The 54,858-nt window shown below is 59.7% G+C and carries 59 protein-coding genes and 2 tRNA genes (1 of these 61 only partly in view); 22 read left to right on the plus strand and 39 right to left on the minus strand.

Going from position 1 to position 54,858, the window contains the following annotated elements; all coding sequences use genetic code 11:
• Window positions 1-390 precede the first annotated feature (390 nt).
• Window positions 391-467 (minus strand) — tRNA-Arg (locus ACTG3X_RS10135).
• An 86-nt stretch (window positions 468-553) separates the two neighbouring features.
• Between ACTG3X_RS10135 and ACTG3X_RS10140 the strand changes: the two genes are divergently transcribed.
• Window positions 554-2,053: a fused MFS/spermidine synthase gene (locus ACTG3X_RS10140; protein ID WP_439111150.1), complete on the plus strand. Its 1,500-nt coding sequence runs from the start codon at window positions 554-556 to the stop codon at window positions 2,051-2,053.
• Here the strand turns inward: ACTG3X_RS10140 and ACTG3X_RS10145 are convergent, their stop codons facing one another.
• The 11 genes from ACTG3X_RS10145 to ACTG3X_RS10195 all read right to left on the minus strand — a co-directional run bounded on the left by ACTG3X_RS10145 (window position 2,054) and on the right by ACTG3X_RS10195 (window position 11,296).
• Window positions 2,054-3,274: a cysteine desulfurase gene (locus ACTG3X_RS10145; RefSeq protein ID WP_439111151.1), complete on the minus strand. Its 1,221-nt coding sequence runs from the start codon at window positions 3,272-3,274 to the stop codon at window positions 2,054-2,056.
• A 19-nt stretch (window positions 3,275-3,293) separates the two neighbouring features.
• Window positions 3,294-3,899, minus strand: coding sequence for a YIP1 family protein (locus tag ACTG3X_RS10150; protein WP_439111152.1), 606 nt, complete (start codon window positions 3,897-3,899; stop codon window positions 3,294-3,296).
• Window positions 3,889-4,386 (minus strand): YIP1 family protein, encoded by a 498-nt coding sequence (locus ACTG3X_RS10155; protein WP_439111153.1) that lies wholly within the window; start codon window positions 4,384-4,386, stop codon window positions 3,889-3,891. Before ACTG3X_RS10155 ends, ACTG3X_RS10150 begins: the two co-directional genes overlap by 11 nt.
• Window positions 4,387-4,390: 4 nt before the next feature.
• Complete coding sequence (locus ACTG3X_RS10160; protein ID WP_439111154.1) at window positions 4,391-5,677, minus strand: SufB/SufD family protein; 1,287 nt, start codon at window positions 5,675-5,677, stop codon at window positions 4,391-4,393.
• The gene (gene sufC / locus ACTG3X_RS10165) at window positions 5,677-6,432 is read right to left on the minus strand and encodes a Fe-S cluster assembly ATPase SufC (protein WP_439111155.1); all 756 of its coding nucleotides are present in this window, start codon (window positions 6,430-6,432) and stop codon (window positions 5,677-5,679) included. Before sufC ends, ACTG3X_RS10160 begins: the two co-directional genes overlap by 1 nt.
• Before the next feature lie 22 nt (window positions 6,433-6,454).
• A complete protein-coding gene (locus tag ACTG3X_RS10170; protein WP_439111156.1) occupies window positions 6,455-7,246 on the minus strand; it encodes a polysaccharide pyruvyl transferase family protein in 792 nt (263 codons plus the stop codon).
• A 2-nt stretch (window positions 7,247-7,248) separates the two neighbouring features.
• A complete protein-coding gene (locus ACTG3X_RS10175; RefSeq protein ID WP_439111157.1) occupies window positions 7,249-7,455 on the minus strand; it encodes a hypothetical protein in 207 nt (68 codons plus the stop codon).
• An 87-nt stretch (window positions 7,456-7,542) separates the two neighbouring features.
• The gene (locus tag ACTG3X_RS10180) at window positions 7,543-8,100 is read right to left on the minus strand and encodes a hypothetical protein (RefSeq protein ID WP_439111158.1); all 558 of its coding nucleotides are present in this window, start codon (window positions 8,098-8,100) and stop codon (window positions 7,543-7,545) included.
• A gap of 129 nt (window positions 8,101-8,229) precedes the next feature.
• Window positions 8,230-9,744 carry a Fe-S cluster assembly protein SufB gene (gene sufB / locus ACTG3X_RS10185; protein ID WP_439111159.1) on the minus strand — a complete coding sequence of 505 codons (1,515 nt, stop codon included), beginning with the start codon at window positions 9,742-9,744 and terminating at the stop codon, window positions 8,230-8,232.
• A gap of 38 nt (window positions 9,745-9,782) precedes the next feature.
• Window positions 9,783-10,838 carry a cysteine desulfurase family protein gene (locus tag ACTG3X_RS10190; RefSeq protein ID WP_439111160.1) on the minus strand — a complete coding sequence of 352 codons (1,056 nt, stop codon included), beginning with the start codon at window positions 10,836-10,838 and terminating at the stop codon, window positions 9,783-9,785.
• Window positions 10,835-11,296 (minus strand): Rrf2 family transcriptional regulator, encoded by a 462-nt coding sequence (locus ACTG3X_RS10195; RefSeq protein WP_439111161.1) that lies wholly within the window; start codon window positions 11,294-11,296, stop codon window positions 10,835-10,837. Before ACTG3X_RS10195 ends, ACTG3X_RS10190 begins: the two co-directional genes overlap by 4 nt.
• Before the next feature lie 171 nt (window positions 11,297-11,467).
• Between ACTG3X_RS10195 and ACTG3X_RS10200 the strand changes: the two genes are divergently transcribed.
• The 3 genes from ACTG3X_RS10200 to ACTG3X_RS10210 are packed head-to-tail and all read left to right on the plus strand — an operon-like array spanning window position 11,468 to window position 12,953.
• A complete protein-coding gene (locus ACTG3X_RS10200; RefSeq protein ID WP_439111162.1) occupies window positions 11,468-12,121 on the plus strand; it encodes an alpha/beta hydrolase in 654 nt (217 codons plus the stop codon).
• Window positions 12,121-12,366, plus strand: coding sequence for a hypothetical protein (locus ACTG3X_RS10205; protein WP_439111163.1), 246 nt, complete (start codon window positions 12,121-12,123; stop codon window positions 12,364-12,366). The genes ACTG3X_RS10200 and ACTG3X_RS10205 overlap by 1 nt, the downstream gene beginning before the upstream one ends.
• The gene (locus tag ACTG3X_RS10210; RefSeq protein ID WP_439111164.1) at window positions 12,363-12,953 is read left to right on the plus strand and encodes an HD domain-containing protein; all 591 of its coding nucleotides are present in this window, start codon (window positions 12,363-12,365) and stop codon (window positions 12,951-12,953) included. Before ACTG3X_RS10205 ends, ACTG3X_RS10210 begins: the two co-directional genes overlap by 4 nt.
• Window positions 12,954-13,068: 115 nt before the next feature.
• Here the strand turns inward: ACTG3X_RS10210 and ACTG3X_RS10215 are convergent, their stop codons facing one another.
• Genes ACTG3X_RS10215 through ACTG3X_RS10225 form a run of 3 tightly spaced genes read right to left on the minus strand, consistent with a single transcriptional unit; the run spans window position 13,069 to window position 17,650 of the window.
• Window positions 13,069-13,656, minus strand: coding sequence for a GNAT family N-acetyltransferase (locus ACTG3X_RS10215; protein ID WP_439111165.1), 588 nt, complete (start codon window positions 13,654-13,656; stop codon window positions 13,069-13,071).
• Window positions 13,649-17,122 (minus strand): transcription-repair coupling factor, encoded by a 3,474-nt coding sequence (mfd, locus tag ACTG3X_RS10220; RefSeq protein ID WP_439111166.1) that lies wholly within the window; start codon window positions 17,120-17,122, stop codon window positions 13,649-13,651. The genes ACTG3X_RS10215 and mfd overlap by 8 nt, the downstream gene beginning before the upstream one ends.
• A 3-nt stretch (window positions 17,123-17,125) precedes the next feature.
• On the minus strand, window positions 17,126-17,650 hold the full coding sequence (locus tag ACTG3X_RS10225) for a component of SufBCD complex (protein ID WP_439111167.1): 525 nt from the start codon (window positions 17,648-17,650) through the stop codon (window positions 17,126-17,128).
• Window positions 17,651-17,768: 118 nt separating this feature from the next.
• On the opposite strand from ACTG3X_RS10225, the gene hemB reads away from it, so the two are divergent.
• From hemB to ACTG3X_RS10245, 4 genes are all read left to right on the plus strand, one after another.
• Window positions 17,769-18,764 (plus strand): porphobilinogen synthase, encoded by a 996-nt coding sequence (hemB, locus tag ACTG3X_RS10230; RefSeq protein WP_439111168.1) that lies wholly within the window; start codon window positions 17,769-17,771, stop codon window positions 18,762-18,764.
• A gap of 172 nt (window positions 18,765-18,936) precedes the next feature.
• Window positions 18,937-19,497, plus strand: coding sequence for a YSC84-related protein (locus ACTG3X_RS10235; RefSeq protein WP_439111169.1), 561 nt, complete (start codon window positions 18,937-18,939; stop codon window positions 19,495-19,497).
• Window positions 19,498-20,145: 648 nt separating this feature from the next.
• Window positions 20,146-22,899 (plus strand): DNA gyrase subunit A, encoded by a 2,754-nt coding sequence (gyrA, locus tag ACTG3X_RS10240; RefSeq protein WP_439111170.1) that lies wholly within the window; start codon window positions 20,146-20,148, stop codon window positions 22,897-22,899.
• A 165-nt stretch (window positions 22,900-23,064) separates the two neighbouring features.
• Complete coding sequence (locus tag ACTG3X_RS10245; RefSeq protein ID WP_439111171.1) at window positions 23,065-23,448, plus strand: DoxX family protein; 384 nt, start codon at window positions 23,065-23,067, stop codon at window positions 23,446-23,448.
• A gap of 168 nt (window positions 23,449-23,616) precedes the next feature.
• Here the strand turns inward: ACTG3X_RS10245 and ACTG3X_RS10250 are convergent, their stop codons facing one another.
• The 3 genes from ACTG3X_RS10250 to ACTG3X_RS10260 all read right to left on the minus strand — a co-directional run bounded on the left by ACTG3X_RS10250 (window position 23,617) and on the right by ACTG3X_RS10260 (window position 27,034).
• Window positions 23,617-25,077: a carboxypeptidase M32 gene (locus tag ACTG3X_RS10250; protein WP_439111172.1), complete on the minus strand. Its 1,461-nt coding sequence runs from the start codon at window positions 25,075-25,077 to the stop codon at window positions 23,617-23,619.
• A 3-nt stretch (window positions 25,078-25,080) separates the two neighbouring features.
• Window positions 25,081-26,226, minus strand: a complete 1,146-nt coding sequence (gene ctaA, locus ACTG3X_RS10255; RefSeq protein ID WP_439111173.1) for a heme A synthase — start codon at window positions 26,224-26,226, stop codon at window positions 25,081-25,083.
• A gap of 64 nt (window positions 26,227-26,290) precedes the next feature.
• Window positions 26,291-27,034 (minus strand): RNA methyltransferase, encoded by a 744-nt coding sequence (locus ACTG3X_RS10260; protein WP_439111174.1) that lies wholly within the window; start codon window positions 27,032-27,034, stop codon window positions 26,291-26,293.
• 135 nt (window positions 27,035-27,169) lie between these two features.
• On the opposite strand from ACTG3X_RS10260, the gene ACTG3X_RS10265 reads away from it, so the two are divergent.
• Window positions 27,170-27,790 (plus strand): thiamine phosphate synthase, encoded by a 621-nt coding sequence (locus ACTG3X_RS10265; protein ID WP_439111175.1) that lies wholly within the window; start codon window positions 27,170-27,172, stop codon window positions 27,788-27,790.
• Here ACTG3X_RS10265 and ACTG3X_RS10270 read toward each other — a convergent pair.
• From ACTG3X_RS10270 to ACTG3X_RS10280, 3 genes are all read right to left on the minus strand, one after another.
• Entirely contained in the window at window positions 27,787-28,644 is an 858-nt protein-coding gene (locus tag ACTG3X_RS10270; RefSeq protein ID WP_439111176.1) for a lysophospholipid acyltransferase family protein, read from the minus strand. The genes ACTG3X_RS10265 and ACTG3X_RS10270 overlap by 4 nt on opposite strands.
• Window positions 28,641-29,408, minus strand: a complete 768-nt coding sequence (locus tag ACTG3X_RS10275) for a GNAT family N-acetyltransferase (RefSeq protein ID WP_439111177.1) — start codon at window positions 29,406-29,408, stop codon at window positions 28,641-28,643. Before ACTG3X_RS10275 ends, ACTG3X_RS10270 begins: the two co-directional genes overlap by 4 nt.
• A 107-nt stretch (window positions 29,409-29,515) precedes the next feature.
• A complete protein-coding gene (locus ACTG3X_RS10280) occupies window positions 29,516-29,698 on the minus strand; it encodes a DUF3553 domain-containing protein (protein ID WP_439111178.1) in 183 nt (60 codons plus the stop codon).
• Between the two features lie 27 nt (window positions 29,699-29,725).
• Here ACTG3X_RS10280 and ACTG3X_RS10285 point away from each other — a divergent pair, with 27 nt between their 5' ends.
• The gene (locus tag ACTG3X_RS10285; RefSeq protein ID WP_439111179.1) at window positions 29,726-30,322 is read left to right on the plus strand and encodes a histidine phosphotransferase family protein; all 597 of its coding nucleotides are present in this window, start codon (window positions 29,726-29,728) and stop codon (window positions 30,320-30,322) included.
• Here the strand turns inward: ACTG3X_RS10285 and ACTG3X_RS10290 are convergent.
• The 8 genes from ACTG3X_RS10290 to ACTG3X_RS10325 form a co-directional block, all read right to left on the minus strand.
• Window positions 30,319-31,575, minus strand: coding sequence for a glutamate-5-semialdehyde dehydrogenase (locus tag ACTG3X_RS10290; RefSeq protein ID WP_439111180.1), 1,257 nt, complete (start codon window positions 31,573-31,575; stop codon window positions 30,319-30,321). The genes ACTG3X_RS10285 and ACTG3X_RS10290 overlap by 4 nt on opposite strands.
• A 14-nt stretch (window positions 31,576-31,589) precedes the next feature.
• Window positions 31,590-32,714, minus strand: coding sequence for a glutamate 5-kinase (gene proB / locus ACTG3X_RS10295; protein ID WP_439111181.1), 1,125 nt, complete (start codon window positions 32,712-32,714; stop codon window positions 31,590-31,592).
• Complete coding sequence (gene obgE, locus ACTG3X_RS10300) at window positions 32,702-33,739, minus strand: GTPase ObgE (protein WP_439111182.1); 1,038 nt, start codon at window positions 33,737-33,739, stop codon at window positions 32,702-32,704. Before obgE ends, proB begins: the two co-directional genes overlap by 13 nt.
• Before the next feature lie 32 nt (window positions 33,740-33,771).
• Entirely contained in the window at window positions 33,772-34,311 is a 540-nt protein-coding gene (locus ACTG3X_RS10305; RefSeq protein ID WP_439111183.1) for a GNAT family N-acetyltransferase, read from the minus strand.
• A gap of 247 nt (window positions 34,312-34,558) precedes the next feature.
• A complete protein-coding gene (gene rpmA / locus ACTG3X_RS10310) occupies window positions 34,559-34,828 on the minus strand; it encodes a 50S ribosomal protein L27 (protein ID WP_439111184.1) in 270 nt (89 codons plus the stop codon).
• Between the two features lie 21 nt (window positions 34,829-34,849).
• The gene (locus ACTG3X_RS10315; RefSeq protein WP_439111185.1) at window positions 34,850-35,461 is read right to left on the minus strand and encodes a 50S ribosomal protein L21; all 612 of its coding nucleotides are present in this window, start codon (window positions 35,459-35,461) and stop codon (window positions 34,850-34,852) included.
• A gap of 233 nt (window positions 35,462-35,694) precedes the next feature.
• Window positions 35,695-36,486 carry a DUF2059 domain-containing protein gene (locus tag ACTG3X_RS10320; RefSeq protein ID WP_439111186.1) on the minus strand — a complete coding sequence of 264 codons (792 nt, stop codon included), beginning with the start codon at window positions 36,484-36,486 and terminating at the stop codon, window positions 35,695-35,697.
• Window positions 36,483-37,322 (minus strand): DUF2059 domain-containing protein, encoded by an 840-nt coding sequence (locus ACTG3X_RS10325; protein WP_439111187.1) that lies wholly within the window; start codon window positions 37,320-37,322, stop codon window positions 36,483-36,485. The genes ACTG3X_RS10320 and ACTG3X_RS10325 overlap by 4 nt, the downstream gene beginning before the upstream one ends.
• Window positions 37,323-37,495: 173 nt before the next feature.
• On the opposite strand from ACTG3X_RS10325, the gene ACTG3X_RS10330 reads away from it, so the two are divergent.
• The gene (locus ACTG3X_RS10330) at window positions 37,496-38,566 is read left to right on the plus strand and encodes an AbrB family transcriptional regulator (RefSeq protein ID WP_439111188.1); all 1,071 of its coding nucleotides are present in this window, start codon (window positions 37,496-37,498) and stop codon (window positions 38,564-38,566) included.
• A 54-nt stretch (window positions 38,567-38,620) separates the two neighbouring features.
• The gene (locus tag ACTG3X_RS10335) at window positions 38,621-39,376 is read left to right on the plus strand and encodes an SDR family NAD(P)-dependent oxidoreductase (protein WP_439111189.1); all 756 of its coding nucleotides are present in this window, start codon (window positions 38,621-38,623) and stop codon (window positions 39,374-39,376) included.
• A gap of 87 nt (window positions 39,377-39,463) precedes the next feature.
• On the opposite strand, the gene ACTG3X_RS10340 is transcribed toward ACTG3X_RS10335, so the two are convergent.
• Entirely contained in the window at window positions 39,464-40,033 is a 570-nt protein-coding gene (locus tag ACTG3X_RS10340) for a YbjQ family protein (RefSeq protein ID WP_439111190.1), read from the minus strand.
• A 133-nt stretch (window positions 40,034-40,166) separates the two neighbouring features.
• Window positions 40,167-40,736, minus strand: coding sequence for a carboxymuconolactone decarboxylase family protein (locus tag ACTG3X_RS10345; RefSeq protein WP_439111191.1), 570 nt, complete (start codon window positions 40,734-40,736; stop codon window positions 40,167-40,169).
• A gap of 100 nt (window positions 40,737-40,836) precedes the next feature.
• On the opposite strand from ACTG3X_RS10345, the gene ACTG3X_RS10350 reads away from it, so the two are divergent.
• Entirely contained in the window at window positions 40,837-41,409 is a 573-nt protein-coding gene (locus ACTG3X_RS10350) for a TetR/AcrR family transcriptional regulator (RefSeq protein WP_439111192.1), read from the plus strand.
• Window positions 41,410-41,531: 122 nt separating this feature from the next.
• Here the strand turns inward: ACTG3X_RS10350 and ACTG3X_RS10355 are convergent, their stop codons facing one another.
• The 3 genes from ACTG3X_RS10355 to ACTG3X_RS10365 form a co-directional block, all read right to left on the minus strand.
• Window positions 41,532-43,349: an ABC-F family ATP-binding cassette domain-containing protein gene (locus tag ACTG3X_RS10355; RefSeq protein ID WP_439111193.1), complete on the minus strand. Its 1,818-nt coding sequence runs from the start codon at window positions 43,347-43,349 to the stop codon at window positions 41,532-41,534.
• 42 nt (window positions 43,350-43,391) lie between these two features.
• Window positions 43,392-44,117 (minus strand): GNAT family N-acetyltransferase, encoded by a 726-nt coding sequence (locus ACTG3X_RS10360; protein WP_439111194.1) that lies wholly within the window; start codon window positions 44,115-44,117, stop codon window positions 43,392-43,394.
• Window positions 44,118-44,187: 70 nt separating this feature from the next.
• A complete protein-coding gene (locus ACTG3X_RS10365; protein WP_439111195.1) occupies window positions 44,188-44,652 on the minus strand; it encodes an outer membrane protein assembly factor BamE in 465 nt (154 codons plus the stop codon).
• A gap of 78 nt (window positions 44,653-44,730) precedes the next feature.
• On the opposite strand from ACTG3X_RS10365, the gene ACTG3X_RS10370 reads away from it, so the two are divergent.
• The 9 genes from ACTG3X_RS10370 (at window position 44,731) to ACTG3X_RS10410 (ending at window position 51,841) form a co-directional block, all read left to right on the plus strand.
• Entirely contained in the window at window positions 44,731-45,294 is a 564-nt protein-coding gene (locus ACTG3X_RS10370) for a YceD family protein (RefSeq protein ID WP_439111196.1), read from the plus strand.
• A gap of 171 nt (window positions 45,295-45,465) precedes the next feature.
• Window positions 45,466-45,672 carry a 50S ribosomal protein L32 gene (gene rpmF / locus ACTG3X_RS10375; RefSeq protein WP_439111197.1) on the plus strand — a complete coding sequence of 69 codons (207 nt, stop codon included), beginning with the start codon at window positions 45,466-45,468 and terminating at the stop codon, window positions 45,670-45,672.
• Window positions 45,673-45,687: 15 nt separating this feature from the next.
• On the plus strand, window positions 45,688-46,815 hold the full coding sequence (plsX, locus tag ACTG3X_RS10380) for a phosphate acyltransferase PlsX (protein WP_439111198.1): 1,128 nt from the start codon (window positions 45,688-45,690) through the stop codon (window positions 46,813-46,815).
• Window positions 46,812-47,801 (plus strand): beta-ketoacyl-ACP synthase III, encoded by a 990-nt coding sequence (locus ACTG3X_RS10385; protein ID WP_439111199.1) that lies wholly within the window; start codon window positions 46,812-46,814, stop codon window positions 47,799-47,801. The genes plsX and ACTG3X_RS10385 overlap by 4 nt, the downstream gene beginning before the upstream one ends.
• Window positions 47,802-47,918: 117 nt before the next feature.
• Window positions 47,919-48,221, plus strand: coding sequence for an integration host factor subunit alpha (gene ihfA, locus ACTG3X_RS10390; RefSeq protein WP_439111200.1), 303 nt, complete (start codon window positions 47,919-47,921; stop codon window positions 48,219-48,221).
• Window positions 48,222-48,235: 14 nt separating this feature from the next.
• Window positions 48,236-48,982, plus strand: coding sequence for a MerR family transcriptional regulator (locus tag ACTG3X_RS10395; RefSeq protein ID WP_439111201.1), 747 nt, complete (start codon window positions 48,236-48,238; stop codon window positions 48,980-48,982).
• An 86-nt stretch (window positions 48,983-49,068) separates the two neighbouring features.
• Window positions 49,069-49,145: transfer RNA gene (locus ACTG3X_RS10400), tRNA-Pro, on the plus strand.
• Window positions 49,146-49,346: 201 nt separating this feature from the next.
• Window positions 49,347-50,645 carry a hypothetical protein gene (locus ACTG3X_RS10405; RefSeq protein ID WP_439111202.1) on the plus strand — a complete coding sequence of 433 codons (1,299 nt, stop codon included), beginning with the start codon at window positions 49,347-49,349 and terminating at the stop codon, window positions 50,643-50,645.
• Between the two features lie 119 nt (window positions 50,646-50,764).
• A complete protein-coding gene (locus ACTG3X_RS10410; RefSeq protein WP_439111203.1) occupies window positions 50,765-51,841 on the plus strand; it encodes a 2'-deoxycytidine 5'-triphosphate deaminase in 1,077 nt (358 codons plus the stop codon).
• On the opposite strand, the gene ACTG3X_RS10415 is transcribed toward ACTG3X_RS10410, so the two are convergent.
• The 5 genes in view from ACTG3X_RS10415 to ACTG3X_RS10435 are tightly spaced (at most 60 nt apart) and all read right to left on the minus strand, a layout consistent with a single transcriptional unit that may run on beyond the window.
• Complete coding sequence (locus tag ACTG3X_RS10415) at window positions 51,838-51,999, minus strand: hypothetical protein (protein WP_439111204.1); 162 nt, start codon at window positions 51,997-51,999, stop codon at window positions 51,838-51,840. The genes ACTG3X_RS10410 and ACTG3X_RS10415 overlap by 4 nt on opposite strands.
• 60 nt (window positions 52,000-52,059) lie before the next feature.
• The gene (scpB, locus tag ACTG3X_RS10420; protein WP_439111205.1) at window positions 52,060-52,731 is read right to left on the minus strand and encodes an SMC-Scp complex subunit ScpB; all 672 of its coding nucleotides are present in this window, start codon (window positions 52,729-52,731) and stop codon (window positions 52,060-52,062) included.
• The gene (locus ACTG3X_RS10425; protein ID WP_439111206.1) at window positions 52,728-53,534 is read right to left on the minus strand and encodes a segregation and condensation protein A; all 807 of its coding nucleotides are present in this window, start codon (window positions 53,532-53,534) and stop codon (window positions 52,728-52,730) included. The genes scpB and ACTG3X_RS10425 overlap by 4 nt, the downstream gene beginning before the upstream one ends.
• The gene (nagZ, locus tag ACTG3X_RS10430; protein WP_439111207.1) at window positions 53,524-54,534 is read right to left on the minus strand and encodes a beta-N-acetylhexosaminidase; all 1,011 of its coding nucleotides are present in this window, start codon (window positions 54,532-54,534) and stop codon (window positions 53,524-53,526) included. The genes ACTG3X_RS10425 and nagZ overlap by 11 nt, the downstream gene beginning before the upstream one ends.
• Window positions 54,531-54,858: the final stretch of an SPOR domain-containing protein gene (locus ACTG3X_RS10435; protein ID WP_439111208.1), read on the minus strand. 653 nt of this gene lie beyond the right edge of the window; 328 of the gene's 981 nt are visible here — the last part of the coding sequence; its start codon lies beyond the right edge, outside the window — the gene reads right to left on this strand; its stop codon occupies window positions 54,531-54,533. The genes nagZ and ACTG3X_RS10435 overlap by 4 nt, the downstream gene beginning before the upstream one ends.

Below are 54,858 nucleotides of genomic sequence, written 5' to 3' on the forward strand. Positions count from 1 at the left end.
AATTTTTGCATGGTCGTCAGTCCTATCTTCTATCGAATGTGGAATTGAATTATGTGACAGCGCTTCTAAAGCCAGCTTCGTATTGGCCTCGCTGAGATCACTGTTCTGGTGCATAGTAAAGTCACACATGAGCCTTCAGCCTGGCATTGACCTGCCAAGGTCCATGGCCATTTCAAAATTGTATCAAAAGTGTCTGGCTCATTATTATGACCGTTATCAACGGCATGGATGCGTCTCATCACCCCTGAAGGGTTAACTTTTAATCTGAAGCTTTTTCTACCGTTCAAAAGACATCAAAAACCCTAAAGAACCGGCCCGAATACGCCTTGATGAACGCAGAAATGCGAAAGCATTTTCCATTAATCTATAAAATGAAACAGTAGGGATTTATGGCGCACCCGAGAGGATTCGAACCTCTGGCCTCTGCCTTCGGAGGGCAGCGCTCTATCCAGCTGAGCTACGGGTGCGTTGCGCGTTCTATAACGGCCCCTGCGCCGCCCCGCAATCGCGAATATTGCTGGACAATACAGCCCGCTTGTCAAAAATAGCGGACATGAAAACACGTATCCCGCCGCTTTGGCTCCTCGTCTTGTTGCAGACTGTCGTTTCAGCCGCCTCGCTGGTGGTCGAAATCGTGGCAGGTCGCATGTTAGCCCCCTATGTGGGCATGTCTCTTTACACCTGGACCGCGGTGATCGCGGTGGTTCTTGCGGGCTTTTCCGTCGGCCATTGGTGGGGCGGCCTCATGGCAGGCAAGCCGCAAGAGACCGCGCTGCGCCAGACAGGCTGGGTGCTTGTGGCAGCAGCTTTGAGCACAGGCGTGGCTGTTGTGGTGCTACAAGCCATCGCTGGCCCTGTCATGAGCGTGGTCAGCCACCCGCTCTGGGCCATCATCGCGCTTTGCACGGGCGCGTTTTTTCTGCCCTCGCTCTTTGCGGGGGTGCCCGCTCCTGTTCTCGCCCAGATCGGGGCCAACACCGCGCCGGATTCGGGCCGCGCACTGGGCGCGCTCTTTGCCGCTGGCGCCATCGGCGCCATTGCCGGCACGTTGCTCGCGGGCTTTGTCTTTATTTCCTATCTTGGCTCGACACTCACATTGGCGCTTGTCGCGGTGATCTATGTTGCGACAGCGCTGTTGTCGTTCTGGCTGGCGGGCCGTTTGCCGCGCACAGCCCTGCTGGCCAGTGTCCTCTCGCTTGCGCTTGCAGGCTATGCGCTGGCCGCGCCAAGCCCCTGTGACACCGAGTCTGATTACTTCTGCATCCGCACCATAGATATCTCCGAAAGCCCCTCAGAGCCTGTGCGCATGATGGTGCTGGATCATCTTGTCCACGGCACGAGTGCCGCCAATGATGCAACGCTTATGTACACCGATCACGCCGCCATGCTTGACCAGCTCGCAGTTTTGCGTGCACCCGCGCCCGCGTTTTCCAGCTTCTTCATCGGCGGGGGCAGCTTCTCCCTGCCCCGCGCGCTGGCCGCACGCGAGGGCCACGGCCCTATAACTGTTGCCGAGATGGATCCGGCCGTCACAAAAGTCGCGGCGCGTGACTTCTGGTTTGACCCCGCAAGCGCCACGGTTCTGCACCGCGATGCCCGCGTTGTGCTCAGCCAAGACACCACCCGCTATGATATCATCATCGGGGATGCCTTCACCGATATCGCCGTGCCACAGCACCTGATCACGCAAGAGTTCTTCGAGCTGGTTCAAGCCCGCCTCACTCCAGACGGCAGCTATCTGATGAATGTGGTGGATTATGAAGACAACCTGCAGACGCTCGGCGCGATGCTGCGCACCTTGCAAAAGGTCTTCCCCGTGCTCGAAGTCTGGGTGGAGCAGCGCGCGCCTGTGCCCGGCGAACGCATGGTCTTTATCATTGCCGCAGGCACAGCCAAGACAGAGCAAGCCAGCTTCGTCACCCGCTCTCCCGACCCGGCCCGCTATGGCGCGCTGTCAGATGCGATGGTGGCGGGGATCATGGGGCGTGACACACTCATCCTGACGGATGACTATGCCCCCATCGACAGGCTCATGGGCCTGCGCCCCGATTGATCAGCCAAGCAGGTTGTGCGCCAGCTCGAGCGCATCGACCAACACATCTACCTCTTCACGCGTGTTATAGAGCCCGAAGCTCGCACGGCAGGTGGCCGTCAGCCCCATATGCTCCATGAGCGGTTGCGCACAATGCTGCCCTGCGCGCACCGCCACGCCCTTTTTATCAAGGATCGTGGAAATATCATGCGCATGGGCAGTCCCTTCCATGGTGAAGCTGAAGATCGCGGCCTTGTCTGGCGTTGTGCCTTGCAGGCCCAGCCAGTTCAGCCCTTTCAGGCGCTCACTGGTGTAGGCGGCCAGATCAGCCTCATGCGCCGCCACATTCTCCATGCCCAGATCCATGAGGTATTCCAGCGCCACACCAAAGCCAATGGTCTGCACGATCCCAGGTGTGCCCGCCTCAAACTTCATCGGGGCCGCGTTATAGACCACCGCGTCTTTGGTGACGTCACGGATCATATCGCCCCCGCCCAAAAACGGGCGCATCTCGTCCAGCCGCTCGCGGCGCACATAAATCGCGCCAGAGCCTGATGGCCCGTACAGCTTGTGGCCTGTCACAGCGTAGAAATCACAGCCCATCTCGGCCACGTTCACAGGCGCATGCACAGCGCCTTGTGAGCCATCGACAAGAACAGCCACGCCTTTGGCGCGCGCGGCCTCACAGATGCGCTTCACGTCCACATGGGTGCCCAAGACGTTAGACAACTGGGTGATCGCAACAAGCTTGGTCTTCGGGCCAATCGCCGCAATAACCTTATCGGCATCCAGCGCGCCCGTGGCGTCTACATCGACCCACTTGAGCGCAACACCTTGGCGCTCGCGCAAAAAGTGCCAAGGCACGATATTGGCGTGATGCTCCATAACAGAAAGAACAATCTCGTCGCCCGCCTCCATCCGTGGCGCAGCCCAGGCATAGGACACCATGTTGATGCCCTCGGTCGTGCCCGAGTTGAGGATAATCTCGTCTTCCGACGCCGCGCCAAGGAACCGCGCAATGATCCCGCGCACCGCTTCGTAGCGCTCGGTCGAGATATTGCTGAGGTAGTGCAACCCACGGTGCACATTGGCGTATTCTTCCGCATAGCCGCGGGTCATCGCATCAATCACAATCTGCGGCTTCTGGGCCGACGCACCATTGTCCAGATAGGTCAGCGGCTTGCCGTTGACCTGACGTTTCAGGATCGGAAAGTCGTCACGGATCTTCTTCACGTCATACATTCGGTGTCTCCCAAGCGGATCAGACGGGCATAAAAAGCCCGATAAGAGTGAGAACAAAAAGCAGGCCAACGGCCATGAGCAAGAGCGATACAGCCACAGTGCCGATGCCTCTGAACATGGTTTCAAAACGGTGCGCACCGGTCAAAAGCCCGATGAGCGCAAACAAAAGCCAGACATTGCCCAAAAGCGACAAGAGCTGCGCAAGGCCAAGCGACACCAGCCCGATTGCCATAATGACAACGCTCATCCCGAGGCCGACAAACTGCCACCACGTGACCACGGCCAGCACATCGCTCAAGCTGCCCTGCCCGCCCAGCATCCGCCCGCCTGTGTGAAAGGCAAAGACAGACATGACAAGCGCAAGGCCCACCGTCATTGCCACGCGCAAGGGGCTGCCAAGATAGCTGATCAGAAATTCCATCTGCGCAACATCGTCAGGGCTCATGCCCTCCACGGGTGTGGGCGGCGCGGCCTGAAAGCCGAGCGAAAACAACAGCGCGTTGAGCACAGCGGCCAAAAGCAGGCCCAGCCAGAGCACATCGCGCTTCAGGTTCAGAGCCAGCAGCTCTGCAGCCGCCGCGGCTGGCTGCATCATCGTGGTGCGCACGAGCGCTTTAATGTCCATGAGTGGCACTTTCTTTTGCAGCGGCAACACTGCCGCTAAACCAGAACCAAAGGAAGATGACCAGCCAAAGCGCGCCGACAACAAGCTGCCCCGTGCCTTCGCCCACAAAGCCTTTCACAAGCCCGTTGAGCAGCATCAAAGGCGACGCCGCCAAAAGCGCCCAGAACAGCGCAATCCGAAAGACCCAAGGCTTGGCTTTTGAGCCTGCAAGGCGGAACCCGCCGTAGACAAGCATCGCCAGCGCATAGAGCACGAGCGGCATGATAAAAAGCCAGGCAAACAGCGCCCCACCCATGAGCATGCTCACGTCCTGCCCCGTCAGATACGCCTCTCGCGAGGCCGCGGGCCATGTGCTGATAAACACAACAGCACAGCCCGCCATAAGAATGGCTATCGCACGATCTTCGCGTTGGCCCGCTGCCGCGAACCTGCGCAAAACGCGCGCAGGCCCACGGTAGGTCGCCACGATATCCATCACAACCGACATGGCCTTAGCCGCCGCTGTGGCGCACAAGCCAGCCTTCAAGCCGCCCTGTGATTTCAGCTGCCAGGTCTTCGTCTTCGACCTCTTCAACAGATTCCGCCAAAAACGCGAGCGTCATAAGGTCTGTCGCAATGTTTTCTGGCACGCCACGCGCCCGCAGGTAAAACAACGCATCCTCATCAATCGCGCCTGTGGTGGAGCCGTGCGAACAGGCCACATCATCGGCATAGATCTCAAGCTCGGGCTTGGCGAGGAACTGGCTGTCACCATCCAGCAAAAGCGACTGCGACTTCTGGTAGCCATCGGTCTTCTGAGCATCGGCTTTCACAAGGATCTTGCCCTGAAACACGCCTGTCGCCCCGTTGCGCAGCACTTTCTTGAAAACCTGACGGCTCTCGCAATTGACGGCATCGTGGGTGATGAAAACTGTGTCATCATGCACAAAATCACCATCGCCAAGCGCCGCACCCGCCACATGGGCAACCGCGTCATCACCTGTAAACTCGATGATGCACTCGTTGCGCGTCAGGCGGCCATTGACCGTGAGTGTGAAGCTTTTGAAGACGCTTTCACGCCCCAGCTCGACAAACATATGCGTCACCGCGCGGCGCTCATGGTCGCGCCCTTGGGCGCGCACATGGTGCAGCTCGGCACCATCGGCGACACGCGCTTCAAGGCATTTGTTAAACCGCGCTGCCGCCGGACCATTCTCCAGAATGGTCAGCGATGCACCCGCTTCAACCTGAACAACATGATGCAGGACCGCATCTGATGTGGTGCTCTCGTGGCGATAGATCAGGCTCACAGGCTTGCTTGGCGTTTTCGTCACACGAATAAGCACACCATCACTGGCCAGCGCCGTGTTCAGGGCCGCAAGCGGGCGCTCAACAGGCGTTTGGCCACGGGTTTCCAGCGTGCCGTAAAGCGCGCTCGCCCACGAAATATCGGCCATATCCGCCAGACGGGCGATCTCGATCCCCTCAAGCGCCAGCGCATCAGAGGCGTCAGCGTCAAATACACCGTCCACAAAGACGATCTTGAGGCGGTCAAAGCCGTCAAACACGGGCGTTTCATCGTGCACAAACACAGCCGCTTCAGGCGCGTCGGCCTGCGTGAGCGTGTCGGGGCGCGTATACTTCCAGTATTCGTCGCGCCGCGAGGGCAAGCCCATGCTGCGCACCCGTGCCAGCGCGTCTTCACGCGCCGCACGGCTCCAGCCAGCGGCCTCTGGCAACACAGCTGCATCAAGCCGCGTGGCTGCGGCCTCCTGCTTTGATTTCAAAATTGCATTCATCACGCCACCTCGGCCAGAATGTCTGCATAGCCGTTGTTTTCGACTTCAAGCGCCAGCTCGGGACCGCCTGTTTTTACAATACGGCCATCGGCCATGATGTGCACAACATCGGGTTTGATGTGGTCCAGCAAGCGCTGGTAGTGGGTGATCACAAGAAAGCCACGGCCTTCGGTGCGCAGCGCGTTCACGCCATCGGCAACAAGCTTCATCGCGTCAACGTCAAGGCCCGAGTCTGTCTCGTCAAGCACACACATGCGTGGCTCAAGCATCGCCATCTGCAAGATTTCGTTGCGCTTTTTCTCACCGCCCGAGAAGCCCACATTAACAGGGCGCTTGAGCATATCCGCATCAATCTTGAGCTCTTTGGCCTTGGCGCGGATCACTTTGAGGAACTCGGTAGAGCTCATCTCGTCTTCGCCGCGCGCCTTGCGCTGAGCGTTCACAGCGGTGCGCAAGAAGGTCATGTTGCCCACACCGGGGATTTCGACAGGATATTGGAAAGCAAGGAACAGGCCCAAGGCTGCGCGCTCTTCTGGGTCGAGATCCAGCAGATCGTCGCCATCAAGCGTGGCGCTGCCACCTGTCACCTCATAGCCCTCTTTGCCCGAAAGCACATAAGACAGCGTTGATTTGCCAGAGCCGTTCGGCCCCATGATCGCGTGCACTTTGCCCGCCTCAACCGACAGGTTCACACCCTTGAGGATCTGCTTGTCTTCTTCTTCAAGTTTAACCCGCAGGTCTTTGATTTCCAACATGTTCGCGCCTTTCTTTATGTTCTTACGCTCCAGCCCTGAGATGGGATGGAAAATTTTGAATTAATCGGTCTTTTGCCGCAGCCAGCCCGCTCGCATAGGGAAGCTCTCCCGTTGCGAGCTTGGGCAAAGCCGCCGCAATATTCTCATGTGCCAAGGGCAGCGGCAAAACGCGGCCAACCCCGGCGGCATAGTCGTAGTATTTCAGCCGTGCGTGGGCCATCGGGTCGAGCCACGTATTGGGGATGCCGTAGCTGTCCGCCACAATCAGCCCGTGCAAACTGGACGAAATCACATGCGCACAAGCCCCGATGGCGCGGCAGACCTCTTCGGCACTGCCTTGCACATCGATGTATGTCACACGCGGCTCGTCTTTGAGCAGCGCCGCAATGCGCGCATCCCCAAGCTGGCTGTGATGCAGCACCAGCCCGATCTGGTCGTGGCGGTCAGGCCGTGGCCCTAGCGCCTCGGCGGTCAAAAGCCCGGGGTCGCCGTAGCTCTCGGTCTTGACACCCAAAAGCGAGGCCGTGATCGGCCCGCGCAGCATATGGATGTCCATATACGCGACAAAGTCGGTCTTGAGCGCGGTCATCATCCCCGTGCCCCAGATCGCCGGGCGGTGTGCAGGGCGGCCCTCCTTGCCCCACGCGCGCTTGGCAAACTGCAAAACAGAGCCAACAGAGAAGATCTCGGCCTTGCGCGGCGGCGCATGTACCACCTCACGGCCCGAGGCAAAGCCCGTGACAACACGGCTCAGCTCGTCGCCAAAGTTCGGCTTGGCATCCCACCAGTAGAGTTTGAGTGGCGCATCAGCCATGCTCAATAGCCCCCGCTGCGCTTGTTGATCTTGGGGGCGATCTGCTCGTCATACAGCGCCATCAGCTTGTCCGCGCCAAGCACGACCACAGCCGCGATCACGCCACCAATCAGCCAGACAGGCACATCAGCCCAGTCCAGCACCGCACCGATCACGACACCCGCCACAACAGGCACCAGCACGCGTTTGTTTTTTTCGATAAAATCCATAACTCTAGACCCCAAAATTCATATCAAAACGCCAAAGACCCCGCCCAAACGGGCGAGGCGCAGCCACGAAAGCGTGGTCTGTCAGGTTTAGAGGCTGTTTTGCAGCACGCTGGCAATCGTGCGCAAGCTGCTGTCCAGCCCAGATCCGGGGCTGAGCTGTTGTGCCGCGTACTCTGGTGAAAACATCGTTTCCCATAGTGCAGGCGCCTGCCCCGCCACGTCGCCCTCGCCCAGAAGCATCAGCGCGAAGCCCGCGAGCATGGCCAGCTTGGCCACACCGCCGCGAAAGCCCAGAAAGGTTGCCGCCGAAACCAGCGCCACAATCCCGATCGCCAGCTCGCCCGCGTGGCGCATGATCAGCATGGTCATATCCGCGCTGCTCATGAACTGCCCCAACACGTGAAAGCCCGCCAAACGCCCCGCCAGCATCGCAGCCGCGCCCAAAAGAAACGCCATGGCCCACTTTGGCAGCGCCAAAATCAGGGTTCCGTTGTCCTTGGATTTGGTTGCGCGTTTGATCTGGCTGGCCGAAATGCGCGTTTCGTGCACCTCGCCCTCGCCGGCGATCAGTTGGCGCGGTGCGCCCTCCACCATCGCGATCCGCTTGATGCGCGCATCGAATGCGTCGAGATTTCTGTTCAACATCTGACCACCTCATATCTGTGCTTGCCACAAAGGTTAACAAGCCAGTCGGGCACAATTGCGGCAAGACCCGCGCATTTTTGCGCAGAGCCTCACCCGCTTGGGCCTGAGATATGGGGCAGCAAAGATGCATTAGCCCACAGAGCCTTCCAGCGAAATCGCCACAAGCTGCTGTGCTTCCATGGCAAACTCCATCGGCAGCGCTTGCAGCACTTCCTTGGCAAAGCCGTTGACGATCAGCGCAACCGCCTCTTCCTCGCCAATCCCGCGCTGGCGGCAGTAGAACATTTGTTCATCATCCACCTTGGAGGTTGTCGCCTCATGTTCCACACGGCTCGAGTTGTTCTTCACCTCGATATACGGCACGGTATGCGCCCCGCATTTGTCGCCGATCAGCAGGCTGTCGCACTGTGTGTAGTTGCGCGAGTTCTTCGCCTTGGGGTGCATGCTCACAAGGCCACGGTAGGTGTTTTGCGCCACACCCGCGCTGATGCCTTTGGACACGATCCGCGACTTGGTGTTCTTCCCAAGATGGATCATCTTTGTGCCCGTGTCGGCCTGCTGGTGGTTGTTGGTGATGGCGATAGAGTAGAACTCACCTTGTGAATCATCTCCGCGCAGGATGCAGCTCGGGTACTTCCAAGTCACAGCCGAGCCTGTCTCCACCTGCGTCCACATCACTTTTGAGCGCGCCCCGCGGCAATCGGCCCGCTTGGTCACAAAGTTGTAGATACCGCCCTTGCCGTTTTCATCGCCCGGATACCAGTTTTGCACGGTGGAATATTTAACTTCCGCATCTTCCTCGATGATGATCTCGACAACCGCCGCGTGCAGCTGGGCCACATCGCGTTGCGGGGCCGTACAGCCCTCAAGATAGCTCACATAACTGCCCTTATCGGCAATGATCAGCGTACGCTCAAACTGGCCCGTGTTTTCGGCATTGATACGGAAGTAAGTGCTCAGCTCCATGGGGCAGCGCACACCGGGGGGCACATAGACAAACGAGCCGTCCGAGAAGACCGCCGAGTTCAGCGTCGCGTAGTAGTTGTCTGTCACAGGCACAACCGAGCCGAGGTATTTCTTCACAAGCTCTGGATGGTCGCGAATGGCTTCGGAGATCGAGCAGAAGATAACGCCCGCCTCCATCAGCTCTTTCTGGAAGGTCGTGCCGACCGAAACACTGTCAAACACCGCGTCCACAGCCACTTTGCGCGGCGCATCCGTCAGCTCTTCAGCCCCTTCAACACCCGCAAGGATCAGCTGTTCCTTGAGCGGAATACCGAGCTTCTCATAGGTGGCCAGAAGCTTGGGGTCGACCTCGTCCAGAGACTTGGGCTTTACTTCCATGCTCTTTGGGCGCGCATAGTAATACTGGTCCTGAAAGTCGATCTCGGGGTAATCCACCATCGCCCAGTCAGGCTCTTTCTGCTCTTTCCAGCGCGCATAGGCGTCAAGGCGCCAGTCGGTCATCCACTGGGGCTCTTCGTTCTTCTCGGAAATGAGCCGCACAATGTCTTCATCCAGACCAAGAGGGGCATATTCCATCTCGATCTCGGTTTCCCAACCGTATTTGTACTTTTCGCCAAGCGAGCGCACAGCCTCGACTGTTTCTTCCTCAACACCGTCTTTGACAATCACGTCACTCATGGCTCAATCCTTTTCATCCTGTTCGCGTCACGCGGCCCTCAGGCCGCTTTGTTCTGTTGTTTTCTGGCCTGCGCAGCCCATGCATCGGCAAAGCGCAAGACATCGTCCCGTTTCGTTTCAAGCCCGAGGCTGATGCGGATCCCGCATCCGGCCTGAGCCTCAGAATAGCCCATCGCGCGCAGCACGGGGCTTGTCTTCACCTTGCCACTGGAGCAGGCCGAGCCCGCCGAAATCGCAAATTTTGCAAGATCCATCTGCATCACCTGCGTCTCGCCCTTCCAGCCCTCGCTGAGCAGACAAGTGGTGTTCGGCAACCGCCGCGCGCCTTTCCCGACCAAAATAGGTGGTTTATCGCCACCCACAAGGGCCGCTTCCAGCAAATCGCGTGTTTCTTCAACCTCTTCCCAGCGGCCCGACGCCACATCCGCCACAGCCGCCTCGGCAGCCGCGGCAAAGCCCGCAATCCCGATCAGGTTTTCGGTGCCCGCGCGGCGGCCCATCTCCTGGCCTCCGCCTTTCAACACGGGGTCAAGGTCGATCCCGCGGCGCATCACCAACGCGCCGATGCCCTTGGGGCCACCCAGCTTATGCGCCGAGACAATCGCCATCAAAGGCCCCGAGGAGAGGAAGTTCACCGCAACCTTGCCAAACGCCTGCGTGAAATCACTCATCCACAGCCCCTCGGGCAAATCTTGCATCACGCCCGTTTCCGAGTTGGCCAGCTGCAAGGTGGCAAAGCCTGCATCCGTCACCGTCACACGGCCCGCGCCATCTGTGGCCAAGCCCGGCTCACACCAAGCCGCAACCGCGTCATGCTCCACACCGGAGCAGACAATGCCGCGCCCTGCGAGCGCCATGGCTGCGGCTTCGGTCGCCGATCCGGTAAAGACAATTTCGGCCCCCGAAACGCCACCCGTGGCCCCGAGCGCGTCACCCAGCCGTGCGCGGCAGCTTTCAAGGAAGGCCTTGGCGCGCCGCCCCTCTGCATGCACAGAAGACGGGTTACCAACAATATCTTCTGCCTCGGCCATAGCCGCCCGCGCCTCGGGGCGCAGCGGCGTGGTCGCGTTATGATCCAGATAGACCCGGCTCACGCGTCATCCACCACAGCAAACAGTGACGGCACAGCCGGACAGGGCGCAAGCTCGTTCTTGATCACATCCGACAGGCGCGCTGCGTGCAAATAGACATAGACATGCGCCGAGAGACCCTCCCACAAACGGTTGGTCACCGATTGCGCACGGCTGCCAGAGGCCGCGCCGCTGGCGCCCGCGCCCTTTTGCAAGGCATCAACCGTTTCATCAACGGCTGCGAGCACATCAACCACACGAATATCGACAGGCTGGCGCGCCAGCTTATAACCGCCGCCGGGGCCACGCACCGAGGCCACAAGCTCCGCGCGGCGCAGCTTGACGAAAAGCTGCTCGAGATAGGGCAAGGAAATATCCTGCCGCTTTGAAATGTCACCGAGGGTCACCAAAGCGCCATCGCCCTGCAGCGCGATATCGGCCAATGCGACCATGGCATATCTGCCCTTTGTGCTGAGCTTCACAATGACACCTCTACAACCTTTGTTTCCAAGCGACTTGTTGACCTTGGCCCCGTCACAGACTATCTCGCTATGAACGCTGGGCTTACAGCCTAGATTTAGAATAGTTCTAATATGCTCGACGGATTTCGTCAAGATTAGCCGCGCGCATTTTCAAGGAAGAGAAGTCACTATATGCCCGAGGTAATCTTTCCTGGCCCAGAGGGCCGACTTGAAGGCCGCTACCACCCCCAGCCAGAGCGCGATGCTCCCATCGCCATCGTGTTGCACCCCCACCCGCAGTTTGGCGGCACAATGAACAACAAGGTTGTCTACAACCTGCATTATGCCTTCTACAACATGGGCTTCACCGTGCTGCGCTTTAACTTCCGTGGCGTGGGCCGCTCACAAGGCGAGTATGACCAAGGCGTGGGTGAATTGTCCGATGCGGCCTCGGCCCTCGACTATCTCCAGTCCATGAACAACAACTCCAAACATTGCTGGGTTGCAGGTTTCTCCTTTGGCGCGTGGATCGGGATGCAGCTTTTGATGCGTCGCCCCGAGATCACCGGGTTTATCTCGGTCAGCCCGCCCGCCAACATGTATGATTTTTCGTTCCTTGCGCCCTGCCCGGCCTCGGGCCTTGTGATCAACGGCACCTCCGACCGTGTTGCCCCGCCTGCAGACACGCGCACCCTTGTGGGCAAACTGCATGAGCAAAAAGGCATCACCGTAACCCATGAAGAAGTTGATGGCGCGGGCCACTTCTTTGAAAACGATCACATGGACACGATGGTCGACAGCGTTCAAGGCTATGTGAAGCGCCGCCTGACGGAGAACTCACGCTGATGAGCACGCTCAACGACATCGCAGCCCAGCTGGCTGATGACACTGTCAAAATCATGGAAAAGTCAGGCGATGACCGCCTGCACTTTGAAGTGGCCGATGTTTTGGGCGCAGCCTCGCAAACGCTGGAAGAAGCCTACCTCACAGAGGTGCGCGTGCGCATGGCTGGCAAAGCCGCGCGCGCCTTCCTGCGCGGCAAGGTTGCCGAGCTGGCAAAAGCCGCTGAAGCCAAGTCCAAAGAGACATGAGCACAGAGCGGCTTGATGCGCAGATGGCCTTCCTCATGGAGGCCGACAAGCTCAAGCAAATTCTGCGCGCCACCAAAATTGCAGATGGCGCGCGCTACGAAAACTCGGGCGAACACTCATGGCATATCGCGCTCTTTGCGCTTGTCCTCGGGGCCGACGCGCCCGCAGAGGTGCACATCGACCGTGTGATCCGTATGTTGCTCCTGCATGATCTCGTTGAGATCGACGCAGGCGATGCGCCTATTTTTGGCGATCATGACGCCGCCGAAATGGCCGCCAAGGAAGACGCCGCCGCAACACGCATCTTTGGCCTTTTGCCGCCGGATCAGGCGCAAGAGTTCCGCGCGATCTGGGACGAATTTGAAGCCGCCGAAACAGCCGATGCGCGCTTTGCCAAATCGCTTGACCGCTTTCAGCCCCCCAACCAGAACCTCGCGTCAGATGGCGGCTCATGGGCGGAATATGACACGCGCTATGACCTGTTCGAGGCGCGCGTTGGGACCAAGATCAAACGGGGCGCGCCCTGGCTCTGGGACTGGTTGCAGCCCCGCGCCTCTGCATGGTTTGAGGCGCGCGGGAAGAGATAGAGAGATCGTATTGCACTGCGTGCAATACGATCCGTTGGGGGACTAGTCCCCCCGAGTCATAAGCCTGATGGCTTATGACCCTTCCCCCCTAGGATATTTTCAGCAAAAAGAAAGATCAAACCCCGGGTGTTTGCGGGGCCGCGGTTTGGGGCAAGAGGCCCGTCTGGCGCGGGTCGGGCGCGATTTCGATGGCGCGCTTATAGGGCGTGAAGCCTGAGCGGATGTAAAAGGCCAGCGCTTTGGGGTGATCCAGCGTGCAGGTGTGCACAAAGACGCGGTCAATTGGCTGCGCCCAAGCGCGGCGGATCGCTTCGTTCATCAGCCAACGGCCCGCGCCGCCCCCGACATGGGCCGCTGTCAGGCCGAAATAGGCCAGCTCACACTCTCCTTCGGTGCGAAAATCAAGCTCCAGAAGCCCTGCGTCTTCCCCCCCTGCCTTGGCGACATAAAGCTCAACGCTCGCATCATTCAGAATCGCGCCTAGCTCTGCATCGCTCTGTGTGAGCCGACCAAACCAGAGATAGTCCTGACCGACAGCGCGAAACAGCGCGCGGTAGCGGGCAAGATCAGGCGATGTCACGCGCTCAAGCACCAGCCCCGTTTCGGGGGCCGGGCGCAGCGCGGGGCGCGCGCGCATCTCCAGATAGGTCACGACAGAGGCCGTGTGCCCCGCTGGCACTGCGTGATAGCCGTCTTCAAGCATTGGTCTTCGCCGCCTTTCGGGCCTTTTTCTCATCGGCCACCTTTTGCGCCAGATCGCGGGCAATGGCAAAAGCGCCTTTGATCTTGTCGCCATCTGTCTTCCAGTCACGGCGCACCACGATCTTGTTGTCTTTGACCTTGGCCAGCCCCTTCTGGTCGCGGATGAACTCCACAAGCCCCGCAGGCGAGGCGAATTTGTCGTTGTGGAACTGGATCGTTGCCCCCCTCGGGCCGCCATCGAGCTTGGCGATACCGGCCTTTTTGCACATCGCTTTGATGCGCATGACCAAGAGCAGCGTGTTCACTTCACGCGGCAGGCTGCCAAAGCGGTCAATCAGCTCGGCGGCAAAGCCCTCAAGCTCCACCTTGCCCTCCAGGCCACTCAGGCGGCGGTACAACCCAAGGCGCACATCAAGGTCAGGCACGTAGACTTCAGGAATAAGCACAGGCACCCCGAGGTTGATCTGCGGTGACCAGTCGCCCGCCTCCACAATCCCTTCGGATTCGCCCGCGCGGATCTTGGCAATCGCCTCTTCCAGCATAGACTGGTAAAGCTCATAGCCCACATCGCGCATCTGGCCAGACTGCTCTTCCCCCAAGAGGTTGCCCGCGCCGCGAATGTCCAGATCCTGACTGGCCAAAGTGAAGCCCGCCCCCAGCGTATCAAGGCTGCCCAACACGCGCAGGCGCTTTTCGGCTGTGGCCGTCAAAGGCTTGCGCGGCTTGGTAGTAAGATAGGCATAGGCCCGCGTCTTGGAGCGGCCCACGCGCCCTCTGATCTGGTAGAGCTGCGCAAGGCCGAACATATCGGCGCGGTGAATAACCATCGTGTTGGCCGTCGGGATATCAAGCCCGCTCTCCACAATGGTTGTGGCCAGAAGCACATCGTATTTACCGTCATAAAAGGCGTTCATACGGTCATCAAGCTCGCCAGCCGCCATCTGGCCATGCGCCACCACATAAGACACTTCAGGCACATGGGTTTTGAGGAAATCCTCGATCTCGCCCAGATCGGTGATGCGCGGCACCACATAAAACGACTGCCCCCCGCGGTAATGCTCACGCAGCAAAGCCTCGCGGATCGTCACCCCGTCAAATTCGCTCACATAGGTGCGAATGGCCAGACGGTCGACAGGCGGCGTGCCGATGATCGACAGATCGCGCACGCCCGACAGGCTAAGCTGCAAGGTCCGCGGAATCGGCGTGGCCGTGAGCGTCAGCACATGCACATCAGAGCGCAGCTCTTTCAGACGCTCTTTGTGGCCCACGCCAAAGTGCTGCTCTTCATCAATGATCAAAAGCCCCAAGTCGCGAAAGCGCGTGCCCTTGGCCAAAAGCGCATGGGTGCCGATCACGATATCAACGGTGCCGTCTTTCATACCCTCCCGCGTGAGGTTTGCATCTTTGGTGCTGACAAAGCGGCTGAGCGGACGCACCTGCAACGGAAAGCCGCGAAAGCGCTCGGAAAAGCTTTTGTAATGTTGGCGCGCCAGAAGCGTTGTGGGCGCGATCACCGCCACCTGAGCGCCCTGCATCGCCGCAATAAAGGCCGCGCGCATGGCAACTTCGGTTTTGCCAAAGCCCACATCACCACAGACAAGCCTGTCCATCGGCTGGCCAGAGCCAAGGTCTGTCAGCACATCCTCGATAGCGCCAAGCTGGTCATCGGTTTCCTGATACGGGAACCGCGCTGCAAACTCTTCCCAGGCGTGGGGCATCGGCTCCATGATGGGCGCACGGCGCAATGCGCGCTCTGCGGCCACGCGGATGAGCTTGTCGGCCATCTCGCGGATACGCTCTTTGAGGCGCGCTTTCTTTGACTGCCAGGCACCGCCCCCGAGGCGGTCAAGCAAGCCCTCTTCATGGCCATAGCGGCTGAGCAGCTCGATGTTTTCAACAGGCAGGTAGAGCGTTGTCTTTTCGGCATATTCCAGCTTGAGGCACTCGTGAGCCGCGCCCAAAGCTGTGACCACTTCAAGCCCGTGATAGCGGCCCACACCGTGATCAACGTGGACAATAAGATCCCCCTCAGAGAGGCTCTGTGCCTCGGTGAGGAAGTTATCGGCCCGCCGCTTGCGCCGTGGCGCGCGGATAAGCCTGTCGCCCAGAATGTCCTGCTCGGCAATGACCGTGAGGTCAGGCGCTTCAAAGCCCTCTTCCAGCGGCCAGACAGCAAGGTGCAGCCCGCGCTTGCCAATGCGGGTGGCGTCTTTCACGGTCACAGCGCCTGCAAGGCCCTCATCCTCAAGCAGGCCTTCAATCCGCTCGCGCGCGCCCTCGGAATAGGAGGCCAGAAGCACGGGCTTATCCGCCATCTTGGCGGTGATGTGGTCTTTCAACACACCAAAGAGATTGGTGCTGCCTGCTTGGCGCTCGGGCGCAAAGTTCCGCCCGATCCGCCCGCCTGCATCAATCACCCCCGCGCCCGTGGGCTGGGGCAGCGTGAGAAGCTTGAGCGCCCGAAACGCGCCTGTCGCCTGCTCCCATGCAGCCTCGGTGAGGTAGAGCTGTTCGGCTGGCACGGGTTTATAGACCGTGTCCATCCGCCCGCGCGCGGCCAAGGCCAGTTTGCGGGTCTCGTATTGGTCGGCAATGCTCTCCCAGCGGGCTTCGCGCTTGGCTGTCAGCCCCTCATCAAGGCTTACGCTGGCTTTGGCTGGCAGATAGTCAAACAGCGTTTCAAGCCGCGCGTGGAAAAACGGCAGCCAATGCTCCATACCCGCGTGCTTGCGCCCCGCCGAGACCGCCTCATACAGCGGATCATCCGTGCCGGCCGCGCCAAACTCGATGCGGTAGTTCTGGCGAAAGCGCAAGATCGCGGCATCATCCAGCAGCACCTCGGAAACTGGCGCCAGCTCCACGGCATTCAGTGTCTCGATCGTGCGCTGCGTGGCGGCATCAAAGCGGCGCACCCCGTCGAGCACATCGCCAAAGAAATCAAGCCGCACAGGCCCGCCATCGCCCGGAGGGAAGATATCAATGATCCCCCCGCGAATGGCGTAGTCTCCGGGCTCTGTCACCGTGGGGCTTTGCGAAAAGCCCATGCGCACCAGAAAGTTGCGCAAGGCCTCCTCGTTGACACGCTCGCCAACCTTGGCCTTGAAGGCCGCTTCGCGCAGCACATCGCGCGCCGGCACATACTGCATCGCCGCACTCAGCGTGGTGAGCAGCACAAAAGGCTTGGGCATCGCATGTACAAGGCTTGCCAGCGTGGCCATCCGTGCCGCCGAAATATCAGGGTTGGGCGAGACACGGTCAAACGGCAGACAATCCCAGCTCGGGAACGCAAAGACAGGCATTGAGGGCGCAAAAAAGCCCATCGCCGCGCGCATCGCCTCAAGGCGCTTGTCATCGCGCGCAATATGCAGCACCGCCCCTGCCTTTTCGGCCTCTGCCAGCAAGAGCTTTGCATCAAAGCCTTCAGGCGCACCGCTGACGGTGATGTGGTCGTGCAATTCTTTGGTCATCAATTATCCAAGCGCGCCGTAGGTGAGGTTTTGGTACATGCCCCAAAGAGCGGTCACAAAAATAGAAAGCATCCCGATCACCTGCGTGATCATCCGCTGGCGGCCCAAAAGCTGGTAGAGCCGCGCACCCGTCGCGTCTTCCTCGCGAATAAGCCGCGCCGTGGAGAGCGCAGAGGCCCCCACAAGCGACATGGGAAAGCCCAGCAAAAACACCGCTTGGGCAAACTCGAACCGATACACAAAGCCGAGCAGACCCAAGAGGGTCAGGAAAAAACACCCGAACCCCAAGAGCCAAAGCCCCGAGACATTGGCGATGTTGAGCAAACGGTTTGTGTTGATGCGCACAATGTCGTGCAGGTCGGTGTCATATTGGTCGCTCTGGCGCTGGGCGCGCAAGATCATGTCCCAAGGCACGCCCAAAACCCAATGCGAGGCGGTTGACCACATCACAGCCAGCGCAATCCAGAACCACAGGTTTGAAAACGAGCGCATATCAATCAGCTCGAAAACAGTTGAATACCAGTCCAAGGCCCGTGCCCCTCACATTGTTTGGCCATCTCATAGCGCGCAGCGAAAGCAATTCCTACCCTTGAGGTGGCGCAATTTCCGTGACAGTTTCGCCCAAACCTGATTTTCGGAGACAAACATGCGCGCGATCCAAGCTCCCTTCCCCGCCACGCGGCTGCGCCGCACCCGCCAGACAGAGGGCCTGCGCGCACTCGTGGCCGAGAACACGCTCACCCCAAGTGACCTGATATGGCCTGTGTTTGTGCGCGAAGGCGACGGCGTAGAAGAGCCCATCGCCTCCATGCCGGGTGTGCTGCGCCGCTCGGTTGACAAAGTGGTTGAGGCCGCGCGCGAGGCCCACGCGCTGGGCATCCCCGCCATCTGCCTCTTTCCCTACACCGATGCCGCCAACCGCACCGCCGATTGCGCCGAAGCCTGGAACCCCGACAACCTGAGCAACCGCGCCACCCGCGCCATCAAAGCCGCAGTGCCCGAGATCGCCATTATGACAGATGTCGCCCTTGATCCCTATTCCGACACAGGCCACGACGGCTTCGTTGTCGATGGCAAGATCCTCAATGACGAAACCGTCGAGGCGCTGGTCAAACAAGCCCTCTCACAGGCTGACGCCGGCGTCGATATCATCGGCCCCAGCGACATGATGGATGGGCGCATCGGCGCGCTGCGCGCAGCCCTCGAAGCGGCTGGCCACAAAGACGTGCTGCTGCTCTCTTATGCGGCCAAATACGCCTCCGCCTTCTATGGCCCCTTCCGCGATGCGGTCGGCGCATCCGATGCGCTCAAAGGTGACAAGAAGACCTACCAGATGAACCCCGCCAATTCCGATGAGGCGCTGCGCTGTGTGGAGCGCGATTTGCGCGAAGGGGCCGATATGGTCATGGTCAAGCCGGGCATGCCCTATCTCGACATCTGCCGCCGCGTCAAAGACACCTATGGGGCACCCACATATGCCTACCAGGTCTCGGGCGAATACGCGATGATCATGGCAGCGGCTCAAAACGGCTGGATTGATGGTGACAAAGCCATGATGGAAAGCCTGATGTGCTTCAAACGCGCAGGCTGCGATGGCATTCTGACCTATTTCGCCCCCAAAGTGGCCCGCGCACTGGGCTAAACCGCAGGCCCGCAGTGCGCCAATCTCTCAGAAAACACCCCGAAACCGCGCCACTGCGGGCAAAAACACGCCCAAACTGCGCCTTTGGGGTGACACAGGCCCGTAAAGCGCGTATCTTTGTGCGTAAGTTGGGTAAACCAACACTTCATTCAGGCAATACGGCAGTGACATCATGAACACTCTTTCTCGCAGAACATTTGCGCTGGGCGCTCTCGCAGGCGCAGGCGTCCTTTCCGGATGCGGCAACGGCATCGGCTCAAACGGCGCCAGCGCCATTGACGCCCGCGTCGACCAGACACTCAACTTCCTTTACTCCCAATACCCCGCCACGCGCGGCCTTGCCGATAAATCCCTCGGGATGCTGGTGATGCCACTGATCACAGAAGCCGGCTTTGGCCTCGGCGGCGGCTACGGGCGCGGCGCTTTGCGCGTCAATGATGTGACGGTTGATTACTACTCCGCCACCAAAGGCAGCTTCGGCCTTCAGATCGGCGCTCAGCAATACGCACACGTGCTCTTCTTCATGACAGAAGACTCGTTGATGAATTACCGCCGCTCCAATGGCTGGGCCGCGGGGGCCGACGTCGAATATGTCTTCAAAGACCGCGGCGAAAACATCCGCGCCGAAACAACCACAGCCACAGCTCCGGTGCTGGCCGTGATCTTCGGCCAAGCGGGTCTTCATGTCGGCGCAACGCTCGAAGGCGTCAAATATTCGCGCATCATTCCCTAAGCGCATCCCAACGTGGGCCGCGGGGCTCTCCCTCCCGCAAGCGCCCTGAAGACTCCCTCCCCAGATCATCGGGGAGGGTTTTTTAGTGTCTGACGCCCCACCGCCCTCAAGCCCGCGCCCGCGCAGCCCCCCAAAGATGGCTCTTTCTTTTTGCTTTAAGTATCCGGACACAGTGCGTGCCAAACGGCGCAGCGCCTGCCTGATGCACTGTCTCCGGGGCGGCAGGCAGCTTCAGCTGGCGGCCGCCCCGGAGGGCGATTTGGCGCAGCCAAAGCGCAAGCCCTCATAGCACCGCAGAGTGGAGCGCACGGTGCGTTTCCTTAATTCGGGGTTAACAAGGCCCGCGTCGGGGCGGTGCACGCCCGGTGCACGCCCTGTGCACGGGTTTCACCCCCTCCAGATCTGGCGCAAAAACCCCGTTAACCCGACCGTGCGCAGGGGTAACACTTGGGGGCGGTTGCACCTTGCAAAAAAAGGCCCGAAACCAGCCGCCAAAAGCCATTTAAAATCACATATTTTTCAATAGCTTAACCCCATATCTTGCAGGCAAGCCAAATGAGCAGCCCTGCCCCCATTGCACCCCATATCATGGCTCTGATATACAAGGCCCAACAACATATAGATCCACAGGACAGGCGAGATAATCACGTGAGCGAAACGCCCGAAACACCTGATAACAAAGACGAAAACGTGCCAGCACGCTACGTCTATGACGGCCCTCAAATCTCGATCATCGACGAGATGAAAACCTCCTATCTCGATTACGCCATGAGCGTGATCGTGAGCCGGGCGATTCCCGACCTGCGCGACGGCCTCAAGCCTGTGCACCGCCGGATCCTCTATGCGATGTATGAGGCAGGCAACACACACGACAAGCCCTACCGCAAATCCGCGCGCGCCGTTGGCGATGTGATGGGTAAATACCACCCCCACGGGGATTCCGCGATCTATGACGCCCTTGTGCGTATGGCGCAGGATTTCTCCATGTCTCTGCCGCTTCTGGATGGTCAGGGCAACTTCGGCTCCATGGATGGCGACAACGCCGCCGCCATGCGTTACACCGAGGTGCGCATGGACAAGCCCGCCGCCTTCGCGCTGGCCGACATCGACAAAGACACCGTTGATTTTCAAGACAATTATGACGGCAAAGACCGCGAACCCACGGTTCTGCCCTCGCGGTTTCCAAACATGCTCGTCAATGGCGCAGGCGGTATTGCGGTTGGTATGGCCACCAATATTCCGCCCCACAACCTTGGCGAAGTGATTGATGCCTGCCTCGCGATGATCGAAGAACCCGATCTGACATCAGAGCAGCTGATCGACTATGTGCCCGGCCCCGACTTCCCCACAGGCGGCATCATGCTGGGCCGCTCAGGCGCGCGCAAAGCCTATCTTGAAGGCCGTGGCAGCGTGGTCATCCGCGCCAAAACGCGGGTGGAAGAAATTCGTAAGGATCGCTTTGCTATCATCATCGACGAGATTCCCTATCAGGTTAACAAAGCCACGATGATCGAGCGGATCGCCGAGGCCGCCCGCGACAAGAAAATCGAAGGCATCAGCCACGTTCAGGACGAATCCGACCGCAACGGCGTACGCGTCGTTATCGAATTGAAAAGAGATGCGACGGCAGAAGTGGTGCTCAACCAGCTCTTCCGCTTCACGCCGATGCAAACCTATTTCGGCTGCAACATGCTGGCGCTCAACGGCGGCCGCCCCGAGCAGCTCACGCTTCGCAATTTTCTCAAGTATTTCATTGAGTTCCGCGAAGATGTTGTCGCGCGCCGCACAGCTTACGAGCTGCGCAAAGCGCGTGAGCGCAGCCACATCCTATGTGGTCTGGCGGTGGCTGTGTCCAACGTGGATGAAGTCGTTGCCACCATTCGCGCCTCCGCTGACGCGGCTGAAGCGCGCCGCAAGCTCATGGAGCGTCGCTGGCCCGCTGGCGAGATCGTTGGCTATCTCAAGCTGATCGACGACCCGCTCCATCCCGTCAACGACGACGGAACCTACAACCTGAGCGAAATTCAGGCCCGCGCCATCCTCGAGCTGCGCTTGCAGCGCCTCACCCAGCTGGGTGTCAAAGAGGTGACAGACGAGCTGGAAGAACTGGCTGGTAAGATCAAGGAATACCTTGAGATTCTCGGGTCGCGCGAGCGCATCATGGGGATTATTTCCGCCGAGCTCACCGAAGTGCGCGAGCTTTTCGCCGTGCCCCGCCGCACCGAGATCGTCGACTGGTCAGGTGACATGGACGATGAAGACCTGATCGAGCGCGAAGACATGGTCGTGACCGTGACATCGGCTGGGTACATCAAGCGCACACCTCTGGCCGACTTCCGCGCCCAAAAGCGCGGCGGAAAAGGCCTCTCGGGGATGCAAACCAAAGAAGAAGACGTTGTCACCAACCTCTTCGTGGCCAACACGCACACGCAGCTACTGTTCTTCACAACCGAAGGCATGGTCTACAAGCTCAAGACATGGCGCCTGCCCCAGGGCTCGCGCACGTCAAAGGGCAAAGCCATCGTCAACATTCTGCCCATTCCACCGGGCGTCTCTGTTGCCGCAATCCTGCCGATCGACCGCGAGGAAAAAGACTGGGCCGACCTGCAGATCATGTTCGCCACCTCGGCGGGCGATGTGCGCCAGAACCGCCTGTCTGACTTCACCAACGTGATGCGCAACGGCAAGATCGCCATGAAGCTGCCGGAAGACGGCACTGTACAGCTGGTCAACGCGCGCATCTGTTCTGATCAGGACGATGTGATGCTTGTCACCAACGGCGGCCGCGCCATTCGCTTCCCCACAACCGATGTCCGCGTCTTCAACTCACGCGCGTCAACGGGTGTGCGCGGTGTGCGCCTGCAACCCGGTCAAAGCGTTGTGTCCATGTCGGTGATCCGCCACTTTGAGGCCACATCCGACGAGCGCGCCGCCTATCTGAAAATGCGCCGCGCCATGGCAGGCCTCGCTGATGATGCCGAAGGCATCGAGGATGAAGGCGACGCCAACGCAAGCATCTCCCAAGAGCGCTACGCAGAGATGTCAGCTCAGGAAAACCTGATCCTGACCCTCACAACAGGCGGCGCTGGCAAGCTCAGCTCCAGCCACGACTACCCCGTGCGCGGGCGTGGTGGCATGGGCGTCACAGCCATGGACAAAGCCATGCGCGGTGGAGATATTGTGGCCTGCTTCCCTGTCGAAATGCAGGACCAGATCATGCTCGCCACCTCCAAGGGCCAGTCGATCCGCGTCCCCGTCGAAGGGATCTCGTTCCGCTCCCGCAGTGCAGGTGGCGTAAAAGTCTTTAACACAGGCAAAGGCGAAGAAGTTGTCTCCGTCGCCTGGATCGCCGATCAGGGCGAAGACGACGACACAGCAGAAGAGCCAACACCAGAGAGCTAAAGCCCTCAAAACACAGTTTAAATCAGGCGCTCGTTTGTTCGGGCGCCTTTTTTACTGGCTTTGCGCCAACTGTGCAAATACGCACAGGAGCCCGCTCACGCTGCCTCTATCTCTCGTGGCGCACAGTGCGTAAGCCTCTCTCATATTCAAAACACGAGAGAGACAATGACACAAACCACCAACTCCGCCCTTCTCATCGCCCGCGTCTTTATGGGCCTTCTGTTCGTCATGGCCGGCACAGGCAAGCTCGGCAATGTCGAAGGCTTCGCAGGTTTCATGGCCTCAGGCGGCATTCCCGCTTTCCTCGCATGGCCCGTTGTTCTGTTTGAAATTCTGGCGGGCCTCGCGCTGATCGCAGGCTTTATGACACGGCCCGTTGCGCTCGCATTGGCGGGCTTCTGCCTCGCCTCGGGCCTTCTCTACCACTTTGACCCGAGCGACCAAAACCAGATGACAAGCTTGCTGAAAAACATCGCCCTCGCAGGTGGCTATATGGCCCTTGCCGTCGCCGGTGCTGGCAAATTCTCACTGGATGGCCGCAAAGCCTAACGCAAAAGCGCCTTGCCGCAAGCACCCTTCTGCGGCAAGGCACACACTGCGCCTGATCTTTCTTTTTGCCCTAAATATCCTAGGGGGTCTGGGGGACTAGTCCCCCAGCTAAGCCCGAGGTCTGGGGGGCTCGCCCTCCCAGAGTGGCCGCGTCAGCCGAAACAGGCCTCAGCCAAATTTGCTGTCCAGATAGCTCAAGAGCGGCGCTTCGCCGGGCGCCTGCCCTGACGCCCGCTCAATCAGGTCACGCGGCTTATACAGCCCGCCGTGGACCTGCACCGCCTCGCGCAGCCAGCCCGTGGCCCCCGCCAGCTCACCCGCCGCAAGCTCGGTGTCAAGATTGGGCCGCGCCACACGCAGCGCCTCATACAGGCAGCCCGCATAGACATTGCCCAAAGCATAGGTTGGAAAATAGCCCCAAAGCCCGCAGGACCAATGCACATCCTGCAGCAGCCCGTTGGAGGGCCTGTCCACAGCATAGCCGAAATCGGCCTCAAAGCGGGTGTTCCACGCCTCTTCAAGGTCACGCGCCTCAAGCTTGCCCGCCAGCACATCGCGCTCAAGGTCAAAGCGCAGCATGATGTGCAGGTTATACTGCACCTCATCCGCCTCGGTGCGGATATAGCCTTTGTTCAGGCGGTTCACCGTGCGGAAAAACACCTCTTCATCGGCCACGCCGAAATCACCAAAGGCATCTTTCATCTGGCCAAACAGCCAGCCCGTAAAGGCACGGCTGCGCCCGAGCTGGTTTTCATAGATGCGGCTCTGGCTTTCGTGCACACCCAGAGACACCCCCGCTCCCAAAGGCGTCAGCAAATGCTCGGGCGCAATGTTCTGCTCATAGCAGGCGTGGCCCGTTTCGTGGATGGTCGAGTAGATGCAGTTGAACGGATCGTTCAGCGCTGTGCGCGTGGTGATGCGCACATCCTGACCCGAGCCTGAGGAAAACGGGTGCACCGCCTTATCAAGCCGTCCCTGACTCATATCATAGCCAAAGGTCTTGGCCAAAGCCCGCGCAAGGCGCATTTGCTTTTGCTCGTCAAAATCGTGGCTGAGTGGCGCTGGCTGCTCGGCTCCCATAACCTTATCGCGCAGCGCCACAAGCCGTGGCCGCATCGCATCAAAGGTCGCGGCCACATCGTCACCGCTGGTGTCAGGCTCATAATCATCAAGCAGTGCGTCATAAGCGTTGCCACCATTGGCGAGGGCTGTGGCCTCTTCACGCTTGAGTACAATCATCTCTTCAAGCGCTGGCAAAAACGCCGCCACATCTTCCTTGGCGCGCGCCTCTGACCAGATCCTTTGCGCTTGCGAGCTGAGCTTTGCCAGCGCTTCGGCCAGCTTTGCAGGCACACGCTGGCTGCGCTCATAAGAGCGCGCGATATGGCGCAGGTTCGCCGCCGCCACATCATCCAGCCCGCCGGCCTCAATCTTGCCAAGCCATGCGCCAATGCGCGGATCGGTGCGGCGCGCGTGCAGAACACCTTCCATCGCCGCAAATTCTTCGGCACGCTGGTCGGCTGCGCCATCCGGCATCATGGTTACCTGATCCCAGCCAAGCCGCCCTGCAACTTGCCCCAAGGCCTCGGTCTGGCGCTGGAACGCCATCAACTCAGTATATGCAGACATCATTTATCCTTCACGGATGGAAGAGGCGCGCGGGTACTGTGCAAAAAAGCGCGCGCGAATGATCAAGACCCAAAGCAGAGCCGCCGTGGCTTGGTGTGCAATTGCAATCTCCCAAGGGGCTGCGGTGACAACAGTGTAGATGCCCAGCACAATCTGGAAAAACAGCGCATAAGCTGCCCATGAAAACACCTGTTTCGTATGGCGGTTGGCTGACTTGCGCGCTTTGAAAAAGATCATCAGGGTGAACGCCAGCAGCAGATAGCCGGCCATGCGGTGAATAAACTGCACAAGGCCCGGGTTTTCAAAGAAGTTGCGCCAGATCGGCTCGATCATCAGCGGGTTGGGTGGCACAAACTGCCCGCCCATCAGCGGCCAATCCGTGTAGGAGCGCCCCGCATCGATCCCTGCGACAAGCGCACCCAGCAAGATCTGAAGGAATGCAAAGTGCATCCAGCCCGTGCCAAGCGAAAAGAGCTTCGCGTCCCGCGTGCGGCGCGCTTGCATAAGGTCCCGCTCGGGGCGCGACAACAACAGCGCATACCATGTGATGAACCCGATGATCACAAAAGCGAGGCCAAGGTGCGTGGCCAGCCTGTAGCTTGCCACATCGGTCATAGTGCCTGTGAGGCCCGATGACACCATCCACCAGCCAATCGCGCCCTGAAGCCCGCCAAGACCCCCCAGCAACAAGAGACGTGGCGTCCAGCCCGTGGGGATCTGGCGGCGCAGCGCAAACCACAAAAAGCCGATAGCCCAGACAAGCCCGACAACACGTCCAAGCTGGCGGTGGCCCCATTCCCACCAGTAAATCACTTTAAAGTCGTACAAATCCATCCATTTGTTCTGCAACTGGAACTCGGGGATCTGCTTGTATTTGTCAAACTCCGACGCCCAGTCAGCCGCGTTCAGCGGCGGGATAGCCCCCGTCAGAGGGCGCCACTCGGTGATCGACAGGCCCGAATCCGTGAGGCGCGTCAGCCCGCCCACCACGATCATGGCAAAGACCAAAAGACCCAGCACAATGATCCAGGCGCGTATGGCCAGCCGTGCGCCGCCCTGCCCCTTGTCAATCATGCCGCCCTTTGGCGCAGGGGGCGTGGCCCCTTTGTCGCCGCTCACATCCTCAAATATCGCGCGTTTCTCGGCCATGGCATCCTCTTGTCCTGTCGCTTGGGCACAAACTAGGGTGCACCCCAGCCCGCCGCAAGCGCCGTTACGCGTCTTTGCCCCTGATAAGTTGACGCAGGGCACCTTGCAGCATCTGCACATCTGCGCGCGTGAGCGGCATACGGCTCCAGAGATTGCGCAGGTTTATCTTCATGTTTGTGGCCTTTTCAGGCGGGTAGAAAAAGCCGCTGTCCTCAAGCCGCGCTTCCAGATGCCCCGCCCAAGCCTCGACATCCGCTCCCGTGGCCGCATCACCGCCGCGGGCGATCTCCATGCGCTCGTGCTCCACAGCGCCTTGGGCGCGTCGCCATTCATAGGCTGTGAGCAGCACACATTGCGCAAGGTTGAGCGAGGGGAACTCAGGGTTCACAGGCACGGTAATAAGCGCATTGGCGCGCGCCACATCGTCGTTTTCCAGCCCCGCACGCTCAGGGCCGAACAACACAGCCACCTTTTCTCCCGCCGCCAGCTTTTCGGCCGCCAGCTCCATCGCGCGTTCGGGGCTGAAGACAGGCTTTGTCAGCCCGCGAATGCGCGCGGACGTTGCAAAGACATACGTCGCATCCTCCAGCGCCTCCGGCAACGTCGCGGTGACATCGGCCTCGTCCAGCAAGCGCCCCGCGCCCGAGGCCATGGCCACAGCCTTTTCATTTGGCCAGCCATCACGCGGCGCAACAACACGCATACGGTCCAGCCCGAAGTTCCACATCGCCCGCGCCGCAGCACCGATGTTTTCCCCCATCTGTGGCCGCACCAGAACAAAAACTGGCTGTCTGCCTTCACTTGGCATGTGTTCGCTCTCCTCAAGGCTAGGTTTGACGCTCTTCTAAGGCAAAGCGCGCGGCCCCGAAAGCCCTTACCATGCCCCCTTGGAAGCCCGCCCGATTGGCGCTAGAAGGGCGCAGACAAACCTCGGGAGGCCAATATGGCACAAGACGAACAGCCACAGATTTATCTGATCACCCCACCCGAAATCGAGCTTTCGAGCTTTCCGGCCACGCTCGCCAGTGTTCTGGATGCTCAGGATGTAGCCTGCGTGCGCCTCGCCCTTGCGACACATGACGAAGACACGCTCTGCCGCGCCGCCGATGCGCTGCGCGAAATCACCGAACAGCGCGATGTCGCGCTGGTGATCGAACGCCACATCTTGCTTGTTGAACGGCTCGGGCTTGATGGTGTCCACCTCACCGATGGCACACGCTCCGTCGCCAAGGCGCGCAAGGAGCTGGGTCAGGAGGCGATCGTGGGCAGCTTTTGTGGCAACTCACGCCACGACGGGATGGCCGCAGGCGAAGCCAGCGCCGACTACGTGAGCTTTGGCCCCATTGGCGCAACCGCCTTGGGCGATGGCACACAAGCCGAGTTTGATCTTCTGGAATGGTGGTCACAAGTCATCGAAGTGCCCGCCGTCTCCGAAGGCGCGCTTGATGAAGCCCTGATTGCGAAGTTCGCGCCCGTCACCGACTTTTTCGGCATTGGCGACGAAATCTGGAGCCAGGATGTGCCCGCCGAGGCGCTTGCGCGTCTCATGAAAGCTATGGGCTAAGCGCGAAGCTTGGCATCATACGCCGCCCCTGCTGCCAGCATGTCTTGCGGCAGGGCCGCGCGCACCACAGCTTCGGCGGCCCGCGCCAGCGCCTTGCGATCCTCAAAATCAGCCACGCGCAACGGCGCATGATAGATCACCGTCACACAGCCTTGCCGCCTCGTGGCCAGCGTCTTCACAAGATGCGGCCCAAAGCCCATATCGCCCCACCAGCCATAAAACCGTGGCGACTGTCCAGGAGCCGCGCGGTAAAGCACGGTCACAGGCTGCACATACAAGCTCTCCCGCAAAGCTGGCGCAAAAAACGCCTGAAACAACGTTGGCTTGAAGGACAAGACGCGCAACCCGTCTGTCGATGTCCCTTCAGGAAAGAACAACAGCTTGTGCCCCGCCAGAAGCCGCGCTTCAAACACCTCTTGCTGAAGCTTGGCCTCGCGCGGATCGCGGTTGATAAACACCGTGCCCGTCACCCGCGCCAGAAACCCGATCCCGGGCCAGCGCGCCACTTCGGACTTTGAAACAAAATAGACCCGCTTGCATGCGTTCAGCGTAAAAATATCAAGCCACGATGCATGGTTGGCCACAACGGCCCCCGGCTCTGTCATCTGGGCGCCCTGCACCTCATGGCGCATCCCCATGATCACAAAGCTGAGCCGACAGACCGCCTGTGTGATATAGGGCGTCCAAGGGCGGTGCAGCCCGTAAAGCGGGCGCTCAACGAGCCTTACGGGAAGCATCAGAGCGAGGCCACAGAGCAGCAAAGCACCAAGCAATGCGGCCCGAACCGCAACACGCCCCCAGCCCCACGCGCTGATCCTGATGTCATCTGGCGGGCACGCCGCATCCCAGCTCATCCGCGTGCCTCATAAATCGCACGGCTGCGCGCAGGCATCTCCGCCGTATCAAGGATCAGGCAGACATCGGTTGTGTTAAACGCGTGGTCAACAAAGGCACCCTCACCCACTACGCCCCCAAGGCGCAGATAGGCTTTGATGAGCGCGGGCACATCCAGCATGGCCGCGCGGCGGTCAAGATCCGCCTCAGCAATCAGGTTCATCGTCTGAGACTGTGCCTCATGCGCCCGCACACGCAGAGCGACAGGGGCCAAGTGGCGATGGTGCAAAAGAGACAGCGGCGCGGCAAGCCTCGCCACATCTGTGCCATGAAAGCTGGCAACACCAAACAAAAGCGCGATCTCGCGTTCGCGGATCAGCTCGGCCAGAGCGCTCCAGAGCTGAAACATCGCCGCCCCCCCGCGGTAGTCGCGGTGCAGGCACGAACGGCCCAGCTCCAAAAGACGCCGCCCCGAGCGTTTGAGCGCGCTCAAGTCATATTCGCTTTCAGAATAAAACTGCCCCGCCTGTACCGCACCTGCCGCATCCATCAGACGATAGACACCCACAACATGCTCGTAGGTGTCTGCCGTGCGGGCTTCATCCACCAAGATGAGCTGCTCACACACCGTATCAAAACGGTCGCGCTCAAATTGGCCGTCGTGGTCCACGAGCGGCCCGTCGCTGCCGAGTTCCTGCACAAAGACGCGGTAGCGCAGGCGCTGAGCGGCCAGCACATCCGCCTCCTCTGTCGCAAGTCTCACAGTGAACTTCGGCGCGCTCATAAACCCTCTCGGTGCGGTGTCAAACCTGCCCGCCGTTCTAGGCGCAGAGCACATTTCGCGCAAGACTTGCAAAAGTTAAGGCTGCGTTAACGTTTCGGTAACCTTCATTAGGCATCAAAGACAAGCTCAAGCTCCACACGAGCGCCTTCGATCACAACTTTGCCCGCTTCGGGAAAGTTAACAGTAATCTTGCCACCGGCGTTGGATTGCACCTGCCCAATGCCCCAGTCGGGCCTTTGCGGGTGGCGCACCCGCATACCAGGTGCCAGAATGGCGTTTAAATCAGACATGGGGCCACGATACAGGAAGGACCACACGTGACACAAGACACACTTCAAATCGCCCGCCTCATCGGCTCGCGGATTTGCCATGACATTATCAGCCCTGTCGGGGCCATCGCCAATGGCATGGAGCTTGTCGCGCTCACAGGTGCTGCCGAAACACCCGAGCTCGAGCTGATCAACGCCTCTGTCTCAGGGGCCACCGCGCGGATCAAATTCTACCGTATCGCGCTCGGGATGTCCTCCTCCGAGCAAGGCATGGGCGCTTCCGAAATATCGCGCATCCTTGCGGCCTTTTATGCCGACAGCCGCCTGACGTGTGACTGGGCTGTGTCCGAAAACAGCGCCCGCGATGAGGTACAGGCCGCCCTTCTGGCGCTCTTGTGTCTCGCAAGCGCCCTGCCCATGGGCGGCGCGCTCACTGTGGCGCGTGACGCAGACACATGGGTTGTCTCCTCAGAAGGCCAACAGCGCATCAGCGAGCCGCTCTGGCACATCCTCACAGGTGCACCCGCACCAGCCGCGCTTCAGCCTTCCGAAGTGCAATTTGCCATGCTGCCCGAGTGCGCGCGCCTACTGGGGCGCACAGTCAGCTATGACTTGGGCGAAACCGGCACAACCATCCGCTTCTAGCTGCGCACGGTTCCATCGCCCTCGACCAGATATTTGAAACTCGTCAGCTGGGCCGCGCCCACAGGGCCACGGGCATGCATTTTGCCTGTGGCAATCCCGATCTCCGCGCCCATCCCGAATTCGCCACCATCGGCAAACTGGGTCGAGGCATTGCGCATCAGGATCGCGCTATCAAGCCGCTCAAAGAAGCGCGCAGCGGCTGCGTCATCCTCGGTCAGAATACAATCCGTGTGGTTTGAGCCATAGCGGCGGATATGGGCAATCGCCGCATCAATATCGTCCACAACCTTGGCCGCAATGATCATATCAAGGTATTCACAGCCCCAATCCGTGGCGCTTGCGGGCACAACGCCGTCAATTTCGGCGACAGCCGCATCTCCGCGCACTTCGACACCCGCCTGAAGCAGCGCTTTCACAATCCCCTGGCCAATCGTGCCCATCACATCCTTGTGGATGAGCAAACACTCAGCCGCGCCGCAAATGCCTGTGCGCCGTGTCTTGGCGTTCAGGATCACGTTCAGCGCCTTCACAGGGTCCGCCTCGGCATCGACATAGATATGCACAATCCCCTCAAGATGGGCAAAAACAGGCACGCGCGCCTCACGTTGTACAAGGCCCACAAGCCCCTTACCGCCGCGCGGCACAATCACATCGACATAATCTATCATCGTGAGCATCTCGCTCACAGCCGCACGGTCGCGGGTGGGCACAAGCTGGATACTCGCCTCAGGCAACCCGGCAGCGCGCAAGCCCTCAACAAGGCAGGCGTGGAGTGCAGTGGAAGAGTGAAAGCCCTCAGACCCGCCCCGCAAAATCACGGCGTTGCCTGACTTGAGGCAGAGCGCGCCCGCGTCAGCCGTCACATTGGGGCGGCTCTCATAGATCACCCCGACAACACCCAAAGGCGTGCGCACACGGCGAATGTGCAGGCCCGTGGGCCGGTCCCATTCTTCCAGAACTTCGCCCACAGGGTCAGCCTGGCCCGCAACGGCCTTAAGCCCCGCCACGATAGACCCGATACGCGCCTCATCCAGCATCAGCCGGTCGAGCATCGCCGCGCTCAGCCCCTTCTCGGTGGCAAACTCCATGTCTTTGGCATTGGCCGCAATAATCTCGTCACGCTTGGCCCAGACAGCCTCCGCAGCCGTGAGCAAAGCCTGCTCCTTCTGCGCGGATGTGGCAAAAGCGAGCTCTGCCGCCGCCGCTTTGGCCGCGCGGCCCAAGCTCTGCATCATGTCGCCAATATCTGTCATCGCCTCGCCCTTTGTTAAACTGTCAGCGCCATATCATCACGGTGGATGAGCGCCGCACGCCCGATATAGCCCAATATCGCTTCAATCTCGTCACTCTGGTGGCCCATGATCGCGCGGGCCTCCTGCCCTGTGTAGCGCGCCAGCCCGTGCCCCAGCACAAGCCCCGCCGCATCACAGATTTCAACAGGCTCACCGCGGCCAAACTCACCGCTCACAGCCCTCACACCCGCAGGCAAAAGGCTCTTGCCGCCCGCGAGCGCCTTGGCGGCCCCCGCATCCAGCACAATCCGCCCTTGTGGCTTCATCGAGGCAATCCAGCGCTTGCGCGCCGCTTGCGGATCTCCTTCAGCCACAAATAGCGTATGGGCCGCCCCCGCCTCAAGCGCGCTCAGCGCATGGGGCTTTGTGCCCAGCCCGATCATCATGGCGCAGCCAGCGCCTGTGGCTGTCTTGGCCGCAAGCAGCTTGGTTTTCATCCCGCCCTTGGAGAGGCCTGTGCCTGCATCACCAGCCATCGCCTCGATCTCGGGGGTGATCTTTTCGACCACATCAAAGCGCGTGGCACTCGGGTCAAGCGCGGGGCTGGCCGTATAGAGCCCGTCAATATCACTGAGCAAAACCAAGAGATCCGCGCCCACCGTCACAGCCACTTGCGCGGCCAAACGGTCGTTGTCGCCATAGCGGATCTCATCTGTCGCGACGGTGTCGTTTTCGTTCACAATCGGAACAACCCCGAGGCTCAAGAGCTGCTCAAGCGTGGCGCGCGAATTGAGATAGCGCCGCCTGTCGGCACTGTCTTCCAGCGTCACAAGTACTTGCCCCGTGGTGATCCCGTGTGGCTCCAGCACCTCTTCATAGGCCCGCGCAAGGCGGATCTGGCCAACAGCCGCCGCCGCCTGCGACTGCTCCAGCGCCAGTGCGGCCCGTGGCAGCCCGAGCACCTCGCGCCCAAGCGCGATAGAGCCTGAGGACACAAGCACAACATCCTGCCCCCGTGTCTTCATCGCGGCCACATCAGCGGCAAGGCTCTTGAGCCAGTCGAGCTTTAAGCCCCCTGCATCAGGGTCAACCAGAAGGGCCGAGCCGATTTTGACAACAACACGCTTTGCCGTGCCAAGGTCCGTCTTCAGGGCTGCCATGGCTGGGGTTCCTCTCCCAAGGCAGCCTCCGCCGCGCGCCCGTCATTGATGGTTGTTCTCAAGACACGCAACACATCGGTCACGCCCTCGCCGGTGACACCTGACATCAACATCAGCTTTGCCCCCGTCGCCGCCTCGATCTCTTCCTTGAGGAAGATACGCTCTTCAGCGTCAAGCGCGTCTATCTTGTTGAGCACGGTCACGCGCGGCTTTGTCGCCAGCTCGCCACCATAGGCCTCAAGCTCGCCGATGATGGTTTTGTAATCCCCCACAGGGTCACCAGAGGTGCCGTCGATCAGGTGCAACAGCACAGCGCAGCGCTCAACGTGGCCAAGGAAACGCACACCAAGGCCAACACCTTCATGCGCCCCAGCGATCAGGCCGGGAATATCCGCGATGACAAACTCGGCCCCATCCACGCCCACAACCCCGAGGTTGGGGTGCAGCGTGGTAAACGGGTAATCCGCAATCTTGGGGCGCGCGTTTGATGTGGCGGCCAGAAATGTGCTCTTGCCCGCATTGGGCAGGCCCAAAAGGCCCGCATCGGCAATCAGCTTGAGGCGCAGCCAGATCGTGCGCTCCACACCGTCCTGCCCGGGGTTGGCACGGCGCGGCGCCTGGTTGGTGGACGATTTGAAATGCAGGTTCCCGAAGCCACCGTTGCCGCCCTTGGCAATGCGCAAGCGCTGGCCCAGCTCGGTGAGGTCGGCAATCACGGTTTCGCCGTCATCTTCCAGAATCTCGGTGCCCACAGGCACGCGCAGGATGATGTTTTCACCATCTTTGCCCGTGCGCTGGCTGCCCATGCCTGCTTGGCCGTTGTTGGCAAAAAAGTGCTGCTGATAGCGGAAGTCGATCAGCGTGTTGAGCCCGTCAACCACCTCGATCCAGACATCGCCACCGCGCCCGCCATCGCCGCCATCAGGGCCACCATATTCGATAAATTTCTCGCGTCGGAAGCTGATACAGCCCCCCCCGCCCGAACCTGAGCGAATATAGACCTTTGCGAGATCAAGAAATTTCATGTCGTCTCCTTAGCCCGCAGTGCAGGCAGCGCTCATGCGAGCTTATAAATATAGGTCCAAGTGGGCACGGTCGCATTGCGCGCCACACTGAATGTCTCGGCATCCCCGATATAGTCAAAACCAAGCTTCGTCAAAACCCGCGCCGAAGCGGGGTTGTCTTGAAACACGCTTGCAAAAATCGTCTCACTGGCCTGAGGGTTGGCCTTGATCAGCGCCTCGACAGCGGCCGAGGCGATCCCTGTGTTCCAGAACGCAGGGGCCACCCAATAGCCGATCTCGCTCTGGTTGCGGTCCATCCGCTTGAGCGAGAGCAGCCCCATCAGGCTTGGCCCTTTGTCCTTGCTAGCATCAATCGCCCAGACATCTTCGCTGCGCTCGGGGTGCTGGGCGCGGGCAATAAACGCCTCGGTGTGTGCAGGCGGCAAAGGGTGCGCAATGCGGCTGGTGTTCTTGGCCACACGGGCATCGCCCGCATAAAGCTCAATCAGCCCCGCATCCGAAACCTGAAGGGGGCGTAAATCAAATTCACCTGCAACAACAGTTTCTTGCGCGTTCTCTTTAATGTCTTTCATCGGGTACTCTTTCAAAATGAAACCCCTTTAAACGCCACAGTAAAGACCACTGCGCCACAAGGCACAAAACGCCTCTGCACAAGCGAACAGCCCCGCGCTTGCTCTACAAACGCGGGATTTAAAGCCTGAACCGCGCAATCAGCGCGTGATACTGTCACGGAAACGCTCATTCTTGAGCTCCAGAATACGCAAAAAGGGATCGGCGCTAAACCGATCCCCTGTTTTGTCTTAAAACCTTAAGGTCGGGTTACTCAGCAGCCTCAGCCGCCGGCAGAACCGAAATAAAGGTACGGCCTTTGAGACCTGTGTGGAACTTTACGTTGCCATTGGCTGTTGCGAAGATCGTGTGATCTTTGCCCATGCCAACGCCTGCGCCCGGCCAGAACTTTGTGCCGCGCTGACGCACGATGATGTTCCCACCGATGACAACTTCGCCACCGTATTTTTTTACACCAAGACGGCGACCCGCTGAGTCGCGACCGTTACGGGATGAACCGCCAGCTTTTTTATGTGCCATATCGTTTCTCTCCTACTGCGCTTACTTCGACATCTCAGCGGCTTGTGCAACCCACTCGGGCTTCACTTTCACTGCGTCAAAAGTGTCTACGTCTACTTTTGCGAGGGCTGCAAAAGTTGTGATACCTGCGTCTACAAGCTTCTTCGCTGCGGCCGGGCCAACACCTGTGATCTGTGTCAGATCATCGCCTGCTGCCGCCGGGGCTGCTGCTTTTGGAGCCGCTGCTTTTTTGGCTGCTGGTGCCTTGTCTGCTGCAGCAACAGCCGCACCAGAAACAGAACCGGCACCGATAGCTGCCTTAACGCCAGTCTTATCACCACCTTTTTCAAGGATCTCGGTGATGCGCAGAAGCGTGAGCTTCTGACGGTGACCAACAGTCCGCTTGGATGAGTGCTTACGGCGGCGCTTAACAAAGTTAATCACCTTTTTGCCTTTGATCTGGTCGATCACCTCGGCCTGAACGGCAGCGCCGTCAACCATAGGTGCGCCAACAACAGTGGTTTCGCCACCAAGCATCAGAATTTCGTTGAACTGGATTGTTTCACCAGCGTCAGCTGCAAGCTTCTCAACACGGAGCACGTCGCCCGATTGAACTTTATATTGCTTGCCGCCTGTTTTCAGGACCGCGAACATGGGTCTTTCCTTTTGTCATCCGCGTTCTGTGGCCCCGCCTTTGCGGTGTTGTGGATAAGGGCTTTGCCCGTCTCCGCCGTCGAACAGCGCGCTCTCTTTCAGAGCGTCATTAATATAATACCCAAGGGGTTTCCCCCTCTGGTTCGGCGCTTATCGTGAATTGCCCTGCCCAAGTCAAGCACGTTTGGCAAAGAAAATTGGCCCAAACGCCCGCTCAGACGCGCTTTTGCGCCCTAAAGGTCTTCCCCGAGGATCTGCACAGAAACCGCCAGGCCAAGCGCATAGCTCAAGTCCTTATAAAGCGCGCCGTAGCCGTCAAAAAGCGCCGCGTTCAGCGCAGCGCCCGCATCACTCTCGGAAAACGCGGTATAGGCGGCAAGGTCGTCGCGCGCCACATCGCCATAGGCCGCGCAAAGATAGCCCGAAAGCCACGCCTCAAGCGCCACACGAATTTCAGGCACCCGCGCCTGAACCTCAGCCAGAACCTCGCTTTCTGCCATCTCAAAGACACCGCCCTCCACAAGCCCGCGGTAAAAGGCGAGATCAGAGTTGAGCGTGCCTGCCACATTGCGCTCCAAAAGATCGTTCACACGGGCAAATTCCAAAAGCGCATCCGCGCGCTCTTCAGGCTCAAGGCAGGCCTGCGCCGCCGCGTCTTCGGCGCCCTCAACGAGCAAAGCGCGCCGCGCTTCAAGCTCGGCCACCACCAGCCGCTTGCCCTGCGCACTCTCAAAAAAAGCGAGCGCCGCCGCAACATCGGTCTCCTCGAAGCGCGCAGCCATAGCCGAGCGCACGCGCGCCACCATCAGGTCACGGTCATAGAGCCGCGCCAGAATAGCTTGCCATGCCGCGCCGCCCCCTTCGGGCAGCATGGCCTCGCCCACGGTCTCGCCATACTCCAGCAGCTCTTCGCGGATCACATCGGTCAGCTCACTGGCGCCAAGCGCCACAAGCAAGTCATCCACAGGCTCGGCCTGCGCCTGTGCAGCCCAAAGCGCAAAAAATAGTGCACCGAGCGCTCTCAAAGCTCTTCGCTCGGGCTCAGCTCTGCCATGCGCAGCGCCAGCTTTTCATAGCGATCTGCCATCAGCGCATATTGCACACCGTTCATCAGCTCATAGACTTTTTGCATCAACGGATGCTCCAGCGCCTGGGCATAGGCCTCGACCTCCTCATCGGCAAAGCTCTCATAAATCCGCGCCGAGCCTGCGAGCGAGGCCGCTTCGATCTCGAGCGCCATTTCGCTGGCCTGCTCTTCCATCAAACCGCGCAACACGGCCTCATCAATACGGTTGATCACCCCCGCATCCGAGGCCGCCAGCAAAAAGCGGATCTGCACCTCTTGTGCGGCCTTGATGCCGATGTTTTCAGGGTCAATCGCCACATTCATGCGCTTGAAAGTGCCAAGCCGCGCGCTGCCCGTTTCGACCATATCCGCCACAAGCGCCTCGCCGCGCAGCGTGTCCTCGGGAGTGTCTTCCACCGCATGGGCCGCATTTTCCACCGCAACAAGCCGCTGCCCCAAATCAGAGGCATAAAAAGCCGCCGCATGATCAAGCATCTCGTTGCTCAGCGCTTGGCCCAAAAGCTGCTTGGCATCCCGGCGAATGTCTTGCGGGTCAAAGACCTCATCCGCCAGCGTGGTCCAGCGCAGGCCGAAGTCATCGGCCTCCATACCCAGAATCTGCGGCGCATTGGTCGCGCCCACGCGCATACTTTCCAGCGCCACATCAAAGCCTGTGACCTCCAGAAACGCTTCCAGCTTCCCCTCGTCAGCCTCGGCTTGGGCCGTTGCTGCGGCAAAGCCGAACAGCAGTGTCAAAACAACAAACGCAACGGGGCGCAAATCAACTCGTCTCATAAAGCCGCCTTTCAGGATCGGTACCGTTTCAACCTAGTGCAATGGCGCGCCTGTTCAATCAAAAAGACCGCGGCCCGCGCGCCGCTTTCGCAAGAAACCGCCGCTCGCCCCCCATTGCAAACCCGCGCGCCATCCTTAACAGTTGAATAAACGTCCAAGACCGAAAGCCTAAGATGCCGCTCGCCCGCCACCTGCCCCCACATCTGCCGCAAACGGCCTTTCTGCTCATCATCGGGCTCGTCGGCGCTGTGCTGGCCGAGGCGCTCGGCCTGCCGCTGCCGTTTTTGCTTGGCCCGCTTCTGGCCACCGCGCCCGTGGCGATCTTTGCAAGCGCGCGCCTCCCCCGGGGCTACAGCTTTCCCACGGATGTGCGCGTGCCCTTTATTGCCCTCATCGGTGCCGTGATCGGCGCACAAGTCACGCCTGAGCTTGTCGCGTCGCTCCACGATCTTTTGCCCTCGCTTGCGGCCATTGTCGCCTTTGTGCTGCTGGCCCAAGGCCTGAACTATGTGCTCTTTCGCTATATCGGCGGCTATGATGCCGCCACAGCCTTCTACTCGGGCGCACCGGGCGGCCTGATCGAATCTATCGCCATGGGCGAAGCCTCGGGGGCCGATCAGCCCACGCTGATCGCCCAGCAGTTCTTGCGCATCATCTTTGTGATCACCCTTGTGCCCATGGGCCTCTCGCTCTGGCTTGGCTACCCTGTGGGCAGCGCGGGCGGGCTGAGCTTTAACACCGTGCCCGTCACACCTGTGATGTATCCGCAGGCCGCCGTGATCCTTGGCCTCGGCCTCGTGGCAGGGCGCGCACTGCGCCTGCCCGCCTGGCAGCTCACGGGCGCGCTGCTTGTGTCGGCTGGCTTTGCGCTCTTGGGCGCGCCACTGGCCCTGCCCAACTGGATGGTGCTTCTGGCCCAGCTCGTCGTGGGCACATCGCTCGGCATGCGCTTTGCGGGCCTCAAACTGCGCACGCTGCGCCGCTCGCTCTGGCTCTCGCTTGTCTCGATCACACTTATGCTCGCGCTCGGGGCCGCCCTTGCCGCTCTGCTGGTCGCCCCGACAGAGCAACCCTTCAAAACCCTCTTCATCACCTTCGCCCCCGGCGGCGTCAATGAAATGGCCCTTGTCGCGCTCAGCCTTGAGGCCAACCCCGCCTTTGTCACCCTGCACCACATCTTTCGCATCATCATCACGGTGCTTTTGCTCGGCGTTGTGTCCAAGCGTGTCTTCAAAGTTGACTGACCTCCCCTCCGCAGGTTATTGAACGCTTGTTCATTTACAGCAGGGAGAGACACCATGCAGCTCACAGCCACCAAAGCCGTCATCACAGGCGGTGCCTCAGGCCTCGGCGAAGCCACCGCGCGCCACTTTCGCAGCCTCGGTGCCCAAGTCACCCTGCTTGACCGCGACGCAACGCGCGGCAAGGCCGTAGCGGAGGAGATCGGCGCATATTTTGCCGAAACCGATGTCACCGACGAGGCCAGCACCGCCGCCGCCATCGACACAGCCGTCACAGCCATGGGCGGGCTCACCTGCGCCATCAACTGCGCGGGTATCGCGCCCCCTGCCAAGACACTGGGCCGTGATGGGCCGCATCCGCTCGCGCTCTACCAAAGCGTGGTCGATATCAACCTCGTTGGCTCCTTCAATGTCGCCCGCCTCGCCGCTGCGGCCATGGCCAAAGGCGCACCCGATGCAAACGGCGAGCGCGGTGTGATCATCAACACCGCCTCCATCGCGGGCTTTGAAGGGCAAAAAGGCCAAGTCGCCTATGCCTCCTCCAAAGGCGGCATCCTCGGCATGGTGCTGCCCATGGCGCGTGACCTCGCGCGCGACAGCATCCGCGTCATGGCCATCGCCCCGGGTATCTTCGCCACACCCATGCTCAAAGGCCTGCCGCAAGACGTGCAGGACGCGCTGGCCAAAGATGTCACCTGCCCACAGCGCCTTGGAGACCCGGCCGAATACGCCAAGCTGGCCGCCTTCATCGTGGAATCAGGCTACCTCAACGGCACCTCCATCAGGATCGACGGCGCACTGCGCATGCAGTGACAACAGCTAAAATCAGAGCATGCGCCCGCCCCGTGGAGGTGGTTCGGGCGCAGCAAAACCAAAGATTTGGCTGAAATTGCCATCTAGCTAGGCCTCTGAAGTATTCAGAGCCTCTTTTTCAAGCTTTACCGCCGTGCCGCTAGCGATGACAAAAAGCATTGTCGATCCAGTGGCCCCTATTTCTTGATAGTCCAGACTGACGCCAACCACCGCATCAGCACCAACACGAGCCGCCTCAGACCTGAGTTCGTCAAGAGCCTGAAGCCTTATATCCTTCAGGGCAGTCTGTATTGTGTTGCTGCGACCACCAACAACATTCCGCACGCCTGCAAGGATATCTTTGAACACGTTCATCCCGACAACAACCTCTGCTGCGACGATCTCCAGCCGCTCGGAAACAGGCAAATTGTGAGCAGTCTCAGTTGTCAGAATTATCTTCCTCAGCGCTTCAGATATCCGCAACGGCCTCAAGGCCTTCTCTGCTTGTAGCTTTCTGATATTTTGGTCTTCTTTGCGCTTTTCGGCCTGCTCGGCTTTAAGTTCATCTACAGTTTTACCGCGCGCACGGGCTTCAAGAAATACTGCGTGGCATTTTCCACATCGCCCTTTAAAACTCTCCGCTGGCGTGATGTCTTTTTCGCAATCCAAACACTTCATTTGTTACCCTCAGCAATAGTCATTCAACTACCAATATGCCTCCTTAACCACTCTGCAACCAACGAAAAAGGCGCGCCTCTCTTTATGAGATGCGCGCCTTCATTTTGCCCAGCCAAAAGCCGGGCCTGTCAGATCACACCTTCAAAGGCGTCTCGCCACGTTCCCATGCCAGCGGCTGGAAAACGGCGTCCACAGGCGTTTCGGCCACGTGGTTGATGTAGTTTGACATGGTCTTTTGGGCCAAACCAAGGATCACATCCAGAACCGCGCGGTGGCCATAGCCTGCATCAAAGAATGCCTGCATCTGGGCTTCAGACACATTGCCGCGCTCCCGCACCATTTGCACAGTAAACGTGCGCAGCGCTTCCAGTTTGGCGTTGCCAAGCGGCGCTTCTGTGCGCAGCGCTTCGGTCAGCGCGTCAGACACTTTCATCATCTTGGCGATGCCCGTGTGCGCAGGCACGCAGTAGTGGCAGCTGTGCTCGACGTTGATCGACTGCCAGACAACTGTCAGCTCGTCTGCGTCAAAGTCGGTTTCTGTGAAGAGCTTGTGCAACAGCTGGTAGCCTTCATAAGCCTGTGGGCTTTCGGCCAGAACCTTGTGCAAGCCAGGAAGGCGGCCAAAGGCTTTTTGTGAGGTCTCAAGCAGCGGCTTTGAGGCTTCGGGGGCTGTTTCAAGGTCGTGTGATGGGAAGTTCAGCATGATGACATCTTTCAAAAAAGTGGCGTATGGCTCTCTTTAGGCTTTCTTGAGTGATCACTCAAATATATAATTGAGTGATCGTTCAACTATAGGTGATCACGTGCCCCGCAAGCCGAACTACAACAAAGACGAGCTGATCGAGCGCGCGCGCGACCTGTTTTGGCAGCGCGGCTGGGCGGGCACCTCCCTCAAAGATCTGGAAGCGGTGCTTCAAATGAAACCGGGCAGCTTCTATGCCGCCTTCGGCTCCAAAGATGCGCTGTTCAAGCTCGCCATGGAAAAATACGCCGCCGACGGGCGCGCGCGCCTCTCCTCGCTGGCCGAGGCACATGGGCCGCTGAAAGCGTTGCAGCAGTTTCCGCAAATGGCCATCGACAATGACAAGGCCCCGACAAAGGCCTGTATGCTCTCCAAAACCTTGCTGGAGCTGCAAGCCCAGAAGCACCCTCTGGCCCAAGACGCCAACCAGCTGCTCCTGAACATGGAGCGCCAGTTTGCCAGCCTCTTTGAGCGCGCCCAAGCCGCGGGCGATATCACCCGCACCCAAACGCCCGAAGCCCTCGCGCGGCGCTACCAGTCTGATCTCTTGGGTCTGCGCGTCTCGGCCGAGCGCGACGGTGTCGATGCCAAAGCCATCGCAGCCGAGATCGCGGAGAGCCTCACACAATTGTGAGGCGCAAGCCTGCCAAAAGGTTAACAAAAACGCGTTTCAACGACTCACCTTAGGCGGTGCACAGGGGGTGCACGCTTTGTGCACGCATGTCACCCCCCGGTTTTCAGGGGGGCGGCCAAAGCCTAACCCGCCCGTTCGGCCTTTTCTTCAAGCATTAACCACTCCTCTTCCGAGGCGGCCAGAAGCGTCTGACGCGCCACCAGCGCTTCGGTGGCTTTCTTGAACTTTACAGGCTCTTTGGTGAAAAGATCGGGCTGTGCCAGCAGCTCCTCGAGCTTGCCAATCTCCGCTTCAATCCGCGCCATCACGCTGGGCAGCTCTTTCAGGCGGTGCTCTTCGGTAAAGCTCATCTTGGGCTTTGCCTTGGCCTTTTCTTTCTTGGCTTTGACCTTGGAAGCTCTTGAATTGTCTTGCTTATCCCAGTCGTCACTCGTGGGGCGCTGCGCCTGATAATCACTCCAGCCGCCGGCATAGACAGTTGCCTTGCCATCGCCTTCCATCGCCACGGTCAGGTTTGCGACACGGTCCAGAAAGTCACGGTCGTGGCTGACAAGCAGCACCGTGCCGTCATAGTCATCGAGAATTTCCTGCAACAGATCGAGCGATTCCACGTCCAGATCATTGGTCGGCTCGTCGAGCACCAAAAGGTTGCTCTCGCGTGCCATGAGTTTGGCCAGCAAAAGCCGCGCCTTCTCACCGCCCGACAGCGCCTTGACAGGCCCCCGGGCCTGACCCTCTTCAAAGAGAAATTCTTTAAGGTATCCAACAACATGGCGGGGCATACCGCGCACCATGATCTGGTCGGCCTTGCCCGAAACGCGCATGTCAGGGTCGCCTGTCAGACTGTCCCAAAGGCTCATCTCGGGGTCAAGCTGGGCGCGCGCCTGATCAAAGACCGCCGCTTCCAGATTGGTGCCCAGTTTGACTGTGCCCGAATCAGGATCTTCCTGTTTCATCAAGAGCTTAATCGCCGTTGTCTTGCCAACACCGTTCGGCCCGACAAACGCAATACGGTCGCCGCGCTGCACGGTGATGTCAAAATCTGTTAGGATTTGCTTGTCACCATAGCGCTTGGACACGCCCACCGCTTCAATGACCTTTTTGCCCGAAACCGGCCCCGACGCAAACGCCATACCGGCCGTGCCCTGACGGTTAATCTGGCTCGCGCGCTCATCGCGCAGCTCGGCCAAAGCGCGCACACGGCCCTGGTTGCGCTTGCGGCGCGCGCTGATGCCCTCTACGGCCCAGCGGGCCTCGGCTTTGATCTTGCGGTCAAGCTTGTGGCGGGCTTGGTCTTCTTCGTCCCAAAGCTTGTCGCGCCAAGCTTCGAAATGCTCGAAGCCCTGCTCGTTTCTGCGCACTTTTCCTCTGTCAATCCAAAGGGTTGCGCGCGTAAGCTCACGCAGAAATGCGCGGTCGTGGCTGATCAGAACAAAGGCTGTTCGGGTGGCTTTCAGCTCGCTTTCAAGCCAGCGGATCGCCTCGATATCAAGGTGGTTTGTCGGCTCGTCCAGCAGCATAAGCTCGGGCGCTTCGGCCATAAGCTTGGCCAGCGCCGCGCGGCGCTTCTCGCCGCCCGAAGCTGTCTCCACAAGGCGCTCGGGGTCAAATTTGAGGCCCTCGCCAGCCCGCTCCACACGGTAAAGCTCACCCGGCTCAAGCCCGCTTGATGCATAGTCGCCCAGCGTCATAAAGCCTGTCATATCAGGCTCTTGCTCCATATAGCCGACCTTAACACCCGGCCCTGCCACAACGTCGCCTTTGTCCGTTTCGACAAGCCCCGCCATGACTTTCATGAGCGTTGACTTGCCCGAGCCGTTACGCCCGACAAGCGCGACTCTGTCGCCCGCCTGAACGGTGGCCGAAAGGCCATCAAAAACGGGGTTTCCACCAAATGTCAGTGAGACATCGTTGAGCTGTAAAAGGGGTGCGCGTGCCATAGGCTGAGCGCTATCTGCACGCGCGCGCGCCGTCAAGCGCTCTCACGCCGCAGAGACGCGCAAAAGCCGTTTTCGCCCCTCAGGCATGCGCGCCACATCCAGCGCTGTAAACACATGCAAGCGGTTCATATCATGGTCAATCACCGCATGGTCACTGACCCAGCCCCCCATCGCAATATAACTGCGCAACAGGCCCGGCATCTGCGCCAGCCCGCGCCTGAAGTCGGCTTGCTCCGCTCCCTCGTCAAACCGGTAGACAGCCTGCGCCTTGATGTGCGGGCGCAGCGCCTCGGGGCCAAGGTATCGGGCTTTCAGAAGTGCCATACTGTCCGCATGGGCAGCAGGCTCAACACCCGCAAAAGACGCACAGCCAAAGAGCGTTTTGATCGCCTTTTCATCGACATAGCGCGTCAGAGCAGCCCACGCCACGCGCACAACGTCAGGGTCTCGCACCCCGGGTGCAATGCAAAAGCGCCCAAGCTCCAGCAGAGGCCCCGCTTGGGCTCTCAGCGGCTCAAGCCCGTAAAACTGCGCCGAATAGCTCGCCAGAATCTGGGCCTCATCGGCGATATCCATGAGGCGAAAACAGCCCACCACCTGCCCTGCGCCCGTTTCTATAAGGATATGATGTGCTCTCTCGTCAAAGGCGTCACAGTCGCGGCCCGTTCGGCCATAAAAGGCCAGATGCCGCAGCGCCTGTGCGCGGCGCACATCCGCCTCACTGGAAGCTATGCGCACATGATAAGACCCTTTGTTAAAGGATTTCATACCCAACCCGTTTCACAAATACTCTGCGTGTCTGGCCCCAGCATAGAGGGCACGGGCGCAAGGGAAACGCCTAGTTAAACGCACCGGGGCTGATGCGGCCAATGCTGCCAATCAACTGACGCAGGAACGTGTTGTCAGACACACTTGATTCGGTCACACGGCGCGACAGCATCACAGCCTTGCCATCCTGAAGCGAAAAACGCTCGATATTCTGCACAAGACCCGCCTCTGTGAAGCTGATCGCAAGCACCTCGCGCTCTATTTCCTTGGGCCGCAGCGCCCCGAAATGGCGCACGCGGCTTTTTACATAGTAGTAGCCACTGTCATCCAGAATACCCGCCGTAGACGGCACACCAACGGTGTCAGCCACGCTCTCACGGGAATCAACACCCACCACAATCTCGGCCACTTCCCCCTCTGTCGGGACATATCCGTGGTCACGGTATGTGGCCGCACAGCCGCTAAGCGTCATGAAAACAAGCCCAAGCAGCACAAATGCCAATCTCTGTCGAACAGTGGTGATGATAGGTTTCATGTGTGCCCTCTTGTGTCGGCCGTCTCAGCCTCTTATCCCGATTACTAAGGAAAAGCCCCCAATTCAAGGAGCCGTGCAGTGGCCGAAGACTTTCAAGACATCTCAGTGATACCTGTTTCGCGCCTCTCCGCCAATCAAACATACAGCTTCACGCTCCCCTTTACCGACGAGATGCGCGCCAGCCTCGCAGGCGAGCTTGATCTTCTGGCGCTGAAGAAACCGAGCCTTAAAGGCACGCTAACCCCAGATGGCTCTGACGACTGGCTGCTCAAGGCCCGCTTTGGCGCGACAGTCCAACAAGCCTGTGTCATCACGCTGGCCCCTGTCACAACGCGCATTGATGACACTGTAGAGCGGCTGTTCGTGCGCGCCCTGCCCGACTTCGGGGATCTTGAGGAAGATGCCGAGGTCGAAATGCCCGATGACGAGCGCGTTGAAGCCTTGGGCAACACCATTGAGCTTGTAGATGTGTTTCGCGAGGCCCTCGCGCTCGCGCTGCCGCCTTATCCGCGTGCCGAAGGCGCCGAACTTGAAGAAGCTGTGTTTACCGAAGAGGGCAAGGAAGCCCTCACAGATAAAGACACAAAGCCCTTCGCAGGCCTTGCTGCCTTGAAGGCCAAGCTGCAAACGCCCGAGGATTAATCCGAAATTCCGACTTGCAACTTATAGCTTTCCCGCTATTTTCGCGCGCTCTGACCAATTTAGGGTTGGACACTCTCAGCGCTTTTGCATATGAGCAGTCTGAACCCGAAACGCAGGGCTTCGCCCTTCTGAAACTGGGCTCTTTTGCCCCTAGATAATTGAGGTTGTGACATGGCTGTCCAACAGAACAAAGTCTCCAAATCGCGCCGCAACAACCGCCGCGCCCACGATAGCCTTACGGCTGCAAACCCAAATGAGTGCCCGAACTGTGGCGAACTCAAGCGACCACACCACGTGTGCCCTGATTGTGGCCACTACGCCGAGCGCGAAGTGATCGCGATGGCGGACGAAGTCGAGATCGACGAAGACGCGGCGTAAGCCGAGGCTTAACACATGAGCCAGACAGTAACGACATCGCCTGCACTCGAAACACCGCAGGCGGAACGTATTGTCATTTCGGTTGATGCGATGGGCAGTGACAAAGGGCCAGCGGCAGTCGTCGCTGGCTGTTCCCGTTCTGCCAAAGAAAACAAGTCGACGTTCTTTTTGTTGCACGGTCGCAAAAGCGAGCTTGAGCCCCTTGTGGCGCGCAAGAAAAGCTTGCGTGGCAGGTGCACAATCGTGGATGCCGAAGATGTTGTCGAAATGAACGACAAGCCTGCGCAAGTCATGCGCACTGGCAAGTCCACGTCTATGTGGTCTGCGCTGGAAAGCGTGCGCAAAGGCGAAGCCACGGTTTGTGTGTCTTGCGGCAACACGGGGGCGCTTATGGCGCTCTCTGTCATCCGCTTGCGCAAGATACCGGGTGTCTACCGCCCAGCTATTGGCGTGCTTTGGCCCTCGCGCAACCCGCAGGGCTTTAATGTCATGCTGGATGCGGGGGCCGATATCCGCGCTGACGAGCGCGACCTGTTACAATATGCTCTGATGGGCGCATCTTATGCGCGCAACGGCCTCAACCTTGAGCGCCCCCGCGTGGGCCTGCTCAATGTCGGCACCGAAGAGTTCAAGGGCCGCGCCGAAATTCAGGCCGCCAACGAACTTATCGCCGAAAACGCCGACGCCGCGCGCTTTGACTATGTCGGCTTTGTCGAGGGCAGCGACCTGCCGGGCAAGACATGTGATGTCATCGTCACTGACGGCTTCACCGGCAATATCGCTCTCAAGACAGGAGAAGGCACCGCGAGCCTCATCCGGGATCTGCTGCGCGAAGCCTTCAACTACACTCCACTGTCCCGTCTTGCAGCCCTGCTTGCCTATACATCCCTCAAACGTCTTGGCCGTCGTATTGACCCGCGCCAGGTCAACGGGGGTGTTTTCTTGGGCCTCAACGGCACTGTGGTAAAGTCACACGGCTCCGCGGATGCCACAGGCGTTGCCGCCGCAATCAAGCTGGCCAGCCAGCTCGCTCAGTCAGGCTTTAATGAAAAACTCGCCGCGCGCATCTCGGCTGCCACCATGCTGGCAGGCGAATCTGGCCAAGACCACGGCGACGAAACAACAGATGAGGCCTCCAAATGACCCAGCCTACAGCCCCCCAACGGGCCGTTGTCGTCGGATATGGTCACTACCTGCCCGAACGCGTTGTGGAGAATGCCGAGTTTGAAGCCTCGCTTGAAACAAGCGACGAGTGGATTCGCACACGGTCAGGCATCGAGCGCCGCCACTTTGCAGCCGATGACCAACACACATCAGACCTCGCAAGCGAGGCCGCCAAAGCCGCGCTCAAAAATGCAGGCCTTGAGGCCAATGATCTGGACGCAATCGTCGTGGCCACTTCTACGCCCGACCTGACATTTCCCTCTGTTGCGACCATGGTTCAGCAGAAAATCGGTATGGAGCGCGGCTTCGGCTTTGATGTTCAGGCCGTCTGCGCGGGCTTTGTCTTTGCGTTGTCCACAGCCAACGGGCTGATCCTTTCGGGTCAGGCCAAGCGGGTTTTGGTGATCGGAGCCGAAACCTTCAGCCGCATCATGGACTGGACAGACCGTGGCACCTGCGTGCTCTTTGGAGATGGCGCAGGTGCGCTCATTCTTGAGGGCCAGGACAGCAACGGCACGACCCAAGATCGAGGAATTCTTGCCAGCGACCTTAATTCTGACGGACGCTACAAAGAGATGCTGTTTGTTGATGGCGGCGTCTCGAGCACAGGCACATCCGGCAAGCTGCGGATGCAAGGCAATGCGCTTTTCCGCCAAGCTGTTGAAAAGCTGGCCTCGACAGCCGAGACGGCCCTTGGCAAAGCCGGCCTTGCGCACGCAGATGTCGACTGGATTGTCCCGCATCAGGCCAATATCCGCATTATCCAGGGCACCGCCAAAAAACTCGACGTGCCAATGGAGCGCGTTGTGCTGACAGTGCAGGATCACGGCAACACGTCCGCCGCCTCTATCCCGCTCGCGCTTTCGGTGGGTGCGGCTTCGGGCAAGATCAAGGCTGGCGATCTGGTTCTCACCGAAGCCATTGGCGGCGGCCTGGCTTGGGGCGCGGTTGTCATCCGTTGGTAAGCGGACCTATCGGCCACTGAAAAACCGCTCTGCAAGTCATTGATATTGACTCGGAATCTGTCTCAGGCCTATTCTGCCTCAAAGGTGGTCTGCCAACGTACCGCCATGGGGGATAGTATGACTGAAAAAACACTCACACGTATGGACCTGAGCGAAGCTGTATTTCGCGAAGTCGGCTTGTCGCGCAACGACAGCGCTGATTTGGTCGAAACCGTACTCCAGCACGTCTCTGATGCGCTGGTGTCAGGCGAGCAGGTCAAGATCTCGTCTTTCGGCACATTCTCGGTGCGCCAAAAGACAGCCCGCGTGGGTCGCAACCCCAAAACCGGCGAGGAGGTTCCGATCAACCCGCGCCGCGTGTTGACCTTCCGACCGTCTCACCTGATGAAAGACAGAGTCGCCGCAGGCAACAAACGCTAGGAGCGCTCTAAAGCATGGCAAAATCAGCCGACGCCTTTCGAACCATCAGTGAAGTTGCCGAATGGCTTGAGCTGCCCAGCCACGTGCTGCGCTTCTGGGAGAGTAAATTCACCCAGATCAAACCTGTAAAGCGCGCAGGCGGACGGCGCTATTACCGCCCTGCCGATATGCTGCTGCTTGGCGGAATCAAACAGCTCCTGCATGATGATGGCATGACCATCAAAGGCGCCCAGAAAGTGCTGCGCGACAAGGGTGTCAAAGAAGTTGCCAAGCTCTCGCAGCCACTTGACGGCGACAGCGCGCTTGATGACACCGACACCATTCTTGGCATCGATCAAACACCCAAAACCGTGCCCGATGCACCGTTTATTGAGGCTGAAGCCCCGGATGCGGCCGCTGACGTTATTTCTTTTGCACACCGCACGCCGGCGCCCGAGCAAGAGCCTGAGCTGGCGTTTGAGTTGGAAGACGACACCCCCGCGCCCGCCACAGCCGCACCGTCTCAGGACACCCCAACCACACCTGAAGACGAGCCTGTGAGCACAAAGCCCTCAGAGTTGCCCGCGTTTCTGCGCCCCTCAGGTGAAGCCTCGGCCCCCGTTTCTTTCACCGTCGATGTGCCTGACGACCCGAGCGATAGCGAGCTTGATGTGCCTGCAGGTATCCTGAGCAATCTGGCCGCGCTCACAACCGAAATACCGCCCGAAATGCGGCAGGGTCTCATCGCGGCGCAAAGCGCGCTCAGAGCGCTGTCGGCCTAGGCCATCCACAGCCGTTGCTTTGGTGCCAACCGCGCGCAGATTTGCCCTTGCCCTCGCGCGCAATTCCTCTATGAAGCTGCCTTAGTCGGGCTATAGCGCAGCCTGGTAGCGCGTCCGTCTGGGGGACGGAAGGTCGCAGGTTCGAGTCCTGCTAGCCCGACCATTACCTCCCCTGACAGAAACGACCGTTACCAGCCCTTTTGAAAACAGACTGTTTCCGCTCAAAGAGATCATGGTGAACCGTTGCTTAAGACAACGGAAACATTATGTATTAAATCAAGTTTAAGTGCTCGAGAGATTCGGGCATCGGTATTTTGTCACGAGTATCGCGCCACATTACGAGCGCGCTTTGGAGTAGCCAGTTGTGCCCATCGAAACAAATCAGTTCTTTTTCGGCAATTCTCTCGTCAACTATTCAGAAGGCGGCGCGGAGACCAATGTCCCCTATTGGCTCAGCGAGCTGACCCTCGCCTCGGGTGGCACCTACTCTGTCAACGGCGGCTTCGGCTTTTTGCGCCAGTTCGCCGACCGTGACACCCCCAGCAACGAATGGGGCTTCAACGGCGTCAGCGCCGACTGGGACAGTGACACAGCCAGTTTCCAGGACATTGATTTCACACAAATCATCATAACACCTGGCAATTTCATCCAACAAACCAGCCCCGATACAGACTATCCGGGCGATACGGTCAGCCCGCTGGATGCCACCGAAACACTGCTTGCCAATGTTCTGCCCTTGCAACCTGATGCGCAGATTTTTGTTTATGAAGGCTGGGCCGATCTGGCCGAGTTCTCCGAGGCCTTTCCGCCCAGTGACAGCACCATGGAGCGCTACTATGCGCACAACCAAGAGAGCTACCACGACTGGTATGTCGACTATGTCACCGAGCTGAACACAAGCTTCCCCGAAGCCGAGATAACGCTCATCCCCGTGGCCCCCGTGCTTTCGGGCCTTTTGGCCGAAGACGGGCCGCTCAGCGAGATTGCAACAACAGATCTCTTCGTTGACAGCGCGCCTCATGGCACAGAGACAACCTATTTTCTCGCAAGCCTGATCACCTATCAAGCCACCAATGGCGAGCCCGCGCCAGCTGACTTTCAGATCCCTGACAACATAGATCCACTGGTCGTGCAGAACTTCACCGAGGTGCTGGACTTCATCGAAGTCGAAACCACCAGCTACATCGAGGCCGCAGGGGGCACGATTGTCCCAACCGACCCCGACGACGAGGTTGACCTAGTCGAACCAGAGCCGGAGCCGGTTGATCCGGAACCAACACCAGAGCCCGTCGAGCCTGAGCCAACACCAGAACCTGTCGAGCCTGAGCCGACACCAGAACCCGTCGAGCCTGAGCCGACGCCAGAACCTGTCGAGCCTGAGCCTGATGAAGACGATGACCTGCTCTGGCGTGGCACCCCTGTTGAAAACGGTGTGACCATTGCCGACCTTCAGGCCGCCGAAGCGCTCTACTGCACAGCCGACCAAATCGCAGCCGCCGATCTGTTCTACTCGGCGCCGACCGATACGGGCCTAGGCTTCCCCACAGTGCCAATGAGCCGCAGCATGGAAGAGGCCAACGGCCCTTACCAAGACGATGAAGACAGCGCCGACAGCGCGCCGCTCAGCGCGAGCCTGAAGACAATGCTGACGGACATTCTCTAAATTCAGCCCCTCTCAAAATCCAAAACGCGCGCCTCCCGGGCGCGCGTTGCATTTTTGGCCTGCCTATTTGCCAAAAGCTTGCTAAAAGCTCTGCAAGTTTGCCCTCGAAAGGACACAGCATGACAGGCGTTTTGGCCAGCCAGCAACTTCACGCATTGACCAGCGCAGGAGCGATCATTGCCCAAGCGCCCTATGCCGAGGGCCAGGTCCAGCCTGCCAGCCTTGATCTGCGTCTTGGAGCGCGCGCTTGGCGTGTGCGGGCCTCTTTCCTCGCGGGCGCAGGCCGCACGGTGGCTGAGCGCCTTCAGGAATTCGAGATGCACCAGATCGACCTCACCCAAGGCGCGGTTCTGGAAAAGGGCTGTGTCTATGTGGTCGAGCTGCAAGAAAGCCTTGCCCTGCCAAACGATATTCAAGCCGTCGCCAATGCCAAAAGCTCGACAGGCCGCCTTGATCTTCTCACGCGCACCATCACAGACGGTGGTGAAGAGTTTGACCGCGTGCCAGCAGGCTACAGAGGGCCCCTATACGCCGAAATTTGCCCCCGCTCCTTCTCGGTGCTTGTGCGCCCGGGGATGCGCCTCAACCAGATCCGCTTTCGCAGCGGCCAAGCCACGTTGAGCGACGCGGACCTGCGCAGCCTGCACGCAACAATCCCCCTCGTGGATGGCAGCGAACCACTGATAGATGACGGCCTCGGCTTCTCTGTCGATCTGCGCCCCAAAGACAGCACGCTCGTCGGCTACCGTGCCAAGCCACATACAGGCGTCATTGATCTGGACAAACTGGGCCACTACGCCCCCGAAGATTTCTGGGAAGAAGTGCGCAGCAAAACCGGCCAGATCATCCTTGATCCGGGCGCATTCTACATCTTGGTCAGCAACGAGGCCGTTTGCATCCCGCCCGATTATGCCGCTGAAATGTCGCCTTATCTGGCCATGGTCGGCGAGTTCCGCGTGCATTATGCGGGCTTCTTTGATCCGGGCTTTGGCTACGCACCTGCGGGCGGCTCAGGCTCGCGGGGGGTGCTTGAAGTGCGCTGCCACGAAAGCCCCTTTGTGCTGGAGCATGGCCAGATCGTTGGCCGCTTGGTCTATGAGCGCATGTCCGAAACACCCGCCGACCTCTACGGCACAGGCATCGCCTCAAACTATCAGGGCCAAGGCCTCAAGCTCTCAAAGCATTTCAAAAGTTAAAACCGGCCCACGCGGCGCGACATGCGGGCCGCTTTGTTGAGGTTTTTGGTGGCCGCGCCACCACCTTTTTTGCCTGCACTCATGCGTTTTGCAGCCGCAGTCATGCCTTTGCGCATGATCATGCGCAGCACCATGTTGATCAACCTGTTCGCGTTCATCCGTGCCTCCTCTGCCTGCTCCCGCTCACTATAGCCGTCGATTGTGCGAAAAATAAGGCGTCAGTCTTCAAAGAGCTCGCTCTGGCCTTCAAGGGCTTCCTCGGCCAAGTCCTCATCACCTGCCCCAAGCGTGGGCATATGGTTGGGGGGCAAGCGGCTTTCCAGCAGGCCCGAGGCGCGCAGCTCTTTGAGCCCCGGCAAATCTCGCGCCGATTCCAGCCCGAAATGGTCCAGAAAGTCCTGTGTCACCACAAAGGTAACAGGTCGTCCCGGGGTCATCTTGCGCCGCCCGAAGCGGATCCACTCCATCTCCAACAGCTGGTCAACCGTCCCACGGCTCACACTCACACCCCGGATTTCTTCGATCTCGGCGCGCGTGATCGGCTGGTGATAGGCAATAATCGCCAACGTCTCGATCGCGGCGCGGCTGAGCTTGCGGGTCTCGACCGTTTCTTTCTGCATCAGAAACGACAGGTCAGGTGCCGTGCGCATCGCCCAGGCATCGCCCACTTTCACCACCCGCACACCGCGCCCCTCATAGCGCTTGCGCAAATAGACAAGCGCCTCGGCCGCATCACTGCCGTGCGGCATCCGCGCGTTGAGTTCGGCCACAGTGACTGTCTCGCTTGAGGCAAACAAGATCGCCTCGACCATCCGCTCCTGCTCGGCAATGGGGGGGGCCTCAAAGAGGCTTTCTTCTTTTGTATCAACAGGCTCTATCGCATCATTCATGTTTCATCACGTCCTTCGCTTCGGTGGCGCAGCTCAATGGGCGCAAATGTGTCCGACTGGCGCAGCTCCACGCGGCCCTCTTTGGCCAGCTCAAGCGAGGCCGCAAAGGTCGAGGCCGTGGCCGAGCGTATCCGCGCCGCGTCTTTGTTCCAGCCCTCGGGAATATAGCTCGAAATATCGGTCCAGTTGCCCGCATATCCGATCAGCCCGCGCATCCGCTCGAGTGCGTTTTCCAGCGTAAACAGCGCATCGCGATCCATCACAAACGGGCGGAATTCGTCGCGCGTGCGCATCCGTGAGTAGCCCTGCATCAAATCCATCAGCGTGGCCGTATAGGTCACACGCTTCACACGCGTCACATCCTCAGGCACCCCGCGCGCAAAAAAGTCGCGCCCCAGCCTGTCGCGCGCCATCAGCCGCGCCGCCACATCGCGCATCGCTTGCAAACGTTCCAGCTGAAAGGCGAGATGCGCGGCCAGCTCCTCGCCGCTCGGCCCCTCTTCGGAGGGGTCAGGCGGCAACAAAAGCCGCGACTTAAGGAAGGCGAGCCAAGCCGCCATCACAAGATAATCTGCCGCCAGCTCGATGCGCAGCGACTTGGCGCGCTCAACAAAGGCAAGATACTGCCGCGCGAGCTGCAAAATGCTGATCTTGGTCAGGTCTACTTTCTGGGTACGCCCCAGCATGAGCAGAACATCAAGCGGCCCTTCAAAGCCATCGACATCAATAATGAGCGCCTCGGCATTGAGCCGCTCCGCAACACTTAGGGTCTTCTGATCTTCTTCAAATAAATCAGCTGGCATTCACGCGCCCATTCAAAAGCGCTTCAAGCTCGGCGTCTAGCGCCGAAATGTCAATATCTTGGGGTGATTTGCGCTGCTCCAGCGCGTTTTCAGCGCGTCTTTGGGCCTCATCGGTCATCTCGCCCGCCGCATCTGCCACTGTCATGCGCTCTTTCAGCGTTCCGTTGCAGTGCAAGATCACATCACAGCCCGCCGCAAGCGCCGCGCGGCTGAGCGTGCCCAAATCGCCCTCAAGCGCTTTCATCGAGATATCATCCGTCATGATCAGCCCGTCAAAGCCAAGGTCGTGACGGATCAGATCCATCACCGTTTTGCTCAGAGTGGCGGGCTGGTCGTCAATCTGCGGGTAGCGGATATGGGCCGTCATGCCCATCGGGATATCTGAGAGCGCAGCAAAGGGCGCGCCATCTGTCGCAATCAGCTCGTCGCGGCTGATGTTGACACTGGGCAGCTCAAAGTGGCTGTCGGCCTGTGCCCGTCCGTGGCCGGGGATATGCTTTGCAACAGGCAGCACGCCGCCCTCAAGCAGTCCTTGGCTGGCGGCGCGGCCAATCTCGCTGATCATGTCAATATCAGTGCCATAGCAGCGGTTGCGCAGAAAATCGTGGGTCTCGTCAAAGGCAATGTCGAGCATGGGCGCGCAGTTGCTATCGATCCCGCAGCGCCTCAATTCTTCTGCAATCAGGCGAAAGCGCAGATAAAAGCTGCGCGCGGCCTGCTCACCGGCCCGTGTCGCCTGCTCCAAAGGGGGCAGCCATTCGCGCCAAAGCGGCGCACGCAGGCGCTGTACGCGCCCGCCTTCCTGATCAATCGTGATGGGCGCATCGCGCCCCACGGCGTCCCGCATCTGGTTACACAGGCGGTAGAGCTGCGTCTCGCTCTGCACATTTCTGGCAAACAGAATAAAGCCAAACGGGTTTGCATCGCGAAAAAACGCGCGCTCCTCGCGGCTTAGCTCCACCCCGTCAGCATCAAGGATGCTCGCGCCAAAACGGCTCATTTGCTCACCACAGGGATACAATCGGCCCGTTCAGCCAGAAGGGCCGCACAAAAGCGGCGCGAGTCTGACAGATCGGCAAAGCCCATTGCGCGCAAGCGGAAGAACGTGCGCCCACCGCTCTCGGCGCGCTGCACAACCGAGCTTTTGCCCTCGAAATACTCTTCAAACCGTGCGGTCAGGCGCGTCCATTCGCGCTCTGCAACCTCTTCTGAGTCAAACGCACCCAGCTGCACGAGCCGCGTTCCCGCAGGCACACTCACTGCCGCCGCAACAGCCTCAGTCACGGCACTGGCAACAGTCGCACTGGCGCTGGCCTGAAGCACC

Origin of the sequence: Lentibacter sp. (genome assembly GCF_965658795.1) — a bacterium.
GTDB lineage: Bacteria > Pseudomonadota > Alphaproteobacteria > Rhodobacterales > Rhodobacteraceae > Lentibacter.

Bases quoted from the DNA above. Each gene is read 5' to 3' on its own strand.
- ACTG3X_RS10175 (WP_439111157.1), bottom strand. From the start codon at position 7,455: ATGGATTTTATCGAAAAAAACAAACGCGTGCTGGTGCCTGTTGTGGCG.
- ACTG3X_RS10340 (WP_439111190.1), bottom strand. From the start codon at position 40,033: ATGAAGTGTTTGGATTGCGAAAAAGACATCACGCCAGCGGAGAGTTTT.
- sufC (WP_439111155.1), bottom strand. From the start codon at position 6,432: ATGTTGGAAATCAAAGACCTGCGGGTTAAACTTGAAGAAGAAGACAAG.
- ctaA (WP_439111173.1), bottom strand. From the start codon at position 26,226: ATGGCCGAGAAACGCGCGATATTTGAGGATGTGAGCGGCGACAAAGGG.
- ACTG3X_RS10280 (WP_439111178.1), bottom strand. From the start codon at position 29,698: ATGTCTGATTTAAACGCCATTCTGGCACCTGGTATGCGGGTGCGCCAC.
- rpmF (WP_439111197.1), top strand. From the start codon at position 45,466: ATGGCTGTCCAACAGAACAAAGTCTCCAAATCGCGCCGCAACAACCGC.
- plsX (WP_439111198.1), top strand. From the start codon at position 45,688: ATGAGCCAGACAGTAACGACATCGCCTGCACTCGAAACACCGCAGGCG.
- ACTG3X_RS10290 (WP_439111180.1), bottom strand. From the start codon at position 31,575: ATGACAGATATTGGCGACATGATGCAGAGCTTGGGCCGCGCGGCCAAA.
- ACTG3X_RS10395 (WP_439111201.1), top strand. From the start codon at position 48,236: ATGGCAAAATCAGCCGACGCCTTTCGAACCATCAGTGAAGTTGCCGAA.
- nagZ (WP_439111207.1), bottom strand. From the start codon at position 54,534: ATGAGCCGTTTTGGCGCGAGCATCCTTGATGCTGACGGGGTGGAGCTA.
- ACTG3X_RS10265 (WP_439111175.1), top strand. From the start codon at position 27,170: ATGGCACAAGACGAACAGCCACAGATTTATCTGATCACCCCACCCGAA.
- ACTG3X_RS10335 (WP_439111189.1), top strand. From the start codon at position 38,621: ATGCAGCTCACAGCCACCAAAGCCGTCATCACAGGCGGTGCCTCAGGC.
- ACTG3X_RS10145 (WP_439111151.1), bottom strand. From the start codon at position 3,274: ATGTATGACGTGAAGAAGATCCGTGACGACTTTCCGATCCTGAAACGT.
- mfd (WP_439111166.1), bottom strand. From the start codon at position 17,122: ATGACCAAAGAATTGCACGACCACATCACCGTCAGCGGTGCGCCTGAA.
- ACTG3X_RS10325 (WP_439111187.1), bottom strand. From the start codon at position 37,322: ATGAGACGAGTTGATTTGCGCCCCGTTGCGTTTGTTGTTTTGACACTG.
- ACTG3X_RS10360 (WP_439111194.1), bottom strand. From the start codon at position 44,117: ATGAAATCCTTTAACAAAGGGTCTTATCATGTGCGCATAGCTTCCAGT.
- ACTG3X_RS10260 (WP_439111174.1), bottom strand. From the start codon at position 27,034: ATGCCAAGTGAAGGCAGACAGCCAGTTTTTGTTCTGGTGCGGCCACAG.
- ACTG3X_RS10270 (WP_439111176.1), bottom strand. From the start codon at position 28,644: ATGAGCTGGGATGCGGCGTGCCCGCCAGATGACATCAGGATCAGCGCG.
- ACTG3X_RS10355 (WP_439111193.1), bottom strand. From the start codon at position 43,349: ATGGCACGCGCACCCCTTTTACAGCTCAACGATGTCTCACTGACATTT.
- ACTG3X_RS10425 (WP_439111206.1), bottom strand. From the start codon at position 53,534: ATGCCAGCTGATTTATTTGAAGAAGATCAGAAGACCCTAAGTGTTGCG.
- ACTG3X_RS10365 (WP_439111195.1), bottom strand. From the start codon at position 44,652: ATGAAACCTATCATCACCACTGTTCGACAGAGATTGGCATTTGTGCTG.
- ACTG3X_RS10210 (WP_439111164.1), top strand. From the start codon at position 12,363: ATGAGCACAGAGCGGCTTGATGCGCAGATGGCCTTCCTCATGGAGGCC.
- ACTG3X_RS10155 (WP_439111153.1), bottom strand. From the start codon at position 4,386: ATGTCGGTTGTGATGGATATCGTGGCGACCTACCGTGGGCCTGCGCGC.
- ACTG3X_RS10410 (WP_439111203.1), top strand. From the start codon at position 50,765: ATGACAGGCGTTTTGGCCAGCCAGCAACTTCACGCATTGACCAGCGCA.
- ACTG3X_RS10215 (WP_439111165.1), bottom strand. From the start codon at position 13,656: ATGCTTGAAGACGGCTATCACGCAGTGCCAGCGGGGCACACGGCCTCT.
- ACTG3X_RS10305 (WP_439111183.1), bottom strand. From the start codon at position 34,311: ATGAAAGACATTAAAGAGAACGCGCAAGAAACTGTTGTTGCAGGTGAA.
- ACTG3X_RS10140 (WP_439111150.1), top strand. From the start codon at position 554: ATGAAAACACGTATCCCGCCGCTTTGGCTCCTCGTCTTGTTGCAGACT.
- ACTG3X_RS10275 (WP_439111177.1), bottom strand. From the start codon at position 29,408: ATGAGCGCGCCGAAGTTCACTGTGAGACTTGCGACAGAGGAGGCGGAT.
- ACTG3X_RS10160 (WP_439111154.1), bottom strand. From the start codon at position 5,677: ATGAATGCAATTTTGAAATCAAAGCAGGAGGCCGCAGCCACGCGGCTT.
- ACTG3X_RS10385 (WP_439111199.1), top strand. From the start codon at position 46,812: ATGACCCAGCCTACAGCCCCCCAACGGGCCGTTGTCGTCGGATATGGT.
- ACTG3X_RS10235 (WP_439111169.1), top strand. From the start codon at position 18,937: ATGAACACTCTTTCTCGCAGAACATTTGCGCTGGGCGCTCTCGCAGGC.
- ihfA (WP_439111200.1), top strand. From the start codon at position 47,919: ATGACTGAAAAAACACTCACACGTATGGACCTGAGCGAAGCTGTATTT.
- ACTG3X_RS10315 (WP_439111185.1), bottom strand. From the start codon at position 35,461: ATGTTCGCGGTCCTGAAAACAGGCGGCAAGCAATATAAAGTTCAATCG.
- ACTG3X_RS10205 (WP_439111163.1), top strand. From the start codon at position 12,121: ATGAGCACGCTCAACGACATCGCAGCCCAGCTGGCTGATGACACTGTC.
- rpmA (WP_439111184.1), bottom strand. From the start codon at position 34,828: ATGGCACATAAAAAAGCTGGCGGTTCATCCCGTAACGGTCGCGACTCA.
- ACTG3X_RS10200 (WP_439111162.1), top strand. From the start codon at position 11,468: ATGCCCGAGGTAATCTTTCCTGGCCCAGAGGGCCGACTTGAAGGCCGC.
- ACTG3X_RS10345 (WP_439111191.1), bottom strand. From the start codon at position 40,736: ATGCTGAACTTCCCATCACACGACCTTGAAACAGCCCCCGAAGCCTCA.
- sufB (WP_439111159.1), bottom strand. From the start codon at position 9,744: ATGAGTGACGTGATTGTCAAAGACGGTGTTGAGGAAGAAACAGTCGAG.
- ACTG3X_RS10150 (WP_439111152.1), bottom strand. From the start codon at position 3,899: ATGGACATTAAAGCGCTCGTGCGCACCACGATGATGCAGCCAGCCGCG.
- ACTG3X_RS10245 (WP_439111171.1), top strand. From the start codon at position 23,065: ATGACACAAACCACCAACTCCGCCCTTCTCATCGCCCGCGTCTTTATG.
- ACTG3X_RS10180 (WP_439111158.1), bottom strand. From the start codon at position 8,100: ATGTTGAACAGAAATCTCGACGCATTCGATGCGCGCATCAAGCGGATC.
- obgE (WP_439111182.1), bottom strand. From the start codon at position 33,739: ATGAAATTTCTTGATCTCGCAAAGGTCTATATTCGCTCAGGTTCGGGC.
- ACTG3X_RS10415 (WP_439111204.1), bottom strand. From the start codon at position 51,999: ATGAACGCGAACAGGTTGATCAACATGGTGCTGCGCATGATCATGCGC.
- scpB (WP_439111205.1), bottom strand. From the start codon at position 52,731: ATGAATGATGCGATAGAGCCTGTTGATACAAAAGAAGAAAGCCTCTTT.
- ACTG3X_RS10250 (WP_439111172.1), bottom strand. From the start codon at position 25,077: ATGTCTGCATATACTGAGTTGATGGCGTTCCAGCGCCAGACCGAGGCC.
- ACTG3X_RS10330 (WP_439111188.1), top strand. From the start codon at position 37,496: ATGCCGCTCGCCCGCCACCTGCCCCCACATCTGCCGCAAACGGCCTTT.
- ACTG3X_RS10170 (WP_439111156.1), bottom strand. From the start codon at position 7,246: ATGGCTGATGCGCCACTCAAACTCTACTGGTGGGATGCCAAGCCGAAC.
- hemB (WP_439111168.1), top strand. From the start codon at position 17,769: ATGCGCGCGATCCAAGCTCCCTTCCCCGCCACGCGGCTGCGCCGCACC.
- proB (WP_439111181.1), bottom strand. From the start codon at position 32,714: ATGGCAGCCCTGAAGACGGACCTTGGCACGGCAAAGCGTGTTGTTGTC.